The organism is Candidatus Campbellbacteria bacterium, assembly GCA_034521025.1.
GTDB lineage: Bacteria > Patescibacteriota > Minisyncoccia > Phycocordibacterales > JAXHMZ01 > JAXHMZ01.
Genome location: JAXHMZ010000005.1, coordinates 113,924 through 170,206, shown reverse-complemented (window position 1 = coordinate 170,206; position 56,283 = coordinate 113,924). Strand labels below are relative to the sequence as shown.

Genomic DNA, 56,283 nt, shown 5'->3' with positions numbered 1-56,283 from the left:
CATTTATTTACACACAAAATACAGTTTTGCAACAAAAAAGAGCCGCTATTCTGAGTCACAGCGGCTCTGGTCTTTTAAGTGAGAGCTTCAGAGTAGGTATCTAGTGATCCTGCCTTGGAGTCTTTTGGTTTCTACTCTCGCAGCTTCTGCGTAATTGTCGCCCTCTGAGGCAAAGATGATACCGCGTGATGAGTTAATTATCATTCCCATACCGCGGCTATCTTTGCCAGCATTTACGACCTCCTTCAAGTCGCCCCCTTGCACTCCAATACCCGGAATGAGTATCGGCAGATTCCCGACGGTTTTTCTAATTTCGCCCAACTCCTTGGGGAAAGTAGCGCCGACAACCAGAGCGCAGTTTCCGTACTTGTTCCAAATGTCAGCTACGTTTCTAGCAACTCGGAGATATAGTGGCTCATTGTTCCCTACGGAGAGGTCCTGAAACTCACCAGCTCCCGAGTTAGAGGTGCGACACAAAACAAAGATCCCTTTGTTTCTTTGTGCCAGAAATGGCTCAAGTGCCGCATGACCAAGGTATGGATGAACAGTGATCGCGTCTGCCCGTAGAGAAGCAAAAGCTGCTTCTGCATAGGCCTCGTTACTATTGCCAATGTCAGCCCGCTTGGCGTCTAGGATCACGGGAACGTCTGCGGCGGTTTCGAGGATGTAGTCGATCGTCTGACGAAGCGCGTCCAAGCCATTAGCACCGTGTTTCTCGTAGAAAGCAGTGTTTAGCTTGTAAGCGCAGACCAAGTCTCGCGTTGCCTCAATTATTCTTTTGTTGTAACTGACGACAACACTGGAGATGTCTTCCGGAGAATAATGGCTCTTGTTGCCCTTGGCGACCTTTGGAATTTTGTCAAAGTCAGTATCAAGCCCGACACAAACAAAATTCCCTCTAGACCAATGCCGACCGATCATCTCCCTAAAATTTCGACTCATTTTCTTCTCCTTTTCTATGGCTGAGAAAGTACAGCTTAGATCTGACAACCAGACCTAACTCAAAAGCCACATTATCCTAGGCACGCTGTAAAATCAAGCGATATGGGCTTTAAATCAAACTCCTAAGTCTCTCGCAGTGCAACAAGTCTACTCGCTAGAGTAAGTAAAATCACCGCAGAAAGGGATTTTTCTAGTGTGCGAGTAGGGAGAATCGAATCTTACAGATTCGGTAGAGATCTCGTATCGTACTCGCTGTCGCTCCGTACGATATACTCGATCTTTTCGATTCCCCGCCGGCGCGAGCACAGAAATGTGCTCGCTCTCGCCATTCCCCAGCGTAGTGTGACTCGCAAGATGCAAAGAGGTTTTTGGATTACGGTGCGAGTAGGGAGAATCGAACTCCCGTCTCATCCTTGGCAAGGATGCGTTCTACCACTAAACTATACTCGCAAATGGCTTAGGAGATTATACCAGTTGCTCGAATTGAAGCAAATTTTGATATTATGTTTCACGTGAAACATAATTATGATTTCCTTCTGGAAGAAAAATGTTTCTCACGGAACTCTACAAGTTAATCAAACCCAAAATTTAGTTTCAACCACAAATTAGTTTTGTTTGATCTTTGTGCTCCCGCCAGGATTCGATCATTACATGATCAGTACAGGTCTCGTATCGTGCTCACTACGTTCCGCGCGATATACTCCTCCTTACAGGAGCAGTACAGGTTGTCGATGGTTTGCCTCGCAAGCTCTCCAAACCATCTGGCAACCTTCTCAAACAGTCCTCCCGGACGAAAGCTCAGAAATGAGCTTTCTCGGAGGCCCACTCACTTCATTCGTGTGCTCCCGCCAGGATTCGAACCCAGAATAACTGATCCGAAGTCAGTTGTGATATCCATTTCACCACGGGAGCGTTTTTCCAGAAACTCAGTATATATCTCTGAATTATAAATGCAAATGGGCGTATTTGAAACATTAGCTCCATTTGACAACATAATCATTTAAATTAGAGTTATCTAATCGAAACTTCTTAAATTGGTTAGATAAATACCACAACCTGTAATACAATTAAGCATAAATGGCACAACAAATACCTCAGGAAGCGCTGGATACGGTAAAAACTCTCAAACAAGCCGGTTTTGAGGCATATTTTGTGGGTGGTTGCGTGCGCGACATACTCCTTGAAAGCGAGCCAGACGATTGGGACGTCGCCACTGACGCTACTCCCGAAGAAATATTGTCTTTGTTTGAACACAGTTTTTACGAAAACGAATTTGGAACAGTTGGTGTTGTTTTTGAAGACGCAGAAGACCCTCGTCACCAAACAATTGAAGTTACTACATACCGCGAAGAAAGCGGTTATAGCGACAAAAGAAGGCCAGATCAGGTTAGTTTCACGAAAAACATTAATGATGACCTGAAAAGACGCGACTTTACAGTTAATGCTATAGCATTATCCCCGGATCTAAGTGCAAATAACCCTTCCGACGTTTCTCGTGGAACATTTGTTGACCCCTACAACGGACAAAATGACCTTAAGGCACAAACCATTAAAGCGGTTGGAAACCCGAGTCAAAGATTCGCTGAAGACGCGCTTAGAATAATGCGTGCCGTACGCCTAGCTACAACTCTAGACTTCTCTATTGAGAATTCTACGCAAGAGGCCATTCAAAACCACACAGAAGAGCTCAAAAACATCGCTCAAGAGAGAATTAGAGATGAGTTTTCCAAGATCATCGATTCAAAAAACCCTATGACTGGTATGTTTCTCATGGAACGTTTGGGAATATTGCACGTTATATTGCCCGAATTTGAGAAAAGTGTGGGAATAGAGCAAAATCAGGCGCACGCCTTCACCGTCTGGGAGCATTTGCTACGCACAGCTCAGTATGCAGCTGACAAAGATCTTCCGTTTCACGTAAAACTTGCTTCAATTTTTCACGATATCGGTAAGCCATATACGCGAGAATGGTCTAACAAGAAAAAAGATTGGGCATTTCACGGCCACGACGTGGTTGGTTCACGTGTAACAAAGACTGTCTTAGAACGCTTAAAATATCCAAAAGAGACCGTTTCACGTGTAACAAAGTTAGTACGATGGCATATGTTTTTTACGGATACTGATCAAATATCATATTCCGCGGTCAGAAGAATGGTAAGAAACGTGGGGAAAGAGAACGTCGAAGACCTTTTGAGCTTGCGTCGTGCCGACAGGATCGGAACCGGAAGACCTAAAGAAAGTCCTTATAGATTAAGAAAATACGAGGCGATGATCGCTGAAGTACTGCGAGACCCAATATCCGTAGATATGCTAAAAATTGACGGCAGTGAAATTATGAAACTGACAGATTCAAAACCGGGTCCTCATATTGGCTATATCCTTCACGCTCTCCTCGAAGAAGTCCTTGATGACCCCGACAAAAACATCGCAGAGTATCTCAAAAACCGGGCAGAAGAGTTGTTCAAATTACCAAATAAAGAACTAGAGGAATTAGGAAAAAAGGGGAAATCTACCCAAGAGGAGTACGACGAAGCTACTATTAAAGAAATTCGCAAAAAATACTGGGTAAAATAGTATTATATTTGTTTCCCGAGAAACCTTAAATCTGTTTCACATGAAACAATAAAATAGAAAAAGCCGCACTATGATGCAACTCAAATAAGTGGGATGAAAAATGGTCGCAAGTACGGCTTTGAAATGGGCTAAATAGTGCGGGCTTGCCAATAAGTGGGATAAGTTAGGAGCAAATTCGCAATTTAGCGAGAAATAACGCAGGCTTTTGTTTAGTTGTGGTCCACGTGGCCGCGCGGACAGGAAAGAACATATGTTTTACAAGAAACAGCTACCTAATTGATGAATTCCTTTTGTAGAATTCCGAATATGTTTCTCTAAAATTGTATCGCGATACGTCTGATTATTAGTATAATTTGTCCTTTAGATTTGTAAAGGACATTTCTGTGGATAAGTGTCCTTTACAAAAAATGTCCTTTAGAATGTCTTTTACAAAGTGTCCTTTAGAACTAATTCTATCGGACAATGGTCAGAACCTTTTACGTCAGTATGCAGAACCACGTCTTTTATTTTTGCTTTAATTCCCTGAGTAACTAGAAAGTAGTCTATGCGCCAACCGACATTACGCTCTCGCGCGTATGTTTTTTGATCCCAATATGTATAGGCCTCAGCTCTATTTGGATAAACACTACGAAAAGCGTCGGCAAATCCATTGCGGATCACCTCGTCGATCCACGCTCTTTCTTCCGGCAAAAAGCCGGTGTTTTTTTCATTCTCTTTTGCTCGAGCAAGGTCAATTTCTTCGTGTGCCGTATTAACATCACCGGCTATTATCAATTCATATCCTTGCTCTTGTTTTTTGAGGCAATATTCCAAAAAGGCATCATAAAATCTCAGCTTATAATCCAACCGTTCCGGGCCTCCTCCGCCATTGGGAAAATACACATTAGCTACGATAGTTTTGCCAAAGGTTGCTATTACCATTCGACCTTCGTTATCAAACTCCTTTATTCCGATTCCATGGTCAACCCTATCCGGCTCTTTTTTGCTGTATAAAGCTGTACCGCTATACCCCTTCTTTTCTTCGTGTGATGAAAAAAAGGAAAAGTAACCGGCAGGAGAAAGAAGTGACTCATCCAGTTGTTCTGCTCTGGCTTTGGTTTCTTGCAGACAAAAAACATCCGGACCTTTGCTTAAAAGCCAGTTGAATTGTCCTTTCTTTTCCAAAGCCCTTATGCCGTTTACATTCCAAGAAATGATTTTCATATCTCTATCATACCAAAAAGCATTGACTGCGCGGAACTTTTTGTTTTAAATCAAATAAACCGCTCTTTGACACGACAGCTTGGCAGGCCACGAAAGGAGGTGTGGTCAGAAAATGCATCGACTTAGTGAAGTCCTGGCAGTGGTCGCGTTCATCTTCACCGCACTTATACTTGGCATATCCGCGAGAGCGCAACTGGAGGAGATGAATATGAAAGAGAAAGAGACCGAAACCTTTCAAGCAGTCGCCGAGATCATAACCGACAACGACGATGTATGCGGTCTAGAGCTGGAAGACCTCGTCTCCTTGATACAAACCACTGAACTCGCTGAGCGCAATTTCCTCTACGACATTCCGGGAAATTCAACTTCGGAGCACATGTGGTGGAACGCCCTGGTTGGCCTTAACTTATCGCTCAAACATTCATTCGGAGATCACGAGCTGAAAAGGACCGTAAGATTTTTGCGCGAAGAAGTAAGGCCTGTGAACCAAAAACTCGAGAGCTTGATCGCTTACGAAAAAGTAAACGAGAGTAGAAATGCTAAAGACTTTTTCTACTTTTTTTCCTACCTTTGCCGGGAAGATCTGCTAAACACGGCAGACAGACCGCTCAGAGAAGCAATATCACAGGCTCTTTGGTCACTTCACGACAGGTACACCTTCTACAGAACACCCGTTGAAGTTGCACGCTCTTCAGATAGAGCAATGGCTTCAGCAGAAGAATGGTCCGGTCCGGGTATAACCATATTCCGGGAAGAGAACGTCGGTCCATTTACCATAATCGACGTGAGAGAAAACAGCCCGGCCGAAGAAGCCGGACTGAGATACGGCGACAAGCTCTACGCCATTAACGGAAATCCGGTAGGTCCTAAAACTTTGGAAGAAGCCATCGAGTCCTTGCGAGGTGCGCACGGAACGACAGTACAAATGAGGGTACTGAGGAAGGACGGTGATGGCGCTGATGAGATAATAGAGCTTCAGCGCCTAAGCGATCTTCCGCGGTTGGTGTCATCAAGGCGTCTTACCAACGCGACGTTCTACATCAGCTTGAGATCTCTTTCCAAGGAAAGAGCCCACAGTGAACTGAGGGACGCTCTGGAGGAAATAAGAGATCAATGTCCTCTCCCCAACATAGTTTTGGACTTAACGGGGAATGGAGGAGGATTGATTGACACGGCAATTGACGTAGCAAGCGAGTTCATGCCACACGATTCGACGGTGCTTTACACCAAGGATCGCTATGGCGTCCTAGAAGAACATAGGACAAACATCGAAGAAAAAGAGCGTGTCAATGTCGGATTACTCACAGTACTGATCAACAACCAAACAGCTTCCGCCGCAGAAATACTCGCGGCCGCCCTACAGTCAGAAGGGGCTACCCTGGTAGGCCAAAGAACGTTCGGCAAAGGCGTAGGACAGCGATTGCTTCACTTGAAAAACAGGGGGACTTCCCACGTAACAAGTTTCGAGCTACTGACACCCTCTGGAGAAAACTTTCACGAAGTAGGCATTGCTCCGGATATTGAAACAGAAAGATTCCAGAGAGAGGAGATCACAAGGATCGCCGAGGGTGAGGGGGTGCCTTTCTCGAACCCCAAAATAGACGTTGATACCATCGGAGCCCTGCAGAGAGCCTGCCAAGCTGAAGGAACTTAAGACACAAAAGGCGCCTGTCTCTAAAGGGCGCCTTTTTCTTGTTTTTACTCTAATCAATATTGATAATTCGCACAATATAGTGTATCTTCAGGGTAGAATATCTTATGGGTGGCTCCTTTTCCTCCCGGACTGCTTTCGCTTTGCTCGCTATCTCCTCCTCTCCCATCCGCGCGACCTCCCAGTAAAGAGAAAGCATCAGCCGCCCCTTGTATACAGGCGCAAGAGTTTTGCACCCCCAACTCTTGCGCCCTTTTTGTTTGCTTATATTCACGACTAATTCTTTTTGTTGTGATACTTTTTATAGACCTCTTTTAAATGTGAGTTCGACACATGTGTATAAACTTGTGTTGTGGAGATATCAGCGTGGCCAAGCAGGGTCTGCACAGAACGTATATCAGCTCCATTTTGTAAAAGATCGGTCGCGAAAGAATGCCGTATAACATGAGGAGTAACTTTCTTTGAGATACCGGCCTTAATAGCATATTTTTCTACTATTCTTTCTACTGAACGCGGCGTCAGGTGTCTTTCAACGTCGCTCCCGTCTTTGTTGATGTCACGCTTGGAGTGTGAAATAAAAAGGGCTTCGTCTATATCTACTCGCTCTTTCAGATAGGCACGAACAGCGTCTTTCGCGTCTTCCGAGATAAAAACAATTCTCACCTTATCTCCTTTTCCTCTAATGGTCATCTCCTCTCGGCTTAAGTCTATCTCTCTAGAAAGGGAACAGAGCTCGGAGACACGCAATCCGGTAGAAAAGAGCATTTCTAAAATAGCTCGATCACGAAGCGCCGCCAATTTTTCGTTTTTATTTTCACTGTCAGTGTCCGGACCAGCTAAGATCCTATTCAGCTCCTCGCGAGTAATTAAGTCAAGGTTTCTGTCGGACACTTTGGCTAGTTCGATTTTTTCGGGGGAAAGAGTAGAGATATCTCTTTTTAATAAATACTTCAGAAAACTTCTGAGCGCGATCAAATAGTAATTTTGCGTTTTCTTCTTTAGAGTATCTCCGTCCGCGTTAGCTCGCTTGCGGTTCAAATGCAGACGAAAACGACGAATTAATTCTTCGTTAATTTCTGATCCGGTTGAGATATTTTGGCAAATTCAAAAAAACTATTTAGATAGCGGTCGTAATTCTCAACCGTTTTGAGAGAACGCCCCTTTTCAATTTCAATATGTTCGAGAAATTCTCGTTTATAAGTCTCTAAAGCATTCATAAGCCGTTTATACCTATAGTATAGCAAAGAAAAAGACCGCGCTTTCGTTTCAAATAACGCGGTCTACTAGCTAAAGGGTATTTTAGCGTGGGTTTCGTCGGAAACGGCTGACTCCACAAGAACTCCTTCGGTGTTTTGAATTAGCCACGACCTGAAAACTTCTTTATCTACGAGGATTTCTTCGAGGACCACTCTTTCATCTACCGGTGGCAATTTGTTCTTATATTCGTAAGCCTCATCAACTCTTCTTTTTTCACGATTCATTAATCCAGGGTAACGAGCCCTCCAGTAAAGCTCGATCAGTAGCGAAAAACTCAATTCCTTTCCCGAGAAGTCCAAGTTGGCTTCGCACAAAACAACTGCGGCTATGTCGCTTAACAGTCCTCGATAAGAAGACTCAAGCTGACCTCCTTCGGTGATGTTTGCCTTTACTCTTTTGAAGTCTTCCTCGCCCAAGAAATACCTTATGCATCCGTTCAACCTGATCACCTCCTTTCTATATTTAACGGTATATCAGTCCAAAGCTTTGTCAACTTGTAACTATTGTTGAATAACTTCCGAAGTTGTTCAAAGGCGCTATTTAACGGTGTACTCATCTAGTACAAATACTTGCAAAGATCGCTAGTATGTGCTACAGTGCCGAAGCTCATAAGAAAAATTATGCTTAGCACGAAAAAGAAACAGACAATAATTTCAAAAACACAAACGAAAGAAGGGGACACGGGATCTCCGGAGGTTCAGGTTGCGTTACTCACAGAGCGCATCAACTCTCTTTCGGCTCATCTTAAGAAACATTACAAAGATCAGCACTCACGAAGAGGGCTTCTGCAGATGGTCGCCGACCGCAGAAAGCACCTAAAATATCTGGATAAGAGATCTCCAAAGAGAGCCACAGAGATTCGCAAGAAGCTCAAACTAAAATAATTTTGACCTCTCTCCACAGAGGTTTTTTACATCTTTAGAGTATACTAAGAGCTAGGCAGAAGTTTTTAATTGAGCGAACGAATATTCTGATCTATATAATTTATATATTTATTCAGGATCCTTTTTATAAATTTAGTTCTATTTTTCATGACAATAATAAAACATAAGGAGCAGCGCGTTGCTGTTTTTATTGACGCGCAAAATCTATACCATAGTGCAAAACACCTTTATAAATCGAAGGTAAATTTCGGCGAAGTGCTTGACTCCGCCGTAGCGGGAAGGTCACTTATCAGGGCCATTGCTTACGTGATCACAACCGAAACCGGAGAAGAGAAGATCTTCTTTGAAGCCTTAGAAAAGCTTGGCATAGAGACAAAAACAAAGGACTTACAAATATTTTACGGGGGAGCGAAAAAGGCCGACTGGGACGTCGGAATTGCGGTTGACGCCATTAAGCTAGCTACAAAAGTAGACGCGGTCGTTATTTGCTCGGGAGACGGAGATTTTGTACCTCTGGTCACTTACATACAAAACAAAGAAGGTTCGCAGGTTGAAGTTATGACCTTCGGAAAATCAGCCTCCGCTCGACTTAAAGAAGCGGCGGACGATTTTGTAGACCTAGACGAAGAAAGTTCAAAGTACTTGATCAACGACCGACGCTCCAGACGTGGTAAGAAAAATTCTAAAAATTCCCGGTCTCCAAAAAAATAATTAAGCACTGTTGAAAGCCGAGAGCGAAAACGTGATAGAATCTAGACTATAAGAGCCCCCGTTATAGCATTCTTTACAATGGCCAAATACAAAGACAGCTTCCAAACAAGTTCAGAATCCCTAGAAAAAGGTGGTCGTGGGATCGTCAAAGCTGTTAGAAATGAAGATCCAAACAAAAAAGAGAGTCAGGCTCCACCGCCAAAATTTGATAGTCCAAAAAGTGTATCCAAAGTTTCGCCTATCAGAACACTGGCCGAAGACATGCAAACGGTCACTTCTGAACAAAACATTACTTTGGCCGGAGAAGCCCTAAAAAGACAAAGTAAAAAACCTCAAGAAACCCCCAAGGTCGCCAAGAATACAAAGCCACAGTGACGATCATAGCTCTTACTCTGGATCAACCTCAAGGCGTTTTCCACTACGCGCTTTTGTGATCGTGCTGGTCTTGGTTGTATTTCTCGGATCTTCTTATCTCTTCCTTTCTCGACAGGGTATATCTCTTGGATCTTTTTCTCTGCCTAATATTTCTATGCCTAACATATCACTCCCTTCGTTTTCGTTTTTCAAAGGAGATCCGGATACCTCTGAGGACGGAAGCAACGTCACATACGAAACACTGATCGATACAAGTTCAGAAAAAATATTTGTTACAAATAATTCCACCAGTCGCAGAGAATTTGGAGAAGCGATCTTGGGAAGCATAGATAAAGCAGGCTCGGGAGGTATACACGCCATTATTCCGGTAAAAGAAGTGCTGGCTTCCGAGGAGGAGACCAAGCAGGTTATGTTAACCCCAAGAGAAGTTTTTAGCTTACTTGATCTCTCCGTTGACAGCGCGCTCGCTCGTAACATCGAGGGCTATACAATTGGAGCTATTGATACACAAAGCTCGGGCGGAGAGGTATTTTTATTGGCTGATATAAGATCATACGATGAAAGTTTCGGCGCCTTGCTCGACTGGGAAGAGGATATGGCAAGCGATCTCTATAATATTTTTCACCAACACCGCGCCGCTATTTCGAGCAATAATTCTTTCGAAGATTCAACTGTCAGGGGGTACGACGCAAGAGAGTTAGTAATAGCCGAAGATAGCACTGAGGCAGATTCAGAAACGAACAACGAAGAAGTCGAGAGAGAAAGTATTTTGATATACTCTCTTCCGGAAGAAAACAAGCTCATACTAACCCGAACCTCTGAGGCTCTGCGCGACATTATCTTGCGCCTAGAAGAGTAAAAAGGGTAGCGAAGAAAATGTTTTGGGTTACAATATAGAAATGAGAAAAGACATAGACACAAACTATTTCAAAAAGAGACTAGAAGAAGAAAAGAAGCTTCTTTTAGAAGGCCTGGGCAGAGCCGGAGATCAACACGACAAACTAGATAAAGAAAACTGGGAGGGCGAGCTCAGAGACCTAAATATACAAGAAGCAGACCGAAACGAAGCAGCTGATGAACAAGAAGAATTTTACGAGACAAGCGTCATAACCGAAGAGTTGGAGTCTCAGCTCAGAGCAGTGAATGACGCTATTGAAAAGATCGAAAACGGCACCTACGGAATTTGTGAGGTTTCCGGAGAGCCCATCGAAAAAGATCGATTAGAGGCAAACCCGGCGGCCAGAACAAGTAAGGCTCATATGAACGACTAATTGATGGCGCCCAAGCGTCATTTTTTATTATTTAATAACAGATCAAATTTACAGTAATGGGCTTTGCTAAACTGACTAGTGCTCAAATAGACGGGCTAGAGCCAAAGCTCGTTTCTATAGAAATAGACATCGCGCGCGGGTTGAACTCGTTCACCTTGGTGGGACTTCCCGACAAAGCAGTAGAAGAATCACACGATAGGGTTTCCGCGGCTATTAAAAACTCGGGGTTTAAATCTCCCAAACAGAAAAACGAGAACGTGGTGATCTCGCTCGCTCCGGCAGAACTTAAAAAGACCGGACCGGTGTTCGATCTGGGTATTGCTATGGCATACCTTCTGGCTTCCGAAGAAATTAATTTTGCGCCCGAAAAAAAGATGTTTCTCGGCGAACTTTCACTCAACGGCGAGATCAAACCTATAAACGGCGTTCTTTCCATAGTCCAAAAGGCAAAAGAAGAGGGCTATTTGGAAATTTTCGTACCCAAAGAGAATGCCGAAGAAGCTGCTTTGGTTGAAAATGTAGATATATACTCACCCTCAACTTTAAACGAACTTATAACTCACTTAGACCCCGAAAGCGCGTTAGAAAGGGATACCAAGGGCAAATTATTTGCGCGCTCCTTATCGGCGCAACCCAAAACCAAACCCAAACAACTAAAAGACAGTGATAGAAATCGCGTCAGTCTCGATGACATTAAAGGCCAAGAGACGGCAAAGCGAGGGCTCGAGATAGCGGCAGCCGGCGGACATAACGTACTTTTGTTTGGCCCTCCCGGCACAGGTAAAACACTTTTGGCAAAAGCATTTTCCTCATTACTTAGCGACCTTTCTTTTGAAGAAGCCCTCGAGGTTACCGCTATACATTCAGCGGTAGGGAAGCTCGATCAGCCGCTTCTGACCAGACCGCCATTTAGGTCTCCGCACCATACCTCTTCTTATGTATCGATAGTTGGAGGAGGAGCGAACCCTCGCCCGGGAGAAATAACGCTGGCTCATCGCGGTGTCATCTTTTTGGACGAATTTCCTCAATTCGACAGGCGTGTTATTGAGTCTCTGAGAGAGCCCTTGGAAGAAAAAAGACTGACCGTTTCCAGATCACAAAGATCCTCAAGCTTTCCGGCAGATTTTATCCTTATAGCCGCTATGAACCCCTGTCCTTGCGGCAATCGGGGGAGCGAAAAAGATTGCCGTTGCACCCCAAGCGATCTCGCGCGCTACGAGCGCAAACTATCGGGCCCCATACTGGACAGAATAGACTTATGGATTGAGGTGGGCAAGATAGAAATATCTAAACTACGTGAAAGCACAACAAAGAAGGAGGGTGATCCTTTTGCCGAAGAGGAGATGACCAAGAAAAGGATCGCTCTAGCCAGCTCTTTACAGTCAGAAAGGTTTAAAAAGGAAGAGGTAAAGAGAAACGCACAATTGGGACCAAGATCTATAACCCAAAAGATAAACGCCGAAGATGAAGTGTATACTCTTATAGAAAATGTAGCTAATGAACTGGAACTTTCAGCGCGCGGATATCACAAGGTACTCAAAGTTGCCCGCACCATAGCCGACTTGAATGAAAGTGAGAGAGTAAAGGAAAAGCATTTGCTTGAAGCGCTGCAATATCGTCAAAAGCCAATATTTTTATAACCAGTTCTCAAAATAAATGCTTCAATCTATAGATTGAAGCATTTATTTTCGTTATTTTATTTAAAATAATACTCTAGAACGGGTTAGTCGCTCCCCGTACCTCAAAGTGAACATGGGGTCCGGTGGTCTTTCCTGTCATTCCAATATGACCTAAGACTTGACCCTGTACTACATATTGACCTCTGCTTACGAGAACACTTCCCAGGTGCGAATACAGGGTCTGAACTCCGTTGGCGTGCTCCACGATCACATAATTTCCATATCCACCGTTCCACCCTCTATCACTCTTTGTCGTGATCACGGTTCCTGGAGCGGAAGCCATAACGTTCGTACCTTTTGGAGCAGCTAAGTCTACCGCGTTGTAACCGTGTAACCCTTGGGTCTTTATGCCGCCTGAAATAGGTCTTATCAGCCATCCACCGCCGGATGAAGGTGCAGGAGACGGAGACGAGTTAGCCTCAGGAGAAGGAGTAGAGACGGTCTCTTGAACTTCTCCGTCGGGAATATCTACATAATCTCCGACAGACAAGGCGACGTCTTCTTCGATCTCGTTAAATTCTCGTATTTCGTCAATGTCTCCGTTGTACTTATCGGCTATTGATCTTAGAGTGTCTCCCTCTTTCACTTCGTGCCGAACACCGGACATTGGCAATATGACAAGAGATTGTCCGGGTTGAATGGTGCTACCTTCAAGATCGTTTGCCCAGATTATGGTGTTGGTGGAAACGTCGAACATTTGGGCGATCTCTCCCAGAGAGTCGCCTTTACTAACTTCGTAGACGCTGACATTGCCTGTATTAGTCGCGGAGGATTCACTCTCCTCAGAGCTTGTTCTTTGGCTCGACTTCAGAGCACTAACATCGATTATTTCAACACCACCACCACCTTGAGAGGTATTGTTATTCGCTCCGCGGTCCGCCCTTAGAAGAGAGATCGTTTGCGCATTACGAGAAAAACCGCCTTTTTGTTCCTCATTATTAGAAGAACTAACATTGGCGGCGCCTGCTTGCGCTCCGATAGATAGCGGAAGAGCAATTAGCAGTGCTGTAACTGCTATTATCGCTTTTGTGCCAACTTCGGCTTTCGCGTATTTCACCAAGCTACGTTGTTTTGAATAACTCGGATCCTGTGGACTGGGTAAAATAGTCGGTTTTGTTAAGAAAGTCGTTCTTTCAATTCGATCTCGGCGGGTGAATTAAATGATCCCCTAAACGCATTCACCGCACCCAGTTAACCTGTCGTTTCAGCGATACAAGAGAGTATAGAAAATGGAGAAAAGTTGTCAACGGGTCAGGTGTGCGCAACAATTTTTTATCTTTCTTGTCAACTTTCTCCCAAAAACAAATAAACGAATGAATTATCTCGGCTGTGCTATTATGGTTGCGATGGAATATCTAGAGAATCTAAACCCCGCCCAACGAGAGGCGGTCGAATACACAGACGGGCCGTTACTTATTCTGGCCGGTGCCGGTGCCGGAAAGACCAAAGTCATAACTACCAGAATTTTACATTTGACGAGACAGGGTATAGCCCCGGAAAAAATACTGGCCATAACCTTTACCAACAAAGCGGCGAGCGAAATGCGCGAACGCGTCGTAGATCTTATAGACAAAGACCCTTCTCTTACTATAGACAGTCGCTCCGCGCGACCTTTCGTTTCTACCTTTCATTCTCTGGGAGTTCATATATTAAAACAGCACGCGGGATATTTTGGACTCACTAGGCATTTCTCTATCTTCGATAGAAGTGATTCCAAGCGCATAATAAAGAGAGCTCTTGAAAAACTCGGAATAGATCCCAAGCAACACGATCCGGGCAAAATACTTTCTGTTATTTCCCGCAAAAAAGGGGAGGGGCTTACACCCGGCACATACGAAGAACAAGCCAAAGGAAATATTTTCAACGAACTTGTTCTTCAGGTGTGGAGAGAATATGAAAAGGCGCTGCAAGAAGAAAAGGCGTTAGACTTTGACGATCTGCTCCTAAAAACTCTGCTTCTTTTAAAGAAAGAACCCAAAATATTGGAACACTACCAAAACAAGTGGTCGTATATCCACATCGATGAATTCCAGGATACAAACGGAGTTCAATATGAGATATCACGGCTTTTGGCAGAGAAACACAAAAATATCTGCGTCGTGGGCGATATGGATCAAAATATTTATTCTTGGCGGGGAGCAAATATGAAACACATTTTTGACTTTGAAGAAGATTTTCCAAACGCGCACAGCGTTCTTCTCGAAGAAAATTACCGTTCTACAAAAACCATCATAACTGTGGCCAACGCCACTATTGCGAAAAATACGATCCGCAAAGAAAAGAATCTTTTTACGAACAATATGGAGGGAGAGAACATAACCCTCTATACTTCCTTTGATGAACAAGACGAGGCACGCTTCATAGCCGAGAAGGCAAGCGAATTGATCCGGGGCGGTACGCCTCCTGAAGAAATAGCCATTCTCTACAGGGCAAACTTTCAATCGCGAGCAGTAGAGCAAGCAATGATAGATATGGAAGTGCCACACCAAGTGCTGGGAACTAAATTCTTCGATCGCAAAGAAATCAAAGATACATTGACCTTTCTCAGGCTGGCTCTAAATCCCGACAACACCACCGATCTGTCTCGGATCATCAATGTGCCACCTCGAGGAATTGGCAAGACTACATTAATGAGGATTCTTGCTAATAAGGAAAGCGAGCTGACCCCGGCCATGCAGAAACGAGTCGCTGATTTTCGAACCCTGCTTAAAGAGATTAGAACCCACGCACTATCCGACACTCCATCAGAAACCCTTAAATTCATTATTCGCGAGACCGGCATGGAAAAAGCTTTTAAAGACGGGGGTGACGAAGGACGCGAAGATCTAGAGAACGTAAGAGAGCTCGTCACCCTTGCGCAGAGATATGACGAGCTACCGCCCGAGGAGGGAATAGAGAGCCTTTTAGAGAGTGCCTCATTAACAACGGATCAAGACTCTCTTGCTGAAGAGAAACAAGGGGTTAAGCTTCTAACCGTACATGCTTCCAAGGGACTTGAATTTGATGTGGTATTTATCACGGGACTGGAAGAAGGACTGTTTCCGCACCAAAGACTAGACGAAGAATCTTTAAGCAAAGAAGCTGAAGAGGAAGAGCGCCGGCTATTTTATGTTGCCTTAACCAGAGCTAGGAGAAAATTGTTTTTGACGCACGCTCTTGTACGCACTGTATTTGGTTCACGCAACGGCACGGTTCCCTCAGAGTTCATTACCGGAATAGACGAGGACTTTCTGGACGCCGAAGGATCCGGAGAGGGCGGAGAACCGATCAAAACAGTTTATCTGGACTTCTAACTTTTCAAAACTTCCGTAGACTATAAAGAGAGAGGTTGGTGCGACTCTCGGAGAGATAAGCACGCCACCCTTAAGACTCGAGACTCAACAATGAAGTTTTCGTGTGGAACTAATGAACGTATCAAGTGCATTGTTCGTGTTATTTTATTCCTATGAATAAAAACATTATTGAGCAATGGAAAAAAGATGAACAGGCTCACTTTGAAGGATGGGATTTCTCATACCTACAAGATCGAATGATCGAGGAAAAGCCAGATTGGGACTATCTTTCACAAGCAAGGCAATTGGTTTATAAGGCCGAATCCATATTAGATGTTGCAACTGGCGGCGGCGAGAAACTATCCAAACTAGCTCCATTTAATGAAAGAAAAATGGTAGCGACGGAAGGATACGGGCCGAACGTAAAAATAGCGAAAGACAACTTGGCCTCGTTTGGCGTTGATGTCGTTTTTATCGATGAGACAGAAGCCCTTCCTTTTGGAGACGAGAGTTTCGATCTCATATTAAACCGGCACGGCGGATTGAACGTCAGAGAAATAAACCGCGTACTTCAAAATGGAGGTATATTTTTCACCCAACAGGTAGCTGGCGATAATCTCAGCGACCTCCTTTTCTTTTTTGAAGAGAAGCCAACACACTCAGAGAACACACTTTCGCACGTTAAAAGGAAGTTATCCGAGGCGGGGATGAGTATAGAAGAAGCAAGAGAGTGGGAAGGAAAGACATCTTTTAAAGATGTGGGTGCGCTTGTTTACTATCTAAAGTTCGTTCCGTGGGTGGTAAAGGATTTTAGTGTGGCAACTCATTTGCCATATCTAAAAAAGATACAAGATAAACTCGAAGCTGAAGGCAGCCTTACGTTTACATCAAAACGTTTTTTAGTGAAAGCGAAGAAGAGTTAGTTTGCTTTTTAAAGTAATCACACTACAAAAAGTTAATATGATTAATTCACCTGATCAAAACAAAGACAGTAGCAAGCCCAAAAAACATCTTGGGCAAAATTTTCTCTCCGATAAAAAAATTCTTGAAAAGATCGTTAACGCCGGAGATATTAAAGGTGATGAAACGGTTGTAGAGATCGGCCCCGGTAGGGGATCGTTAACCAGAACTCTTCTTTCAACGGGAGTCAAAGTGATCGCGGTAGAAAAAGACGAGGGACTTGTCTCGTTTTTAAAAGAAACATTCGCTGAAGAAATAGAATCAAAACAACTAACTATTATAGAGGGAGATGTTCTTGAAGAAAGAGACGCTCTCGAGAAAAAACTAAAAGATAAAGAATATAAAGTTATCGCGAATATCCCTTATTACATCACCGGTAAAATTTTACGATTTATTTTTTCTTTGGATAACCTGCCAAGCTCGGTAGTGCTGTTGATACAAGATGAAGTAGCGAAGCGCATTGTCTCAGATACCGAAAGTATATTGTCGCTTTCAATTAAGGCATTTGGAACTCCCGTATATAGAGGTAAGGTTAAAGCCGGTTCTTTTTTCCCGGCGCCGAAAGTTGATTCGGCAATTCTCGCGATCGAGAATATTTCACGCGATTTTTTTACTACCATAAACGAAGCGGATTTTTTCAAAACCATTCGCCGGGCATTTTCACAGAAACGAAAAACGCTTTTAAACACCCTGTTCGCTCAAGACAAAGAACGCGGGAAAAATATCTTAAACCAAGTCGGACTCGAGGAAACCACTCGTCCGCAAGAAGTCCCTCTTGAAACTTGGCAGAAACTGCTACACTTGTTGTATGAAAAGAACGCATAAGCTATTACTCTCACTCCTCTCGGGTTCCCTGCTCTTCCTTTCCTTTAACATACCCTTGCTTTGGTTATTGGGGTTCATAGCGCTTGTTCCACTCCTTTTGGTACTGAAAAACTCGCAAAACAGTCGCGAAGCGTTTGCGTGGAGTTTCTTGGTTGGTTTCACACACTTTGGTGCTATATTCTCATTTTTCTTTGAAACGCTACCTCTGAATTGGATGGGGGTAGAAAACTACCCTCTATCGTTATTCCTGGTTTCACTAATCTGGTTCATAACTACCGCCATCTTTTCATCAGCCGTTGGGTTGTGGGGAATAGTAGCGAAGGTATTTATTCAAAACCTAAACTCTTTAACAACTCTCGGCTTGGCCGCTAGCTGGAGTTTTGCAGAGTGGCTGGGAGCTTTCATTTTTTCCGTACTGAGCTACGGCAATGGATCATATATCGGAGGACAATGGACCTTTGGTCATATTGGATATATTCTTGCCGAGTTTCCTCCTTTGCTTTCTCTTGCGTCAGTCGGGGGCATACATCTGTTGTCGTTTACGCTTGTCGTATTCAATCTTTTGATCTTCCTCTATATATTTCGATTTAGAACATTAACTGCTTTTTTCTTTGCACTTTTTTTGGTAATAAGCGGCTTGGTTTTGTTTGCCCAGGAGAAAGAATCCGAGGTTAGTCTTTCTATAGCGGCCGTTCAAAGTAACATAAAGACCGATACGGAAGTGGGTATAAGTGATCAAGTTGAAGCGTATATGTCACAGCGCCAAGTGATAGACATGTTTGAAAGAGACAGCAGGTCTCCGGAACTGATAATACTTCCAGAGGGGGCAGCGTACTTTAACAGATTTGTCCCGCCGGAGAAGAAACGTTTTTTTGCTAATTTTAAAGAAAGCGGAGCGCTACCAAAGGTTTTGGATTCATACGGCTTCAGACCTTCCAATCAAACTATTGTGCGCTTTAGAATAATCAGTGAAAACAAAGAAGAAGAGATCTACAAGAAAATACTGCTGACTCCTTTCGGCGAGTATACTCCCACAATTATGCTTCCCTTGATGAATATTTTTCTTGATGAAGAATCGGGAGAATCATACCGAGGTCACAACATAGCTGAGAGGGGAAGTGATGTATCAACTTTTTCAGTCAATGGCGCTGAGGTGGGTGCGCTTTTCTGCTCAGAAGTGTATTCGCCGGAGCTATATCGACAACTAGCCACCTCAGGATCGGGAGTTCTTGTGAACAGTTCTTCTCATAGCCTATTTGGATACTATCCACTTCTGGTAAATCAAACCACAAAACAATCAAAGGTGCGTGCCGTGGAAAACGGAAGATACTTTATCCAAGCCGGAAACGTGGCACCGACCTTTATAGTAAACAATAAAGGTGAAGTGCTCAGTAAGACAAATGAACAAGAAAGAGAATCAATTATGTATGCTGACGTTCCTGTATTTTCCTACCTAACGATATTCAGTCGACTCGGTACGTCGCCGTTCTTAATAGCTTTTCTTTCCATATCCTTATTGGCCTTTTTGAATACTTCTAGAAAAACAAAAGCTATCCACAATCGTTAATTGGCATACCAAATATTGGGTTATATACTAAAAGCACTAATTATGAATGAAGACAAAAACCTTAGTTTGCGTATCCTTGTCGTGCTTATAGCGATCCTTGCCGTGGGCGCGACGCTTTACTTTACAAGATTTAATGAAAACGAAATCCGAAGAAGAGCCCGTCGCCGTAACCGACGGAGGGGTGTCTGTAAGTACGACCGCGGAGCAATTTGAGACAGACAGAGACAGTGACGGCTTGCGCGACTGGGAAGAAGTGATGTGGCGCACTGACCCCGAAAACCCCGACACAGACGGAGATGGAACACCGGACGGTGAAGAAGTAGAGACAGGTCGCGATCCGCGAGTGCCCGGACCAAATGACGAGTTAAGCACGAACGACACTCCTACGTTTTTCCGCGAAAGCAATGAGGGTCTGACCACCACGGAAGCTTTTTATAGAGATTATTTCCAAGGACTTAATGAGTTGAGCGCGAGCGGTAACTTTAACGATTCTTCCATAGACGCACTTTTATCTGAGTTGACACAAAAATACGTACAAAACTCCATAGGAGACATAGAATCAATTCCAGAAAGATACGACGCCTCCGATATTTCTACCATGAAAACATCTAGCAAAGCCGATATAAGAACTTATGGAAACGTCCTAGGAGTGATCGCTGGGTCATATACCAATATTAGTATTGAGGAGGAACATAGTTCAGTACAAGAAGCAGTAGAGAACGAAAATACCTCTGCTTTAAATGAAATTATTTCCACATACGAAACCGCCACCGCTGAATTGCTCTCGATCGAGAACGTACCACAAGGAGCTGCTGAGTACCACTTGCAAATAATCAACGGTACTCACCACTTAGCAACCACCCTTAAATCAATTCGTGACGATTTCGACGCCGACCCACTTAAGAGTCTGATAGGCTTAGTGCGATATCAGAAAGGATATGTGTCCATAGCTGAAGGTAACTCCGGCTTAGTGAGTTATTTTAACAACAACAACGTCACTTTTTCAGCAAACGAACCGGGATACGTAATTACCAACACGGATTCGAGATAAAGTAGTAAAATATGAAATTCCCGAAACTAAACAGTCATACACGAAAAGGTTTTTTTGGAAAAGTTGCCGTACTATTCTTGGTAGTTTTGTGTGTATTTACAGTAACTTTTTCTTTTAAGCCAAACGAGGCGGCTGCCCAGTTTGTTGTGCTAGATGTAGTGCAGCAAGTAAAAGAGTATGTGCTTGACAACGCTGAACGTTTAGATGCGGTATGGGCAAATATTGCCAAACAAAGAAGAACTTATGATTTCATAAACAGTGCAGTAAAAGTAACCACGTGGAAGTGTAGAGAGATGAGAACAGGAAAGGTTAATAACGTTACTTTTAAAGACATGCAGAAGTACAAAGCGCTTTTGAGTATATTGAAAATCCCGAAGAAGCGTTTAGAAACTTGATCTCCAGAGAAGCGGCAATTTTCACTGAAACTTTTAAAACACAAGTAGGGAATGATCAGTTGCCGGAAGGGTTCAAGGAAACGTTAGCACGAGAGCTCGCGAGAGAAGCCCAATCCGCGCAGAAAGATTTTTGGGCTAATTTTGAAGAAGAATTTCAAACCAATATCACAGACGAGCAACGCCAAGCGTTTAACAATGACTTTACCGAAGGTGGCTGGGGAGCGTTCCTCGAGGTAACGCAAAACTGCGCGAGTAACTATGAATGCACCCGCATAACCTTGATCGAAGAATCTCTCGCGCAACGACAACGAGCATTTGAAAACAAAGAGAGAGAGATAGCCACAGGCGAGGGTGCACAGAATATAGGCAAATGCGCTAGATATGATCCGCAATACAGGAGAATGTTTGCAGCGCGAACGTGTAAGCCCTTCTGCTATTGCCAGCGATCTGACCTCTGGAGTTGTACATATATGTAGTGATATATTCAAAGACCAAGGAGACGAATTTCTTGAAACAATGATTGCTCCATGAGTAGAGAATGCTTTGTCAAGACATAATACGAGAACGGAATAAGTATGCCTACGCGTAGCGAAAACTCAAAGGATGTGAGGAGATTAGGAAAGGAAAAGGAGATAGAGGAAAAACAAAAAGAAGCCGAAGAGGATGCGAGGGAAGGCATACAAGAAAGTGAGAACAAGCAAGAAGAGCAGGAAGTTCGAAGATGCAAGAATCTGATAAGACTAGAAGTCAAGTGTCAGACGACCACATTGCAGAGGAGACGGAGCGATGTTCGCAAGTGACAGCACTCGTTTCGAGAAGCAATTGCAGACAGAACTGGACTTACCGGAGAGAAGATGTAGACACTGTATTTGAGAACTGTAGGTTGAACGAAGCCGTGAGCTGAAATTCGATTCGGTGACTAGAAGAAGGAGAAGCGAGAAGTTAACTATTTGAAGAAGAAGGTACGAAGGAGAAGTTAAGCGGAAGTCATAGGAGGCATCGATTAAGTAATAATACGGACACTCACAGCTCGTCAAAAGAATAAATATAACAATATACTTTTCAACAGGGGCTCGATAAAATCGGGCTTTTGTTTTGCTATAATGAAACGAAGGTTTCGCTTTAACGCGCGCGGGATTTGCCCCTATGATGAAACGACCAGCTTTTAAAAAGATATTCACTTACGGACTATTTCCATTTCTTGTGCTTTTTCTCGCATTCGGCCCAGTTGGCGCTGAGGTAGCGCATGGATGCAATCTCGTCAGAGACTTCAAAGACTGCTCCGGTACGATGGTTTCCACACTTTTGTCGGCCATTAATGGGATTCTATCTTTGCTTTTATACTTGATCGGAGCAGTGCTTGACAAAGCAATTGACTTTTCTATTACCACCAATCTCTATCAAAGTGATTCCGTTAACATAGCTTGGACTCTTCTCCGAGATATTATAAATATTTCGTTCATTTTTATACTTCTTTATGTCGCGATCGGTACGATACTCCGCATTGAGTCAATAAATTGGAAAAAACACCTCACTGCCATTATCATCGCGGCACTTTTGGTCAACTTTAGTCTCTTCCTGACAAAGGTTGTCGTAGACGCGGGGAATATACTGGCTTCAAGCTTTTACACTACTATTACAGAGTGCGGCGATGGTAATGAATGTAAAGACGTCGAGGGAAATTCACGCGATGAAGTGGGGATTAGTGAACGCTTTATGAATGCTTTGGGAATCCAAAAAATCAACGATTTTAGACTGGAGCAGGTAGAGAACGGCTGGCAAGGAGTGCGTATTAATTTGCTCAAAACAGTAATCATTTTGATGTCGATGTGGATCTTCCTTTCTGCTGCTATTCTTTTTGTGGCACGTACGTTTGCTCTTATCTTTATTTTTGTGCTTTCACCTATAGGTGTCGCCGGAGCCAATCTTCCCATCCTCAGCAAGTACGCCCAGCAATGGCGCGAAGAGCTTTTCAAATGGACAATACTTGGCGCGGTCTTTCTTTTCCTGGTGTTCGTTGTGCTAACTTTTGCCTACCAAGCCAGAGAGGAGAACGCGATAGATACCTCAGATGTCGAAGTTTCTGGAGAGGTACGAGAGTTTGTGCCCGTAGTTGGTGACACAAGCAATGGCGAAACCCCTGAGTCACTCTCTTCATAATCTATGTGTTTGTGATAGCTGGCCTGTTCATGACCTTGCACATCACCAAAAACCTCAGTGGTAAGTTTGGTAAAATGGCAGACAACGCCGGTAAAGCCGCCTTAGGTATGAGCCTCGGAGTCGCGACCGGAGGAATGGCTCTCGCCGGCAGAAGAACAATTGGAACTCAAGCCAGCAGACTAAAAGAGAACGCAAATCTTCAAGCCAGAGCCGAAGAGGGAGGAGCTCGGGGTATATCAGCTAGAATGGCTCTTGGAGCCGCTGATCGTTTTTCAAAGTCTAGCTTTGACCCAAGAACAACTTCCCTAGGCAAGATAGCTACAAAAAATCTCGAAAAGCAAGGATTGAAAAATGCAGGGGTCAGCCAAAACGCGGGCAAGGGAGGAGTACAAAAAGGAATAGAGGAGGCCGAGAAAGCGGCAGTAGAGACTTCGAAACAATATCAGGCGACCCCTAAAGAAATAGAAAGGGAGAAGCAGAGGATGTTAAGAGAGGCAAAACAGGCGGAAGAAGAGTCTAAAAATACGATATATGCAAGCCGAAGAGAAGAGAAGCTTAAGCGTGCTCAGCAGCTAAGAAAAGAAGCAAGCGAGTATGGCGGAAAAGACATAACCGCCAGAAGACAGGAGGCGTTTGCCCGTAGACTGGAAAAACAAAATTGGCTAAAGAGAAATATTAGGAATCGAATCACCTTGGTGGGTGCAGGCGTCACCGGAGAAGAAAGGATAGACAAGAAACGAGCGGCGGCAGTCAGAAAGAATCTTAAGAAATCAAAGCCGGAACAACTTCTAGAAGAGCTTTCTGGGCACCTGAAAGAAGATAAAGGAAGCGACAAAGAAGATGAAGAGGAATAAGGTTAAACATATATAATTCACTAAATTATGGACGATCCAAAACAAATATTAACGGAAAAATTTAAAAAGATGCCTGAGGATATCCAGGAGATAGCGATATCTGATGAATTTCAATCCTTTATCCAATCTATAGTTGAAAAGGAAGGCTTTTCTGATGAACAAAGCGGTGCACTACAGGCCGAAACAATTATGGTTTTGTTTGGAATGACCGACATTAAAGAATTCGCCTATAATCTTGAGAGCGAACTTGGAATTAATCTTGAGAAGGCAAACGACATCACAGCCAAAATAGACCAAAACGTTTTCTCGAAGGTAAGATCTTCGTTTAACGAAGTTCAGGGGCTGTCGTCTCCAAAATCACAGTCGAGCGGAGATAAAAAACTGGATCAAGAAGACGATTCCTCAGAAGAAAAAGTTGGAGGAAGTTCGCAAGAGAAAACCGAAGAAAGACCGACTGGAGATCCGGTAGCTGGGAGTATATTGGGAGAAAAACGAGGGCCGGGGTCAAAGCACGATCCTTACAGAGAGCCGATCGAAGAATAGTGCACATTAAGTGAGAGCTATATTTGTTATCATTAAACTATATGCGATTTCAGGTCCCACAATTTATTGAGATCGAAGACAAGATATTCGGCCCGCTTTCCTTCAAGCAGTTTATTTATGTTATTGGGGGCGCAGGCATTTCCTACTTTATATATCAACTGCTTCCTTTATATCTCGCAATGTTCATTATAGCTCCTGTGATCGGACTTTCTCTGGCTCTCGCTTTCTACAAGTTCAACAAAAAACCCTTTGTCTATACCCTGGAAGCGGCCTTCCGGTATATAACAAAAAACAAGCTATATCTATGGAAAAAGCGCAAGGAAGACAGGAAAACTATGAAAAAAACACTTAAGGAACACGAAGAGGTGAATGACGCCTACCAACCTATCGCTGTTCCTCACCTCTCCGAGAGTAAGCTAAAAGATATTTCGTGGAACTTGGAGGTAGAAGAAAAAGTAAAAGCTAAAGACAACGAATAATATGGCAAACGCACAAGCAACACAAGAATTTGTACCCATAAAAGAAATTCGCAACGGAATGATCGTTTTAAACGACGGATCGCTTCGTGCTGTGGTTATGGCTTCTTCTATAAACTTCGCTCTTAAGGGATCTGACGAGCAAAGAGCGATCATTCTTCAGTTCCAGAATCTTTTGAACTCACTTGATTTCCCGATCCAGATCTATGTGCAATCCAGGCGTCTGGATATACGTCCATATCTTTCCTTGCTCAAAGAAAGAGAGGCGGTTCAAACCAACGAACTTCTAAAGGTGCAAACTCGTGAATATATGCAGTTCATTAAACAGTTCACGGATTCTACTAATATTATGTCAAAGAGCTTCTTTGTGGTTATTCCTTATCAAGGAGCTATCATTTCCACCAAAAAATCTAGCGGGGGCTTTCTTGGGTTCGGAGGAAAAAAGAAGAACGAAAAAGAAAAGGAGGAGCAAAAGGAAGAAAACTTAAATGAACTAATAGGCCAACTCGAACAACGCCTACTATTAGTAGAGCAGGGACTTATGCGGACCGGAGTGCGGACCGCGCGCCTGGGCTCGGAGGAATTGATAGAGCTTTATTACAAGCTATTTAACCCAACAGAATCAACCAACACCGCCGAAGGCGAGTAGGTGATATAATAAAGAAATATAATATGGCTCTTTTCGGAAAAGAAAACAATCAAGAAGAAAACAAGATGTCTGCGATCGAATCGCTCTTGCCGGGCGAGATGGCGTCGGGCAGCGCTCTCGAAGTAAAGGATGTGATCGCTCCTTCGGCCCTAAAGGTTACGCCTAAGGATATCCACTTGGGAGACAAGCTGGTGCGAACTTTCTTTGTCATCTCTTATCCGCGATACCTGTCTGAAGGCTGGTTCGCTCCGATCATAAATATGGACAAAATTGTCGATATTTCAATTGTTGTTCATCCAATTTCAACCGAGCGGGTATTAAGACAATTTCAAAAAAAGGTGGCTGAAGTTCAGTCTCAGATAAATTCCCGTATGCAAAAAGGGCTTGTGCGTAGTCCAATGCTCGATACAGCGCTCGCCGACCTTGAAAGTCTTCGTGACGATCTCCAGCAGGCGCAAGAAAAGCTATTCGATGTGGGGCTTTATGTATCCATTTTCGGAAAAGACCAAAACGAGCTGGATAAGCTCGAAAGTGAGATCCGGTCCATACTGGAAGCAAAGTTGGTTTATATCAAGCCGGCTATATTCCAGCAGGAACAGGGCCTGATGAGCGTATTCCCTTTCGGAACTGACAAGCTTAACGTTTATTCTAAGCTGAACACGTCTCCGCTCTCTAGTATTTTCCCTTTCATTTCTTTCGACTTAACATCAGACAAAGGCATCCTCCACGGCATAAATCGGCACAATTCCTCGCTGGTCTTGTTTGACCGTTTTTCACTCGAGAACTACAACTCGGTTTCTTTCGCGAAATCAGGCGCCGGCAAGTCTTTTGCTACCAAGCTAGAGATACTTCGTACTCTGATGTTCGATACCGAAGTTATAGTTATAGACCCGGAACGTGAATATGAGCAACTAGCTACGGCTATCGGCGGGCGATATTTTAATATTTCACTAAATTCCGAGCACCACATAAATCCTTTTGATTTACCCGATGTACGAGAAGACGAGGACCCCGCAGACGTGCTCAGGTCGAACACGATCCAATTGGTCGGCTTATTTCGAATTATGTTCGGCGGATTAACGCCGGAAGAAGATGCTATTATCGACCGTGCCATTACCGAAACATACGCTCTAAAAGACATAACGCCCGATTCCGACTTTTCTAACATTGATCCACCGCTTATGTCTGATTTTGAGATGGTTCTTGAGCGGAATGGAGGGCACTGAATCTCTCGTACAAAGACTCTCTAAGTACACCAAAGGTTCGTGGTCAGAATTTATCAACCAGCCTACAAACGTAGATATAGACCAAAGGTTGATCGTGTTCTCAATACGCGACATGGAAGACGAATTAAAGCCAATGGCGATGTACCTTATAACGCACTTCATCTGGAACGCTGTGCGTTTCGAGCTCAAGAAACGTCTTTTGGTAGTTGATGAGGCATGGTGGATGATGCGCTCCGAAGACACTGCTTCATTCCTATACAGTATGGTTAAGCGAGGTCGCAAGTACTATTTGGGCGTGGCTACTATAACCCAGGACGTGGACGACTTCTTGAACTCCGAATACGGTCTGCCAATTTTGACCAACTCTTCTATTCAATTACTCTTGAAGCAATCTCCCACCTCGATCGATCACGTGCAAGAAGTCTTTAACCTGACCGACGAAGAAAAGTATCTTTTGCTGGAGAGTGATGTGGGAGAGGGAATATTCTTTGCCGGACTCAAGCATGTTGCCATCAAAATAATCGCCTCGTATACAGAAGAGCAAATAATTACCTCAGACCCCGCGCAGATTCTCGCCATCAAAGAAGCAAAAAACAAACTTGATCAATAAACGGGAGGTTTATGAAATACATCGCAAACAATAAAATACAAACGATCATAGCAACCTTTGTTTGCGTTCTCTTTGTATCTGTGCCGACCGATTCGTTTGCCCAAAGCGGCCTGGAGGGGTTATCACCGGAATTTCCAAGCACGGAGGAAATACAAGATACTATTGAACAGCCTCTACGAATACAAGCAATAACTAGTAGCCCGCAACCGGGCGAGACCGTACAGATATCGTTGAATCATTACGGCCGAAGTTATTTGGACAGCTCTAACATCACCTGGATAGTCAATGGTGAGGAATATGAAAGCGGGGTCGGTATGAAACAGATATCCATTGAAGCAGGAGGTCTGGGAAGCGTCTATACTGTAAAAGTCGTAGTTAACAGAGGCTCTGAGATAGAAGAAACCCAAACCATAACTTTCTCTGTCGCTAACATAGATCTTTTGTGGGAAGTAGTTGATTCATATACTCATCCGTTTTATAAAGGCAAGGCACTGCCAACCATGGATTCCGCAGTTAGGATGGTGGCAATACCACAAGTAAGCAACCAAAGTGGAATGTTGCCGGCAGAAAACCTAATTTACAACTGGAGCAAAGACGGGGGTCGAAGAGCTTCAGATTCCGGCTACGGTAAAAACTCTATTTTGGTACTGGCACGATTTACGAGAAAAACTCATTCCGCGGAGGTAGAAGTGGAGGACCCACAGTCGGGCTCAAGATGGTCTACGTCCGATTCGTTCAGACTAACTGAGCCGGAGGTTCTTTTCTATCGAAAAACTCCCCTTGGCGGTATTCAGTACGAAAGGGAAATCTCAGAGAGTATTGATCTAGCACAAGGAAGCAGTTCTACGGTTGTTGCCGAGCCACACTATTTTAGCAATCAAGACTCCCTTGAATACACCTGGCGGCTTAACGGCAGGAGCGTCAGAGAGACAACCACTTCAGGCAATACTGAACTACCGCTTGTTTCCGAACAAAGCGGAACTTCAGAGATAGATCTACACGTAACCAACAATGACAATATTTTTCAAACCGGCGACGGCTCTGTTGAAATAATTACTCCTTAATGTATGAAAAAATTACTCGCGACCTTGTTCTTGGCGTTCGTTGTACTTTTTTCTCCAATGCCAGCATTGGCACAAGGAGATGATGGATATGTGCTCCTCGCCCCTCTCCCCGGTCTTGATGTGGATGACATAGAGAGTAGTGACAATCCTTTGGGTGAATATCTGAAGATCGTGTACAGACTTGGGGTTTCTTTGGCTATTCTGTTTGCCGTGGTGGCGTTGATATTTGGTGGTGTACAGTATATGACGAGTGACTCTGTTACTACCAAGGGATCTGCCAAGGATACTATCACCGCGGCTTTGGTTGGTTTGCTTTTGGCTGTGGCTAGTTATGTGCTTTTGTTTCTCATTGGGGGAGCGGGGACTGTTACTATTAGTTCTGACTTTGGGAGTTTGCCGTGGATTGAGCCGCCGCCTCAATCTGAAGACAGCGACGACTCCGTAAGAGTTGACGACGAAGATCCGCCGGAAGGTGGCGGCGGAAGATAGATGTTATATGTCTGAAGTACAGTACACCTCGAAAGCTAAAGAATAAGGCGTATAACTTCTCCGAATATTTCAGAAGTAGAGACACTGGATTCAGCTTCATTTTTGGTTGCTGTAACAGGGGCACAGATTGGCTAACGTATCCACTTGTACTTAACATTTTTATATTCTATATCTGATATAATCATCATATGGACCAAGGAGAAAATCGACAAAATATCCTTATTATTAGCGGAGTGATCGCTTTGATCATAGCTACGATTGCCGCTATATACTTCGTTTTCTTTTATGACGGAGGCGGCGAAGAAAACGGCGAGCCACCGACCTTCGGAGAGACAAGCGAAACGAGAGAAGGAACAAATCCCGAAAGGGAAAGTGACCGCGAAAGCGGCTCCGGGGTGTTTGACCCCGAATCTCGCTTGCGACTAGTGCACGAGGAGCCGACAGCTGGGGCAACTACTGTATTGAAAGGATCTGAGCCACCCACAAGCGATGAGACAGAGACAGACACAACAAAAGACGAATTTGTACGCCTACTGGAGCGCGAATCGTCTCACGTGTTTGACGTTGATCTTGAGTCTCTCGAGAAGGAAAGACTATCTAGTACGACAATACCGAGAATACACGAAGCAATTTGGACCTCCGGAGGCGATCGTGTAATTTTGCGCTATCTCGATGAAGACAATCAGACCATCAAAACCTATACGGCTGCGCTCGTGGAAAAAGAGAGTGAGCTAGAAGCCGGAGAAACACCTTTTGAGCTCAGTGGAGAATTTTTGCAGGACGACATACCACAATTGGTTTCCTCACCGAAAGGTAGTGAAATATTTTGGCTTGACAGCGCCCCTACGAAAACGACGGGAATTGTCTCCGCTCCTGATGGTACAAACCAGAGCGCCGTATTCTCATCATCATTCTCAGAGTGGTTACCGCAGTGGTTCTCTTCGGGTACAGTCAATATGACAACAAAAGCCAGTGGACGTACCGATGGTTATTCATACGACCTTCCTATCTCCACCGGCCAGCTGGAAAGAAATATTGGCGACGAGGAAGGACTGACCACCCTCACTAATCCCGACGGGAGCTACATTCTCTATTCGGTCAGCGGAAGGAGCAACCTAAGTGTTCATATATACAACACTGCAACCGGAAATTCCCGCGATCTTTTCATAGAAACACTGCCAGAAAAGTGCGTGTGGGCTGATACCGAGACGGCTTACTGCGGAGTGCCGGAAGATATTGGATCGGGAATGTATCCGGACGTTTGGTACAAGGGGCAGACTTCTTTTTCGGACTCTATATTTGAGATAGACGCGAGTGAGGGCAACGCGCAAGAGATCTATTCTCCAAGTGAGACGGACAGTGAAAACATTGATATTTATAAACCATTCATATCTGAGAGCGAAGAATATTTGATATTTAACAATAAAGCAGATATGAGTTTGTGGGCGTTTTCTTTGGACCAGACAGAGGAATTAATAATCCCCGGAGTAGATGAAGTTGATGGACTATAAGAGGCAAAGCATAAACATGAGATACGTACGTTCTACCGTTGCTTATATTTTTATTTTCGCTTTCCTTGTTATTCCGGCGTTCGCTCTAGTTTCTTCTCCTACACCGGCGCTGGCGCAGGAAGACGAGGGATACAGCCTCCTCGCCCCTCTTCCCGGTCTTGAGCCAGGTGATGTAGAAAATAGTGAGAATCCTTTGGGTGAATATCTGAAGATCGTGTACAGACTTGGTGTTTCTTTGGCTATTTTGTTTGCCGTGGTGGCGTTGATATTTGGTGGTGTACAGTATATGACGAGTGACTCTGTTACTACCAAGGGATCTGCCAAGGATACTATCACCGCGGCTTTGGTTGGTTTGCTTTTGGCTGTGGCTAGTTATGTGCTTCTTTTCCTTATTGGGGGAGCGGGGACTGTTACCGTTAGTTCTGACTTTGGTAATTTGCCGTGGATTGATCCGCCGCCAGGAGAAGGACAGCCCCCTCCGGACTTTGATACATTTTGTACTGGCGATATCACCAATACCGAAACAAATATTCCCGTTGATAACGTAAGCGATCTTCCGTTGTGTCCGGGGAGTCACCCCGATTCAGTGCGTAATTGGGATGGCGTTAATTTTACACAGGATGAATATATTGACTTTTATCGTGGTCCGGGGGACGCTTCCGTATGTCAAATTGTCGGCGGCGAAGTACAGGTCGGTACAACGGACGAAATACCATTTCGACTTACTGTTGATATGAGCGAATGTGAAGCCGCTGCTGACGAGCTGTTTGAGCCTGGTACGCCCGAGCAATGTTTCCAGGATGAGCTTCGAAGGCCATCAACCACCGAACAAAGACAAATGTTCTGTGGTAACGCGGACATAACCGAAGATATATCTGGAGATAGTTTTGACAATGACGCACATTACAGCGTTGAATTTGCCGCTGATAGTTTGAATGACCAAAGCCAATCTCCAGGGGGCTGCTATCTTCTTTCTGAAGATGAAGATGTGGACGAAGTGGAAGCGGTTATCTCAGAAGAGTGCTCTGATGTGGGCGGAAGACTTGTTTTCGATTATAGTAACGTCTCATCCGAATTTGGAAGTTACTATTGTGTAACAGAAACAGACGAAGCAACCTGTGAAGAAGAGGCTACGAGTCCATTTCCTGTGATCGAAGAATTGGACTTAAGTGATGCGGAGTGGGATGAGGCTTTTTGTGACGCAAACCCGGAAACACTTGATTCAATTCCTGCATTTGAAGGCGCAGGGGAAGAAGCGCGCAAAGAACTCGAGGAGCTTTTTGAGCAATTCGCAAACGAGATGGGCACCAGGGCTTACCAAACAAGCGGATACTATAACGACGAAGAATATATAGAGAGTCAAGGTAAGTACCACGCCGGAATAGATATCAGAACAAATAGGGATGATGTTAGTACAATTTCAAGTCCAGTTAGCGGCGAAGTACAAATTATGAGAAATATGGATACTGGGTGTTACGCGGAGGGGAGCGGGAGAACGGCAAATGATAAAGTAGCAATTGTGGATGAAAATGGCAGAGCGTGGATCCTGACTCACATAGAACTTGGTGACGTCTCCACGGGTGATCCAATTGAAGCCGGAGATGCGATAGGCTTTAAGTCAGATAATCCGGGATACAATTCGGGTGGTGGAACATGCGATACATTTAAACCACATCTACACCTCGAGACATTTGAGAACGATAAGTGCATCTTCGGGGAAAATGATAGCGACAACTGGTCCACTAAAAACGGCTGCCCAAACTCCGGCTTTCTTGATGTTTCACCGGAAAACCTCGACCTTATTAAAGATAAAACTATGTGTCCTTTGCAAGCTTACTGGGAGACAATTACCGGGGAGAGTTAATTAGTCCGCCGGCTCTATAACCACATAGCGTTTTCTGCCTTGGCCTTCGGATCGAGTTTTTATACCTTCTATGGTTTTGGCTACCGCGTGAACGATCATTCTTTCGTAAGCGCTCATACTGGAGAGGGGCAGTTCTTTTTTGAAAAGCTTTACGCGCTCGGCAATGATCTTTGTCTGATTGCGCAGACCTTCTAAAAGCTCTTTTTGATAATCATTTACATCTATAATAAAAGAGAGGTCTTCGGAACCCTCGTGGTTTTCTTTAATATGTTTTAAAAGCGTATTGAGCGCCTGTAAATTATCCCCGCGAGGACCTATCAAAAGCGGCGAGTCATCTTTAGAGATAATATTAAAGCGATTTATACCAATACTATCATCCACCTCGTCTATTCTCTCAAATGAAACAAGCATCCTCGTCAGGATCTCTTCGAGAAGTGTTGAAACTGGAATATCTTTTTTCATAAAGTTTAGGACTCTTCACGAAGTCGCCTTTTTACGAAGAGTTCTTGAGCGATAGAGACAACACCGCTTACTATGAAGTAAATGGCGATAACTCCGGAAAGAGAGTAGGCGATAAAACCTATAATAATAGGAAAAACAAATCGCATTTGTAGATTCATACTTTTAGCAAGTTCGTCCTTGAAAGAGGGTTCTTTTGGCTTTTCTTCTTTTTCCTCTGACTGGCCCTCTTTTGTATCGTCAGTATTTTTCTCTGCTTCGTTCTTTTTGGTTGAAAGCAAGAAGTGCGATTGTAGGAATTGAGTGCCCGCGGCTATCAGAGCAAGGACTACGCTTTTCTCGGAGAGGTCAAATGTTCCCAAAAAGTGCATGTTTACGGTATCAGGTGTGGGCACGAACGAATAAAGAACTTCCGGGTCTATTTCGGGCAATCCGCCACGAGTAAAGACAAAATAAAGAGCAATTATTATCGGCATCTGTACCAAAAGAAGAAATATGCCGGAGAAAGGGTTTACCTTGGCTTCGCTGTATACTCCCATCATTGCCTTGGCTTGTTCTTCACGATTGTCTTTATACTTCTCCTGAATTTCCTTTATTTTCGGCTCAAGGGTTTTTAGTTTGATCTGAGCTCGAGTGGCTTTTATGGAAAGGGGAAGTATTATGAATTTTACGGCCAGAGTGAGAATGATCACCGCTATCCCTACGTCAGCCGCGGGGACAACTTCAATTAAAAGAACTAAGGCGTTATAAAACGGCTGGTACAGCACCGCGTGAAAAAAATCTCCTAACATATTGACCCATTCTACCAGAAGAAAGGGCTATATCAAGAATTTAGGGCTATATTTTGCGACAAAGGTCTATAACTTCGTTTTGTATTTCTGTTTTGTCTTTTTTTACTGCTTGCTTTTTAACTGAAACCAGAATATGAACCAGGGAGTTGTTCAAGTTTTCACAGTGTTGAAATCCGTCATATACTATTCGGCGAAGTTTGTTGCGATCAACGGCTTTTTTCGCAACCTTTCTTGAAACAGCCACAGCCGCTTTGAATTCGCGGGAGGTGACAAACCGCGCGAACAGGGAAGGTGTGTGTATAACCTGCGAACTTCCTTCTATAAGAGCATCGCACTCTTTTCGTGTTAATCGTTTTGCTTTGGGTATCATAAAAACAATTATAGTTGAGTATATTCAAAAAACCCACCTTTTAGAAATTGGCGGGTCTCTCGAATTACAAATTTAAAGCGCTACTACACCGACAATTTCTTGCGGCCTTTTTGCCTGCGACGAAGAATAGAGCGCCTTCCTCCTGAAGTTCGCATACGCTCTAAAAAGCCGTGTGATCGCTTTCTTTTTCGTTTCTTAGGTTGATAAGTTATTGACATAGATTTTGCTTTACGAAAGGAATGTTAGCTCACTTTGCTAAAACAGTCAATCGTTTTGGCTCGTGCTGGTGCTATTTTCCCATTTTTCAACGAGATATCCACAGGTTTTCCACAAAATTATCACCGAATAGAAAAATAAGGGCTTCCAGTGGGCTTATCAGGGCCACATTTTCTTATCTTATCCACAAGTTGTATACTATGAGTATTAGCCGTTAACGCCTTTTGCCTGCTATGAACATTAAAGAGCTCTGGGATAGCGTGCTCGTGGAGATAGAACTATCTGTTTCGAGCGCAACGTTTAACACTTGGTTTAAAGATACCCACATACAAAAACACGAAGATGGAATAATCTACATTTCTGTACCGAATCAATTTGTCCGCGACTGGCTCTTTAACAAATATCACAAAACAATACTTAAAGCGGTACGAGACAGAGCTGGAGAAGTTCGCAACGTAGAGTATGTAATAGGCAAGCCGGCAAGAACACAGAAGCAGAAAACATTTCGCGAACAGCCAAGGGGAGGGGAGTTGCCGTTTGAGGATGTTTATATAAACAAAGAGGACAATCTGAATCCTCGGTACGACTTTGATTCCTTTGTGGTTGGTCCTTTCAATGAACTGGCGTACGCCGCGGCTCAGGCGGTTATTAAAAAACCCGGCACCACATACAACCCACTCTTTATATACGGAAACACGGGGCACGGCAAAACTCACTTGATACAAGCGATCGGTAACAAGATGAAGGAGCTCTATTCGGGAAAGAAATGTTACTACCTGACCAGTGAAAAGTTTGCTGTTGATTTTCTAAACTCTATCCAGGTCAATCGTGTAAACGCATTCAAGGAAAAGTACAGAGACTACGATGTCTTGATAATGGACGACATACAATTCCTATCAAACAAAGACAAAACTCAAGAAGAATTGTTCCACCTTTTCAACGCCCTTTATGACGCAAATAAGCAAATAGTATTCTCCAGCGATAAACATCCGAACTACATACAAAACCTTGAAGAGCGTCTAAAGTCGCGCTTTGGCGCGGGAATGATCGTAGACATTCCTCCTCCAGATCATGATTCTCGAGTAGCGATAATCACAGCCAAAGCAAAGCATTCTAATTTTTCGCTTTCTCGAGAATCTGTAGAACACCTTGCCTCTGCCGTAGAGGGAAATGTTAGAGATCTCGAAGGTATACTCAATACCGTCATTATGCAGGCGGAAATGAAGGGTAGAGACTTGGATATTTCCGAATTGCAATCCATAACCAAGACCTCGGTTAAACCGAGAAAACAGATCGCTATCAAAGATGTTATAAAAACGATTTCGGAATTCTATAACATTGATGAAAAGGTTATCTTTGAGAAAACACGGAAAAAGGAGGTTGTGCGACCGAGGCAAATGATAATGTTCATATTAAGAGAGGATTTTAAAATTTCTTTTCCGTTGATTGGACAAAAGTTGGGAGGTCGAGACCATACAACCGTTATTCATTCCTGTGACAGAGTGCGAGAGGAGTTAAAGAATAACTCCGAGATATACAATGAACTGTCACAGATACGCGCTATGCTTTAGGTTTGTGCATATCTATGTTTATAACTTTGTATAACTATGTGGAAATATGACCAAAATATGTTGAAAGAAAGTTGTTAGTAATTGGGGATAGGACAAAGTTCCACTATAGATATACACAATACACATTTATATTCACAGTTAGATCAACAGTTACAGAAACAAAAATAAACCTAAACAAAGCAACAATAGAGTTCGTATCCACATTTTCACAGACCTAATACCAACAATAAGATAAAGATAAAAATATGAAGATAGAATGTGTACAAACCAAACTAGCCGACGCATTAAGAAAAACAGAAAGGATAGCAGGAAAGCATGCATCTCTTCCAATTCTGTCTTCTGTTTTACTTGAAGCTAAGGATGGGATTCTATTAGTAAAAAGTACTAATCTAGAATTAGGAATTGAAATTTCCCTTCCGGTTAAAGTAGAAAAGGAAGGAGTCGTGGCTATTTCAGCTCAATCTCTCGCCTCTTATGTTTCTTCTCTTCGTGGAAAAAGTATTACCCTGGAAAGCGAAGACAAGACCCTTCTGGTTGCCTCAGAGAAACAACACGCGACTTTTAATACCTTTGATCACTCAGAGTTTCCAACTATACCTAGAATAAAAGGAACTTCTGTTCATTTCAGTGCTGAAAAACTACGCGCGGGAATAAAGTCAGTTGTGTACAGCGCCTCCGTTTCTTCTGTTAAACCTGAATTGTCCAGTGTGTATATATCAGGTACCGATGACAATAACTTAGTTTTCGTTGCGACAGATTCTTTTCGTTTAGCGGAGAAGAAATTATCCGAAAAAGAAGCTCACTCTGTAGAGCCGGTGCTTGTCCCGCAAAAAAATGTTTTAGAAATAGAGAGGATCCTTGAGGGAGTTGACGGTGAAGTTGAAATGATCTTCGGAGATAATCAGATAGCTATTGTAGATAATTCCTTTTATATAACATCACGAATAGTTGATGGAGTATTTCCCGACTACGCAAAAATTATTCCGGAAGGGTATTCGACTAAAGTTACAGTTCTAAAACAAGACTTAATTGACGCCTTTAAGGTTTCAACTATTTTTTCCGGAAAAACCAATCAAGTGACGTTTGACATAGATCCCGAGAAAAACTTGATGATCCTCGAAACCAGATCAAGCGAAGTTGGGGAGAATAAAGCAGAGTTGGATGTTACCGCTGAAGGAGAGCCGCTGTCAGTTAATTTTAACTATAGATACATCACAGATAGTTTTCAGGCGATTCCGGAAGAATCGGTTGAATTGCTTTTTAATGGAGTATCACGGCCGCTTGTGGTTCGTGGAGTTGGTTCGAAAGACTTTACCTATATTGTAATGCCTATGAATAAATAACTCTCTTTAGATGAAGGATATATCATCGTTTCTGGCACGCTATAAACGTCTCACACCGCCGAATATGGCAATACGTGACTCTGTGGTCAGTCTTTTGGAAAGTAGACTGTCCTACGAGATCTCAAGAGAGCAAGTCAAGGTAAGAGGAAGAATTGTATATATTAATTGTCCTTCTATTGTTAAGAGCGAGATTTTATTCAATAAAAAAGAGCTCATTGAAGAGCTTCTTAAAAATATCTCACCTCACGTAATAGACGATATTCGCTAGTCTTCTATTTCTACTTCAAAACTTCTCATTATTTGTTGATCGTCGTGGTCGTACACGGTGATTTCTAGGGAGTAAACGCCCTCGTCAAGATAATAAGTTTCAAAGGTGAATCTGAAAGCCTCTGTAGAATCCACATTACTCTCCTCTCCAAAAACAGCTTCTGCTTTTTCTATATCAACAGATCTTGAATCTACGACAAATTCCATTTCGTCTCCTATATCATAAGTGCTGTTAAGTCCCTCAACCTCGAAGTTGGCTTCTACGTCTTCATTACTATTATTTTCATCTTCCTCCTCTTCGTTTTCATCTTCCTCAATTTCTATTTCCTCATCTTCGGTATCGATAATCTGTCCTCTACTCCACACGCTCACCGGATATTCCCAGTAGCTGTATTGAGAGATCGAGTTAGGGTTAGAAGGTACCGGACCGCGAGGATTAGAAGGGTTTGTCCAATGGAGAATGGAATGTACTCCGCGATCGATGATCCTTCCGCCGCTTATAATTCCTCCGGTATAAGATCCGGTCAATATAGGTTTATTGATATCTGAATAATCCTTATTTGGTTCTCTGAAAGTCTCACCCGGGTACTTTTCAGTTACAATATCAAGAATTTCTCGCCACAAAGGAGAAATGACATAAGTGGAAACTCTTCTCACGATAGGATCGTTGTTGTTGTTACCACCCCAAATACCGAGTGACATATCTGTGTTGTATCCTATAGTCCAGACATCTCGATAATTATTGGTCGTACCGGTTTTTACCGCTATATTAGGATTCGGGATATCGAGAGCCGTACCAGGTCCGAAGGTTCCTACACGCAAGCCTCTGTCAGAAAGTATATCTGTTATTTGTAAAGCGTTCTGTTCGGGCAATACTCGTTTGCTGTCTTTTTCAAACTCTTCTATTTTTTCTCCACTTCTATCTTCTATCTCTAAAATTCCGGTTGGTTCATAGTAGATGCCTCCGTTGGCGAAAACTCCGTAAGCGTTTGTCATTTCAAGAAGTTTAACCTCGCCGGATCCTAAAACGAGCGAGAGATCCGCGTCGTCGTTATTTAGAGTAGAGATCCCCATATCGTTGGCGGTTTTGATGGTATTACGTGCTCCGGCTAAATATAGTGTTTTTACTGCCGGAATGTTTTGTGAGGCGGCTAGAGCTTGGCGCATAGTTACCGGTCCGGGGTAGCTAAAGTTATAGTTTTCGGGGGAAAAACAAGGAGATTCTTTTCTTGTTGTTTCGTGCGGCTCACAGTTCGTTGAAAACTGTGTGCGCAGGTTGAAATATTACTGATTCAGGCGTATATCCGTTTTTAAAGGCAGTAGCATAGGCAAACGGCTTAAAAGTAGAGCCGGGCTGGCGAGAGCGGGTGGCGACATTTACGGCGCCGTCTATGTTTTCGTCGTCATATTTACGCGAGCCAACCATTACTATTATTTCTCCGCTATTTGGATCTGTAACCACAACAGAAGCGTTTTCCATATCAAACTGTTCTTGGTGGTCTATTATGTATTCATATACTCTTTCCTGAATTTTCTCCTGTAGTTCATAATCTAGTGTTGTGATTATGTCTAGTCCGCCTTCGCGTATTAATTCTTTACCATATTCGGTTTCTAGTTTTTCTAGGATATAAAAAACAAAATGCGGAGCTTTTATACCAGTTCCGGCAATTCCGTTAAAGTCCACGTCTTCCTCTTTTGCTTCCTCGTATTCTTCTCTAGAAATGTAGTTACCTTTCAACATCTTTGACAACACAGCGTTTTTCCGAGCTTCTAGTTTCTCGGGGTTATTTAGAAAATAAGTGGGTGCTTGCGGAAGCGAGGCCAAATAAGCTGATTCAGCTATACCAAGATCCTTAGCTGGTTTATCAAAGAACGCTTGGGCCGCTTCTTCTGCGCCATAGATCGTTCCGCCGTAGGGTATCTCATTCAAATAGAGTGTTAGTATTTCGTCCTTAGAGTATTCATTCTCTAGCTTTATAGCCAGTATCCACTCCTTGACTTTACGGGACAAGGTCTTCTCGTTTGTTAAAAGAGAGTTCTTGATAACTTGCTGGGTTATTGTAGATCCACCCTGAGCGTACTCGCCTGCTTTTATATTAGCGAAAGTAGCGCGAAAAATAGCGGAAAAATCAATCCCAATGTGATTATAGAAATCTTGATCTTCAATGGCTAAGGTTGCCCCGCGGATGTTGTCTGACATCTCATCAGAGTCTATTACCGTGCGGCGGATATTCGCGTGTGCGTCATAAAGAAGCACTTCGCCTGTGCGATCGTATATCTTTGTAGACTCTTCCACCTTTCTGGTTTCAAAGGCGGAAATGTCAGGGATGGAAAGAGTAGACGCCCAGAGAAGACCTCCGGATATAACCAACATTACAAAGGCAAAAATGCCAATAAGAATATTCCTTTTTTTGAACCTTTTTTTACTCATGAGAAATTAAAGACGATACTTTCTATACAGATTACTAAATAATACCACGAACACAACGCTACTCGATAGAAATACATCTATTTATACCGCTCAAATTTGTTTTGAATTGCGATTTTTGTGCTATAGTGTCGGATATATGGCGACTGAAGAAAATACAGAAATAGAACGAAAACTTGCCGCTATCGAGACCGTTCTCTCAAGGGGCGTGGAAACGTTCATAGATCCGGACGGATCGTTCAAGCAAAAACTTACAGATAAAGTTAAAGGAGAATACGATAAAGACATAGTTGTAAAGCTAGGAGTTGATCCGACTCGACCGGATATTCACCTGGGGCACGCCGTCGGTCTCCGTAAGTTGCGCAAATTTCAAGAGCTCGGCTGCAAGGTAGTTTTCATAGTTGGAGACTTTACCGCTCAAATAGGCGACCCAACAGGAAAAAACAAGGTTCGTCCGGAAGTACAACAAAAGGAAGTGGAGAGCAATATGAAAACCTTTCTGGAGCAGATCGGTAAAATTCTGATTTTGGACAAAACAACTTTTTCCTGGATTCGGAACTCAGATTGGTTTCTTTCTCCGGAAGACCTAGCTGCTGCACCAAAATCTCGGGTAAAATTGAACACGACAATAGAAGGCAAAAAGGCAACGGCAAACATACCGGCAAACTCCTTTGTCGGGAAAGCGCTCTATTTTGAATCGAGTCGTATGCAGAAGACGCATCTAAAGAAAGAGCAAATCTACGCAATTACACTCAGAAGCTTTCTTTGGACGCTAAAACACACCACCCACGCTCAGCTCATAGAGCGGGATATGTTCAAAAATCGTTTAGAAGACGGAGAAGAACTCTATATGCACGAGATGATGTATCCTATTTTACAGGGAATTGATTCGTATATGCTCGCCAAGATATACGGCTCCTGTGACTTGGAAATAGGGGGCACAGATCAGACCTTTAATATGTTGCAAGGGCGCAATGTAATGCGAGCGAACAAGACAGACCCACAAGCGGTGCTTTCTTTTGACCTTATAGAAGGCACTGACGGCTCAGAGAAAATGAGCAAAAGCAGTGACAACTACATCAGTATCACCGATGCTCCTAACGATATGTACGGCAAGGTTATGTCCATCAAAGACCATTCAATTGGTAACTATTTCCGACTGGCCGCTCTTACTCCGCTTAGAGATGTAGAAAAGATCGAAAAAGACATAGAGGAAGGACTCACTGCATCCGCGTGATGCCAAGATGCGTCTAGCGAGAGAGATAGTCTCAATTTATCACGGAGAAGAAGCGGCAGAAAAAGCCGAACAAGCGTTTGTAAATACTTTCCAGCAGCACGAAATGCCCGAGGAGATGGACAAAGTGTTCGGTTCAAAAGGAGAGCCTCTCTCCGATATTTTGGTTCGCGGAAATGTAGTAGCTTCAAAATCTGAATTCAGGAGACTAATAGAAAGTGGCTCTATAAGAGAACTGCCGTCAGAAGAAAAAATAACCGATCCTTTTTATTCCGTGGAAGAAGACCTTAAGCTTAGGGTCGGGAAAAGAAAATTTGTTGAAGCGGTTGTTTCTAGGTAAGGAGATAAATAAATACATCGTACGCAAAACAAAAATTCGCCCCAAAGGGCGAATTTTTAAAAATCGTCTCTGTCGTCATATTCCCACGGATCACCGGCTTCCTCTTCGAACGCATCTTCCTCGTCTTCCTCGGACTCCATCTCAAGATCATCTTCGTTGAAATTCATTCTATCAAAGGCGTTTTCTTCTGCTTTCTCGTTATTCATAATTTCGTCGTCTTCGTTTTCAAATGAGAAAAAGGGAAGGTTTGTAGAAAATGAATTCATATAGCGCGTAATTTTTATGTCTAATTTTCAGTAATTGTGGCAAGTTTTGCATTAGTTGTAACAGAAGAAAAATTTTTTGCAAGAGATTTTTTCAGCCCTATTTAAAGGTCTCGAGTTTTCTTTATAGCGAGGTGGGTTAGCCCCACCGCTATAGCGTCATACTCGTCATCAAGCATTTTTTTATCTGATCCATTCTTTGGGTTTTCTATGATAAGCGGGATCATTTTCATCATTTCTGTTTTTGTAGATCGACCGTTGCCGGTTATGGCTGTTTTGATCTGCAGAGGAGTATATTCAAAAACCGGCATTTTGTTTTCCATAGCTACAAACTCTAAAGCCCCGATCACTTTGGATACATCCATTGCTGTCTTTTGATTATTTTGAAAGAAAAGCTTTTCTATAGCTAATTCATCCGGAGAAAATTTGTTTATCGTTTCTTTGAAAGTAGAGACAATAGAAAAAAGTCGCTCCTCAAAAGACGACTCTCGGTCACTGTGAACACACTCAGAGAAAAGTATAGCTTCTTTGCTTGATCCGGTTTTTTCTAGCACCGCGACCCCCAGACGATCGTACCCGGGATCAATTGAGATAACTTTCATGCTGAGAGTATAGCACGGGCAAAGTTCTATTCTCGGGACTTATGATCTGTTTGTAAACACCTCTTCTATCTCCTCGCTTTCGTTTAGCGAATCAATTATTTCTTCCAGTTTCTCTTCGTCTTCCTCGGATAGATCTATTGTCGTATTGGGCATATATTCACCCTCTTCTTTGGCGAAGGCCCAACTGGCAGCGCCCGGCTCTGCTAGGCTGAGGCCGTTTTTGGAGAGCAAGTGCTTTATTTCAGCCGCGGTACGGTTTCTGTTGTCTGTAAGCGCGGTAATTATGATCGCTACGCCGCCCGGGCCATAAGCTTCATATACCACCTCTTCCATAGCAGCCGTATTTGGATCGGTTGCTTTTTTTATGGCTCTGTCTATATTTTCGTTCGGCATATTGTCTTTTTTAGCGCTGTCGATAACAGCCTTTAGTCCCGGGGAGTTTACGTCTCCGCCGGCTTTTTTTGCTTCCACGTCTATCATCTTTGCGTACTTTGAAAATATTTTTGATTTCTGCGCGTCACTGCTCGCTTTTTTGTGTTTTATTTTTGACCATTTGTTATGTCCTGACATAGCGGGGGTACTATATCATGTCTATAAAAAATTAAGAATGTTTTTCGTTCTAGTTGTTTTGATGCCTGGAAGAGATCGAAATACCAGACGACGGCCGGGGGCCATTTTCGTTTGCTCCTTTTGTTCCCGGAAGAAGTGCAAGAACCAACAACACTAGAGGCGCAATAGGGGGAAAGATCAAAAGTATACTCCAGCCGGGGCTTTGGTTTGCGTCATATAAACGTAATACACAAAGGCGTATAGTAAAGTAAATCAACAAAAGAAGCGGAAGAAGTACAATCATGTCACCACTTCCGTAATTATAAGTACCTGAAGCACTTTGCGTATATAAGAACCCGAGCAGGCCGACAGCAAGTATGCCGACGAAAAACGTAATCCTATTGATGCGACCCTTCCCTAAAAAAAGCGTTTTCATAAAATCATTCTTAATGAGTAACGCCTCCATGGTATCACGGGGCATAGCGAGGTGCCACTCGAGTACCCACATGTCTTAGGTAATGACTTTTGGTGCTTTACCAGAGAATACACGGCTTAAAATATTTACTTTAAGCGAGAACAGTGCCCAGTGTTATTGTAGTAGTTGCCCCAAGAGCGTATTTTTTTCTTTAAATCGACTGTGGATCAAAACAAATGCTTTTTTAAGTTTCTTTTTACTTTCTCGATAAGAACACTCCAAATGTACCAAAACCATTACGAAGTATTGACAGAAAAAGTTTTTCAGTGTAAAAACAGGATAGATTGATCTCATCGTGAGATCAATAGTGTCTAGGGGCCGAATGCGGCTCAGATCCAAGGAGGATCGAATGTTCGATGTACGCTTCAAAACCGTTCCGTTCTTCTTTCTCGTCCTTTTTGCACTGGCTGTGTTGTCGGCTTGTTCTTCTGAGGTGGATAACCATAGCGTGCCCGAGGCCGTTGACAACTGCCAAGAGGCATCTAATCTGTCGCAGGAAGAAGACGGCGTTGTCAGCGATGCTTGTGTAAACGGTGCTGACAACGGCAGTGTGATCGATGCCGACAACGACGGTGTACCCAATGCCATCGACAACTGTCCAGAAGTTAAAAATCCCAAGCAACTCGACGAGGACGGTGATGGTGTTGGCAACGTGTGCGCCATCGATACCGACAACGATGGTATATCCAACGGTACTGACAACCATCCAGAAGTGTCTAATCCGGCACAAGAAGAGACTTTTTGAGGCGAGTCCTTCTTAAATTCTAACTCCCCCTACTTTGCGATAGCGCAAAGTAGGGGATTTGTATTTTCGAGATACGGGTGGGGCTGTGGAAAACTTTTTCCCACGATACTATATTTATGTCATACAATTAAAAGTGACGAATAGAAAGGACTCTCTACATCGTTTATGGGGTTTATTGCGCAAACCCTAATACACCAGATAAATATACAGTCAAAAATAATTGTAATTTATATATAGCACTAGTTTTATGACTTATAAATGGAACAGACAAGCAAAGTATTTAAAATATGCATTGCTTGTCTCGGGAATTATTTCCCTGATTTTCTTACTGCAGACAGCTGTATCTTCTGTGACAGTCTTGGCTCAGAGTACCGATACGGATAACGACGGTGTGGCTGATGATATCGATAACTGTCCCACGGTTAAGAACCCGAGTCAGATTGATTCTGACGGTGACGGCGTAGGCGATAAGTGTGAGCCTGATTCTGACAACGACGGCATTCTCGACGATATGGACAACTGTCCTACGGTTAAGAATGTGAGTCAGGAGGACGCCGATGGCGACGGCGTAGGCGATGCGTGTGACAGTGACCCTGATCCAGAACCGGAACCGGAACCAGAACCTGAGCCAGAACCTGATCCACCTTCCATTCTGTATATACGTAGTATCATAGATAGCTTCGGCGCTCCGGGGGCAGAAATAACGCGGTGGTCTCGGTCTGTTACCTATGAACCCATTTATTGTACCTACAATGGGTGGTTTACCTATCAATGTGGCTACGATTCGACAGTAAACTGGTCCAAGTCTGGAACATACATAACGACTCGTCGAATAAGGAATTCAAGTTCTTCTGTTCGAAGATATCTAGAAGCAAGTGATACACATAACAATGGAGCCAGTTTCTATGGTTGGAGTGGATGCAGGAACGAATTTACCATCGATAATGGCGCCCAGATATGTGAGGCATATGCGCGCCAAACCACCCAATACGTTACTGCCCAATATGAATCAGTGCCCGACCCCACTCTCAACGCTAACCTGTCCGCTGATCGCTCTTCAGGAACCACGGACGATACATTTACATTCACGGCTAGCGCTACGGGAACCGATACTGGAACCAACGTTTACAGTAGTCCTAGCTGTGGTTCGGATGGAATCAGAGGCAGATGGTCCGGTGAGAACGATAATACTTTCAGTTGTTCATACAGTTCGGCTGACGACAAAACAGCCAGTATAGAAGTAAGCCGCGATACACTTACAAGAACTCCTACGGCCACAGTAAACGTTAGTGTGGCTAAAAGAACTCTTAGTGTTGATAAATACACACCGCGCGGAACAGTTACAAGTACACCCCCCAGAATTAACTGCGGAGTATTCTGTGGAAGTGAGTCTGCCTTGTTTGATAAAGACTCTAGTGTGGACCTCTTTGTAACTCCAGACACCTCCAGAAGCCATCTATTTGATCATTGGTCCGGATCTTGTTCTGGTGGTTCGTGTAACGTGTTGATGTCCTCAGATAAAAGCATCCAAGCCAACTTTCTAGGCCCATACTCCCTAAATGTATCCGGGCCAGCATACGTAGGAGAGGAAACGACATACTACTTCTTACCCGACATGGGTACTCGAGAAAATCCTGACTGCGACCAAACCGGCGTATCTGCGATTACTTCTGGGGTGAGTAGTAACGCCTTCAAGTGTGTATATACCTCCGGTGGCCCTGTCACTGCCTCTGTCGACGTTACACGATACGGAGACAGAATCTCACTCTCTCGCAGTCGAACGGTTGAATACCGACCACCGGAGATCAACTCTTTTACCGCTGATCCGGAATGGGTACGACGCTACTCACCGGAACGCGGAGACAACACCGACGGAGTCTCTGATCTTAGCTGGAGCACTGAAGACGCTACCAGTTGTAGAATGGAAGCAAGTAGTGGCCTAGCCGGCTTCCCTCAAAACGTTCCTACCGAACACAGCTCCTTTGAAGTAACCGAGATCACCGAAACCACTGAATTTACTCTTACCTGTACCGGAGGGGACAGTAGTGAAGAGGCCTCCGCCACTGCTCACTGGCCAACGTGTCGCCGGGGTTCGAGGAATTCAAGTAAAGTACCGCACAAGCACCGATCCACAAAACCCCTACCTCGATCGGGGTTTTGTTACAAAGCAGTCAACCTGGCAGGTTGACTGCTTTGTAACACTCAACCGCGCCGAACTCATTGTTATTGACAAAAGTCGATACTTATGATTTGATGAGATTAATCCAGTACCTTGAAAGGAAGGTTGTGTGATGAAGAAAAAGCTCTTCTTGCTCTTGGCTTCTCTCGCCGTTCTCGTGATCTCGGCTTGCGAAGTTTCTGTTTCGGTTGACGGCGGTTTCTCTGGTTTTGTGCTTAGAGAGGCGTCGTACGTTACCGACTACTCCTATCGCGGCGAGTCTATCGTGTGCGACGATCGTACCACCAGGTTTGAGTACGATATTGCGTACTTTGGCAGTATCGACAGGGTTGAAGTTTACTTACTCGGAGAAGATTCCGGTAGGCGCAAAAGCATTAGTTCTTTCTCGCCAAGCACAAGAGAGAACGAGGAAGGACGGATCTCCGGCTCATTTTCTCTGCGCTCAGAGATCGCTCCTTTGAGAGGTGCTCTGTCTCAAGAAGTAAGCGGAGAAGCGTCTGAGAGCAGATCAAACTTGCAGTCCATTGTTGTTCTTCCCAAAGATCCGGAGATCATAGGATACACAAGACTGTACCTTGAGCTTGATACGGAGTCCGGACGAGAGATCCTCAATAGCAGAGCCATCGAAGTGTTCAATTTCTGTGGCTAACACAACAAACGTCAGCCAAGGACGACCCGACCAGGTCGTCCTTTTTATTATAATAATTTACTTTGAATATCGTCCGGGACGTCAAATCCCATATGCTCATAGGCGCGAGCGGTTACCGTGCGTCCGCGTGGAGTACGCTCGATAAGCCCGATCTGCAGAAGATAGGGCTCATGAACTTCCTCGATCGTAGATTGCTCTTCTGAATTAGACGCCGCGATGGTATTTAATCCGACCGGCCCTCCTCCGAATTTTTCAATGATAGTAGCAAGTACCGCGCGATCGGCGCTTGTAAGTCCCAGCTCGTCTATTTCAAGTAAAGCAAGTGATTTCTCTACAGTGTCTTTGGACAAAGCGGTCTTTGATATCTGCGCTAAGTCCCTCGCTCGCTTGAGAAGATAGTTGGCTGTGCGAGGCGTAAAGCGGGCGCGCTTGGCTATTTCAACCAAACCTTCTTCTTCGGCTTTGATCTCCAAAATTCGCGCGGAGCGCTCAAGTATTTCTTTTATTTCCTCTTCAGTATAAAATTCCAAGCGAAAGACACCGCCGGAGAATCGTGAACGCAAGGGAGCTGATATGCTAGCTATCTTTGTTGTTGCGGCGATAAGGGTGAAGGGAGGTAAATCTAGCTGTATGGTGCGCGCGCTCGGTCCCTTTCCTATTATTATATCAAGGGATCCTGATTCCATAGCGGGGTAGAGGACCTCCTCGACTGATTTGGACAAGCGATGAACCTCATCAATGAACAAAATATCCCCCGAACTGAGGTTGGTCAAAATCGAAGCAAGGTCACCCACCTTTTCAATCGCCGGCCCGGAAGTTATTTTCATCTGGGCGTTCATCTCACGAGCTATCAAATGCGCTAAAGTGGTCTTTCCGAGACCGGGAGGACCATAGAAAAGTACGTGCTCAGAAGGGTGCTCGCGCTCGCGAGCCGCTCGAAGCAGTATCGAAAGATTGTCTTTGATGGACGATTGACCAACATACTCATCCCAAGTATCGGGACGAAGTTTGTAATCAAGGTGTTTATTGGGGCTATTTTGTTCTTCAGTACTTGACATAGTTTTAATTCTATGCTACATTTGCCGCATATTGAGCAGATACGAGGTTCAATAGAAATGTAGTCATTTCTTTATGCTTTTTTGTCTCTGCTTGGTTTTTGACAAACTCAGAACAGAGGTCTCTAGGCAATTGCATCTTTGCGGTTGTAATGGCGTAGCATTGGAGGGCCAACTGGTTTCGCAACTTGTTTTGCGCTTTACTGGTTCGTTACTTACAAGCTGCGCTTAGCGTTTGGTCTATGGCCAAACGTGTTGCCTAGAGACCTTTGCTCTGATTTTTTCCACCGCTTGGCGGTGGTTTTTTGTTAAAGATCGATCACGCGCTTAACTTCCGCGAAGGAAGTAGTGCCGCTGACAATTTTCAAAATCGCGTCCTGCTTCATATTAAGTATTCCTTGCTTCTCGGAAACTGTCAAAACATCGCGTTCACTAGGGCTCTCTACTTTGTGAAAGAGTTCTTCTAATTCTTTTGTAAGCAAAATTACATCAAAGATACCGGTCCTTCCCACATATCCTCGATCGTTACATTGCTCACATCCGACGGGGCTATATACTTTGTACTCTTTGGGACGTTCCACGTTTTCCGGCAGATCGGCAAGTATCTTCTCCACGTATTCTTTTTCTTCAGCGCTCATTTCGCTCTCTTCTCGACAATGAGGACAGAGGGTGCGAACTAGGCGCTGTGCCATAGATACATTTACCGCCGAGCCTATAGTTCTCTGGTTGGCCTCTAAGTCGATCAGACGCGGAAAGGTTCCGGCGGCGGTGTTCGTGTGCAGAGTGCTGAAAACCAAGTGTCCGGTCTGCGCGGCCTGAATTGCGATCTTTGCGGTTTCGCTATCTCGTATTTCGCCGACAAGTATTATGTCGGGGTCTTGACGCATAAGTGAGCGCAAACCGGAGGCAAAAGACAGGCCTTTCTTTGAGGTCTGAGTTTGAACAATGCCGTCAAGGTGGTACTCTATCGGATTTTCTATGGTTATGATCTTGACTTCCGGTTGGTTTACAATTTTTAGGAATGTGTAGAGAGTTGTTGTTTTACCGGAGCCGGTCGGTCCCGTATTCAGAACCATGCCGTTCGGTCTGGAAATTTCGCGCTTCATTACGTCAACGATGGTCGGATGCATCCCCAACTTTTCGAGCGAAGATTGAATAGTCCCGGGGTCCAAGACTCGCAAAACTACGGATTCGTCATTTTCTCCCGGAACCATCGAAACACGAACTTCTATTTCTTTGTCTTTGAGGGAAATAGTAAACCGTCCGTCTTGGGCTGATTTTTTTATATTGAGTTTTACTCCCGAGAGAAGTTTTAAGCGAGAGAGGAGTTGCTTGTGCGTTTTGTTGTCTATATCCAAAACGTCAGAGAGGATTCCATCTAGGCGAAACCGTAATCTGGAAACATCTTCTTCTGGTTCTAAGTGTATGTCCGAGGCATCGGTTGCTAGAGCGGAGGCAATGATCGCTTCGATAACCATAGTCACGTAATACTGCGAATCAGAGTCCAGGGCTTCTTTGACTGCCGCCCTCGCGTCCTCGAGAGTTTCAACCTTTTCCAGATAATTCTCGATGTTTTTTTCAGATATTTCCAACACTCCCGCGCGCGTCTTCGTTGAAGAAGAAATTTCTTTATAAATTTCAAAGGCGTGTTCCAAGCTGGGTTTTGAGACAATAAAGACTTCAACTTCGTAACCCTTCTTTTTGAGTTTCTCTATGACCGTTTCTGTTTCTGGTTTATTTGGATCAGTAACCGCAACACCTAGATGTTTGCCGGACTTGGCAAACGCTACCGCCTTGGCTTCAAGCGCTTTTTCTTCTTCTATGAGACGTACGGCTTCGGCGTCCACCGGTTGTTTAAGCAAGTTGGCGTATTTGAGCCCGTATTTTTCAGAAAGAATTTTGGCTAGATCTTCTTCCTCTTTGGATCGGAGTATTTTAAGATTTTCCTCTTGTTTTTCTTCATCAAAACGGACCATAAGTAATTTGATAGTATCACGAAATTCGCTGTGTTCAACTAGACGTGTTTTTATTTAAGTCTTATTATTATCTTATATTTTACTCCGAGCTTGCTACTATTCCATTATGATCATCCGTTCAACAGAAGAAATGGGAAAAGCAGCAAAACACGTGCTTGACTGTCTTTCCTATGAACGACCCAAAGAAGAAGCGACAATACTTTTGCTTTCAGGTGGGCTGGGAGCGGGGAAAACGACTTTTGCGCAAGCTTTAGCGCGAACTTTGGGAGTAAAGGATCGTGTAGTTAGTCCTACGTTTGTTATACAAAAGGAATACTCGACAGAGCACGAGTACTTTCACAACCTTGTTCACATAGATGCCTATCGGCTAGGTTCTCTATCTGACCTAGAGCTGCTCGGTTGGCACGAAATATTGAAAAACCCTAATACCATTGTGGTTCTTGAGTGGCCGGAGAGAGTGGCGCCCATTGTCGCAAAAGAATCGATCTTTCTGCAATTCCTACAGATCGGCGGAGAGAACGAAAGAGAGATCCTTTTTGAACACAAAGAAAAGCTCTGTTGATAAACAGCAAAGCATTTCTTATTTTTCGTTGGTATAATTTGTGTGTGATCTGATCTGTCCGCTTATAACTTTTAAACAGCACTTTTATTATGGGCAATATACAAAACTATATTAGATCTTCCTCAAGAGACGGGAAGAGCGACGAAGAGATAGCCAACAATCTTCGAGCAGCTGGCTGGCGTGACGACGTGATCGATCAGGCGTTCATACAAGTAGCTAACGACCCTGATGGAGATCTTGAAAGATCAGAGGGAACGCGAGTCAATTTTCTTTATCTCTTGTCGTTCATTTCAGTCTATATTACCGTTTGGGCTTTTATTACAACCGCCTTTGGAGTAATTGATAGTGTTTTTAGTGTTGAGATCGGTCAAGCTGTTATGGAGAGATTGCGCTGGGGAATTGCTTCTTTGGTGGTGGTCTTTCCTGTTTTTCTTGTTACCAATCATCTTATTCGCAAAACCGTAGGAGAGGATCCCAAGGACGTCCATCTAACGGATACGCGCAAAGGACTAACGTATGTGACTCTCTTTGTGGCTACTCTTATCTTTATGATAAGCGCGATTCGTCTCGTCTATGAATTAACTGGTGGAGAATTTATCACGGCGTCCATATTTAAGATCTTAGTAGTTATATTTGTAGCTGTATCGCTTTTTGGTTATTATTTCAACGATATAAAGCTCGGTGAGCAAAACAAATCATGAACTTTAATTTAACCAGATTCGAATTCTTTTCTTTGTTCGCGGTACTCGCTGTAGTGTTGCTGGGCATACTAGCTATGGGCTCACTCTCCAACACCTCCTCTCATAGTCCTCACCGTGGGACTTCATATAACAACGCTGGAGAACTTGATCAAGAGAGAATAGAAGATATTAAAGCCATCACCAGAGCGGTCGAAAGTTTCTCTCAAGAGCATCAACGGCTACCTAACTCACTAAATGAATTAAAAAATAACTCAATATCTTTCGAAGGGTCGATCGTTGATCCTGAAACAAAGGAGCCATATCAATATAGCCAGTATAAAGACGGGTACTTTAATATCTGTGCTAATTTTGCCACTGAGTATCAAAACAACAACAGAAACCAAGCTCATGCTTTGGAGTCGGCGGATACCGCGAATGATTCAAAGGGGAATACTCATATGAACGATAAGTGGTACTACGAACCCGGAGTTTGGTGTTTTGGAAAAGAGGTAAAGACGATTCTCGGCATTAATTAATTCAAAAGACAGGTCGATAGTAACGATAATAAAAAGGTCTTTTTTTGTTACAATAGAGCAATGAAAGACACAAAAAAACGGTTGGTGCTTTTAGATACGCACGCTGTGTTGCATCGCGCGTATCACGCACTGCCGGACTTTTCTTCAAACGCGGGTGAGCCAACCGGCGCTCTTTTTGGTTTGGTTACTATGCTGTTGAAAATAATAAACGAATTAAATCCGGATTACATAGTTGCCACATACGATGTGCCCAAGCCGACTTTTCGCAAAATTGCTTACGAAGAATACAAAGGAACCCGTACAAAAACCGACGATGCCCTGGTTGATCAGATAATACGAAGCAAAGATATTTTTGAGGCTTTTTCTATTCCTATCTATGAAAAAGAAGGGTTTGAGGCGGATGATATTCTCGGAACCATTATTGCCGAATGTCCCGACTCAGAGTTAGAGATCATTATCGCTACCGGCGATATGGACACTCTGCAGTTGGTAGACGACGATAGGGTAAAGGTATACACACTGCGCAAAGGTATAAAGGACACTGTTCTCTATGACGAGAAAGCCGTGATCGAACGTTTTGGTTTTGGTCCAGAGCTTCTGGCTGACTACAAAGGGCTGCGGGGGGACGCTTCTGATAATATTCCCGGCATTCGTGGTATTGGCGAAAAAACCGCCACTAGCTTAATAGTCACCTACGGTTCTTTAGAAGAGATCTATGATGCTTTGGAAAAAAACGAGGAGGATTTTATAAAAAAGACCGGAATAACCGCTCGCATAGTTGGTCTGTTGAGGGACCAAAAGGAAGAAGCTTACTTTTCTAAAATGTTGGCCGAAATACGCCGCGACGCCGAAGTTGACTTCAAAGTTCCCGAGGCTAGCTGGAAAGAAAAAATTGATATAAACAAGGCCGAACAAATTTTTTCTGATCTTGGATTTTCGCACCCTAGGGAACCGCCTAAAGGCCTCTGTGTATGGCGACGACTATGAGGAAAACAAAACAGATGAAAAGGAGGATGCCGACGAGGAAGAAAATGATCTTACGGAAAAGGAAATAGAGGAAACAGCTATAGCTCTTTGGTTGCTCGATTCAACTAAAACCAACCCAACGGTGGATGATATACGTAACTATACAGGCAATCCTTCTTTAGTTGAGGCGCGAGAAAAGATCTTTAATGAGCTAAAGGAGCACGATCTCTATAAGGTTTTTTCAAAGATCGAGAAGCCCCTGATGTCGGTTATTAAAAAAATGGAAGAGCATGGCATCAAGCTTGATGTTGATGAACTAAAAAAGCTGTCAGAGGACTATCACACAAAAAAAGACGCTCTGGAAAAAGAGATATTCGAGATAGCAGGCACTGAATTCAACGTAAATTCACCAAAACAGCTCGGAGAGATTCTTTTCGAAAAGCTTGAAGTTTCAACCAGTGGTATTTCGAAGACCCCCTCCGGCTCGTATTCAACCCGAGAAAGCGAACTTGAAAAACTGCGCGACAAGCACCCCATAATTGAAAAAATTTTCGCATACAGAGAATTGCAGAAACTTTTGAGTACGTATATTGATGTCTTGCCGACTTTAGTGGATGAAAAGAATCGCCTCCACACAACTTTTTTGCAGGCCGGAACAACAACTGGGCGACTCGCTTCGCAAAATCCTAATCTACAAAACATACCCATTAAGACCGAGCAGGGTCGCCACATCAGGAGGGCCTTTATAGCCGAAAAGGGCCATAAGCTCCTTTCTTTAGACTATTCCCAAATAGAGCTTCGTGTTGCCGCCTTTCTTTCTGGTGATGAAAAATTGATAGAAGTTTTTAAAAACGACGGAGACGTTCATAGGGCAGTGGCGGCGCAGGTGTTTGGCGTTCCCGAAGAAGAGGTGAATAAGGAAATGCGAGGAAAAGCAAAGACCATAAACTTCGGAACTCTTTACGGCATGGGAGTAAATGCTATACGTAGAAACTTGGGCACTACCCGCGCGGAGGCGCAACAATTTTTAAATGACTATTTTTCTACCTTTTCCGGACTTCGTGACTTCTTTGAAATGACAAAAGTTTCCGCCAGGCAAAAGGGTTATACCGAGACTCTCTTTGGCAGGAAGCGTTACTTTGAAGACATAAATTCCAGCATCCCATATATACGAGCGAGTGCCGAAAGAATGGCGACGAACGCTCCGATCCAAGGTACGCAATCGGACATTATCAAGCTCGCGATGGTGGAGATAGATAACTGGATCAACAAGCAGGGACTTTCAAAGAAGTGTTATTTTGTTTTGCAAATACATGATGAATTGGTTTTTGAAGTAGAAGAAAGTGAAGTAGAAAAGTGTGCCAAAAAAATAGCTGATATTATGGAAAACATTGTTCCCCTAGAAGATACCGCGGGAATACCGCTAAGAGTTGAGGCGGCGGTCGGAGAGAATTGGATGGAAATGGAGAATATTTAGGTATGCTTTATTTTTTTTATGGCAGAAGAAGTTTTGTTAAGCCTGAATTGAAAAAGATCCGGGATGTTCTTTTGACCAAGAGACCAGATGCACTTCTTTTGTCTTTTGACGACAGTTCCGCAGAACTTGATCTCGAAGAGTTGGCTCTGGGTCGAGGACTATTCGAAACTCGCTATATTGTCGAACTGGACGGTCTTTTTTCTTCTGGAGCGTTTTCGGGGCACGAAAAAGAAGCCGTTAATAGAATGCAAGAGTCAGAAAACGTGTTCTTTGTTTTGGAAGAAGAACTTCCCAAAAAACCATATGAGACTTTGCGCAAAAACGCGGAAAAAACTCTTGAAGAAAAAAAACAAAAGAAATCACAAAAAGAATTCTCGAGCTTCTCTTTAGCGGACGCTTTGGCTAGCCGTGACAAAAAGCGGTTGTGGGTTCTTTTTAACGAGGCAGTAGAAAGGGGGTATGTACTAGAAGAAATACACGGGATACTGTTTTGGCAAATGAAAATGATCGTTCTAGCTCAGAAGACCAACTCAGCTGAAGAAGCTGGTGTAAAACAATTTCCTTACTCAAAGGCAAAAACAGCAAGCAAAAACTATTCTGTAGAAGAGGCGGAAAATGTACTGCACCAGTTAACTAGCGCTCTTGTTGATGCCAGAGAAAAAAATTTACCTCTTGAGCATACATTAGAGCGGGTCATTCTTTCTCTTTGATTGGGTCTTTTTTTTGGCCTAAGTCTCGGGTTATGAAAAAGACCGCTAGCAGAAATACCAAAACAAAAACTATCGCAATCGCCTGATATATAAGAGGAAGAGAGACGCCAAAAGCTAACGCGAAAGCCATCGGAGAAACCCCGATAAGCGTGGCAACTGAATATGGTACAAACCGTATTGGAACAAATAGTCCTATAACATAACTCATGGCGTCGGCCGGGAAAATGACGCGTGAAATGAGAACAGGCAGGAAGGTTCGCTTGCCAACGATCTTTTTTGCGGTTGCCTCGGCCGCGCTGATCGAAATGAATTTTGCTACAAACGGTCTTCCGTATTTACGCGCGAGGTAGTAGGCGATCATTGCTCCGGCTGTCCAGCCGGAAACAGACAAAAGAGCTACCGGTAAACTGCCCCAGATCTTTACCGCAAGAGGTATGAACGGAATTACCGCCATAGGCGCTAGCACAACGCTCGCTATAGAAAGCAAGAAATACAAAAGCATTCCTAAGGGTCCGTCGAGAAAAACCAGGTTTTCTATTTGTTCTCCGTATTTGTAAGAAAGTAAAAGCGCTAAAGCAAAAAGGGTAACGACAAACAGAGCACTTGTCAGCTCCTTTTTGGTAAGTCGACTTTGGCGTAATAACCGAAACACTCTCATATGCACAGTGTACACCGCCAGCTGAGTTTGGCATATAAATAAAAAAGAGCCGAAAGCAAAATCGTTTGCTTTCTCCGTGTCACCTCGCTTTTCTCGGTGCCCCGTCTAGGACTCGAATCTTACAGATTCGGTACAGGTCTCAAATCGTGCTCGCAGAGCTCCGCGCGATCTACTCGACCTTTTCTCGTCCTAGTCGAAGCAAAATCGTTGCCTCCGGTCACCTCGCTTTTCTCGGTGCCCCGTCTAGGACTCGAATCTTACAGATTCGGTACAGGTCTCAAATCGTGCTCGCAGAGCTCCGCGCGATCTACTCGACCTTTTCTCGTCCTAGTCGAAAGCAAAATCGTTTGCTTTCTCCGTGTCACCTCGCTTTTCTCGGTGCCCCGTCTAGGACTCGAACCTAGGGCCGTTTGCTTAAGAGGCAACTGCTCTACCAGCTGAGCTAACGGGGCATTTATGTTTTTATTACTATACTAATTGCTCTATTCTGCGCAAACCCATAAGCCCCTATTGCGCTCAGCTGCTAGAGTAAACTCTTCCTCCTACTTCCTGTTTCGCTACGCTCAACAACAGAAGTTTCTGCTTCGCAGAACCGGATAAAACACAAAGCAGTTTGTGTTTTATCCAGCAGAGCAACGGGGCGTTTATGTCTCTATTACTATACTAATTGTTGCGCTGCACGCAAGTTCATCGTCTGCAAGGTCGCTTGTAATTTGTTTTTTACTCTTTACAATCATAAACAATGAAAACAACAATGCCTCCTCTCTCTAACGTATCTCTTGTTCTTCACGATATTAGAAGCGTACTTAACACAGGTGCTATTTTTCGTACGGCTGAAGCGTTTGGTGTGGGGGAGATAGTCGTCTCCGGATATACACCAGGACCTCTGGATCGCTTTGAAAGAAAGAGGAACGACTTCGGCAAAGTGTCGCTAGGAGCAGAAGACTCAATTCCTTGGCGGCGAATTGGCAAGACACAGGAGGTGATAGAAACACTTAGAAGAGAGGAGAAAGAGCTATTGGTTCTGGAGCAAGACAAAAGAGCAATTGATATACGAGATCTTCGCTATTCTAAGCAAAAGAAAGAGAACATAGCTTTAGTAGTAGGAAACGAAGTCGA

Annotated in this window: 61 protein-coding genes and 3 tRNA genes (1 of these 64 running past the window's edge); 42 read left to right on the top strand and 22 right to left on the bottom strand. The window is 43.7% G+C overall.

Annotation, left to right across the window (positions count from 1 at the left end):
- Nucleotides 1–87: 87 nt before the first annotated feature.
- The 3 genes from pyrF to U5L75_03285 all read right to left on the bottom strand — a co-directional run bounded on the left by pyrF (nucleotide 88) and on the right by U5L75_03285 (nucleotide 1,854).
- Nucleotides 88–942 (bottom strand): orotidine-5'-phosphate decarboxylase, encoded by an 855-nt coding sequence (gene pyrF / locus U5L75_03295; protein ID MDZ7726578.1) that lies wholly within the window; start codon nucleotides 940–942, stop codon nucleotides 88–90.
- A gap of 379 nt (nucleotides 943–1,321) precedes the next feature.
- Nucleotides 1,322–1,392: transfer RNA gene (locus U5L75_03290), tRNA-Gly, on the bottom strand.
- Nucleotides 1,393–1,782: 390 nt separating this feature from the next.
- A tRNA-Arg gene (locus U5L75_03285) sits at nucleotides 1,783–1,854 on the bottom strand.
- Between the two features lie 165 nt (nucleotides 1,855–2,019).
- On the opposite strand from U5L75_03285, the gene U5L75_03280 reads away from it, so the two are divergent.
- On the top strand, nucleotides 2,020–3,516 hold the full coding sequence (locus U5L75_03280) for a CCA tRNA nucleotidyltransferase (protein ID MDZ7726577.1): 1,497 nt from the start codon (nucleotides 2,020–2,022) through the stop codon (nucleotides 3,514–3,516).
- Between the two features lie 426 nt (nucleotides 3,517–3,942).
- On the opposite strand, the gene U5L75_03275 is transcribed toward U5L75_03280, so the two are convergent.
- On the bottom strand, nucleotides 3,943–4,719 hold the full coding sequence (locus U5L75_03275) for an exodeoxyribonuclease III (protein MDZ7726576.1): 777 nt from the start codon (nucleotides 4,717–4,719) through the stop codon (nucleotides 3,943–3,945).
- Between the two features lie 112 nt (nucleotides 4,720–4,831).
- On the opposite strand from U5L75_03275, the gene U5L75_03270 reads away from it, so the two are divergent.
- On the top strand, nucleotides 4,832–6,373 hold the full coding sequence (locus tag U5L75_03270; GenBank protein ID MDZ7726575.1) for a S41 family peptidase: 1,542 nt from the start codon (nucleotides 4,832–4,834) through the stop codon (nucleotides 6,371–6,373).
- A gap of 273 nt (nucleotides 6,374–6,646) precedes the next feature.
- Here the strand turns inward: U5L75_03270 and U5L75_03265 are convergent, their stop codons facing one another.
- From U5L75_03265 to U5L75_03255, 3 genes are all read right to left on the bottom strand, one after another.
- Complete coding sequence (locus U5L75_03265; protein MDZ7726574.1) at nucleotides 6,647–7,408, bottom strand: tyrosine-type recombinase/integrase; 762 nt, start codon at nucleotides 7,406–7,408, stop codon at nucleotides 6,647–6,649.
- Between the two features lie 20 nt (nucleotides 7,409–7,428).
- A complete protein-coding gene (locus U5L75_03260) occupies nucleotides 7,429–7,587 on the bottom strand; it encodes a site-specific integrase (protein ID MDZ7726573.1) in 159 nt (52 codons plus the stop codon).
- A gap of 66 nt (nucleotides 7,588–7,653) precedes the next feature.
- A complete protein-coding gene (locus U5L75_03255) occupies nucleotides 7,654–8,067 on the bottom strand; it encodes a hypothetical protein (GenBank protein MDZ7726572.1) in 414 nt (137 codons plus the stop codon).
- A 180-nt stretch (nucleotides 8,068–8,247) separates the two neighbouring features.
- Here U5L75_03255 and rpsO point away from each other — a divergent pair, with 180 nt between their 5' ends.
- The 6 genes from rpsO (at nucleotide 8,248) to U5L75_03225 (ending at nucleotide 12,508) form a co-directional block, all read left to right on the top strand.
- The gene (gene rpsO / locus U5L75_03250; protein ID MDZ7726571.1) at nucleotides 8,248–8,511 is read left to right on the top strand and encodes a 30S ribosomal protein S15; all 264 of its coding nucleotides are present in this window, start codon (nucleotides 8,248–8,250) and stop codon (nucleotides 8,509–8,511) included.
- A 147-nt stretch (nucleotides 8,512–8,658) separates the two neighbouring features.
- The gene (locus U5L75_03245) at nucleotides 8,659–9,222 is read left to right on the top strand and encodes an NYN domain-containing protein (protein MDZ7726570.1); all 564 of its coding nucleotides are present in this window, start codon (nucleotides 8,659–8,661) and stop codon (nucleotides 9,220–9,222) included.
- Between the two features lie 78 nt (nucleotides 9,223–9,300).
- The gene (locus U5L75_03240; GenBank protein MDZ7726569.1) at nucleotides 9,301–9,597 is read left to right on the top strand and encodes a hypothetical protein; all 297 of its coding nucleotides are present in this window, start codon (nucleotides 9,301–9,303) and stop codon (nucleotides 9,595–9,597) included.
- Between the two features lie 154 nt (nucleotides 9,598–9,751).
- Complete coding sequence (locus U5L75_03235; GenBank protein MDZ7726568.1) at nucleotides 9,752–10,456, top strand: hypothetical protein; 705 nt, start codon at nucleotides 9,752–9,754, stop codon at nucleotides 10,454–10,456.
- A 40-nt stretch (nucleotides 10,457–10,496) separates the two neighbouring features.
- Entirely contained in the window at nucleotides 10,497–10,868 is a 372-nt protein-coding gene (locus U5L75_03230; GenBank protein MDZ7726567.1) for a TraR/DksA C4-type zinc finger protein, read from the top strand.
- Nucleotides 10,869–10,924: 56 nt separating this feature from the next.
- Nucleotides 10,925–12,508, top strand: a complete 1,584-nt coding sequence (locus U5L75_03225; GenBank protein MDZ7726566.1) for a YifB family Mg chelatase-like AAA ATPase — start codon at nucleotides 10,925–10,927, stop codon at nucleotides 12,506–12,508.
- Nucleotides 12,509–12,581: 73 nt separating this feature from the next.
- Here U5L75_03225 and U5L75_03220 read toward each other — a convergent pair whose 3' ends face one another.
- Nucleotides 12,582–13,604, bottom strand: coding sequence for a peptidoglycan DD-metalloendopeptidase family protein (locus U5L75_03220; GenBank protein ID MDZ7726565.1), 1,023 nt, complete (start codon nucleotides 13,602–13,604; stop codon nucleotides 12,582–12,584).
- 289 nt (nucleotides 13,605–13,893) lie between these two features.
- Between U5L75_03220 and U5L75_03215 the strand changes: the two genes are divergently transcribed.
- From U5L75_03215 to U5L75_03125, 19 genes are all read left to right on the top strand, one after another.
- Nucleotides 13,894–15,840 (top strand): UvrD-helicase domain-containing protein, encoded by a 1,947-nt coding sequence (locus U5L75_03215; protein ID MDZ7726564.1) that lies wholly within the window; start codon nucleotides 13,894–13,896, stop codon nucleotides 15,838–15,840.
- Nucleotides 15,841–15,992: 152 nt separating this feature from the next.
- Nucleotides 15,993–16,742, top strand: a complete 750-nt coding sequence (locus U5L75_03210; GenBank protein MDZ7726563.1) for a methyltransferase domain-containing protein — start codon at nucleotides 15,993–15,995, stop codon at nucleotides 16,740–16,742.
- A 37-nt stretch (nucleotides 16,743–16,779) separates the two neighbouring features.
- Nucleotides 16,780–17,604 carry a 16S rRNA (adenine(1518)-N(6)/adenine(1519)-N(6))-dimethyltransferase RsmA gene (gene rsmA, locus U5L75_03205; GenBank protein MDZ7726562.1) on the top strand — a complete coding sequence of 275 codons (825 nt, stop codon included), beginning with the start codon at nucleotides 16,780–16,782 and terminating at the stop codon, nucleotides 17,602–17,604.
- On the top strand, nucleotides 17,588–19,171 hold the full coding sequence (gene lnt / locus U5L75_03200; protein ID MDZ7726561.1) for an apolipoprotein N-acyltransferase: 1,584 nt from the start codon (nucleotides 17,588–17,590) through the stop codon (nucleotides 19,169–19,171). The genes rsmA and lnt overlap by 17 nt, the downstream gene beginning before the upstream one ends.
- A gap of 133 nt (nucleotides 19,172–19,304) precedes the next feature.
- A complete protein-coding gene (locus U5L75_03195) occupies nucleotides 19,305–20,222 on the top strand; it encodes a hypothetical protein (protein ID MDZ7726560.1) in 918 nt (305 codons plus the stop codon).
- Between the two features lie 11 nt (nucleotides 20,223–20,233).
- Entirely contained in the window at nucleotides 20,234–20,617 is a 384-nt protein-coding gene (locus tag U5L75_03190; protein MDZ7726559.1) for a hypothetical protein, read from the top strand.
- On the top strand, nucleotides 20,614–21,093 hold the full coding sequence (locus U5L75_03185; protein MDZ7726558.1) for a hypothetical protein: 480 nt from the start codon (nucleotides 20,614–20,616) through the stop codon (nucleotides 21,091–21,093). The genes U5L75_03190 and U5L75_03185 overlap by 4 nt, the downstream gene beginning before the upstream one ends.
- Nucleotides 21,094–21,192: 99 nt before the next feature.
- The gene (locus U5L75_03180) at nucleotides 21,193–21,417 is read left to right on the top strand and encodes a hypothetical protein (protein ID MDZ7726557.1); all 225 of its coding nucleotides are present in this window, start codon (nucleotides 21,193–21,195) and stop codon (nucleotides 21,415–21,417) included.
- A 346-nt stretch (nucleotides 21,418–21,763) separates the two neighbouring features.
- Entirely contained in the window at nucleotides 21,764–22,777 is a 1,014-nt protein-coding gene (locus U5L75_03175) for a hypothetical protein (protein MDZ7726556.1), read from the top strand.
- Nucleotides 22,778–22,782: 5 nt separating this feature from the next.
- Nucleotides 22,783–23,631, top strand: coding sequence for a hypothetical protein (locus tag U5L75_03170; protein MDZ7726555.1), 849 nt, complete (start codon nucleotides 22,783–22,785; stop codon nucleotides 23,629–23,631).
- 27 nt (nucleotides 23,632–23,658) lie between these two features.
- The gene (locus tag U5L75_03165; protein ID MDZ7726554.1) at nucleotides 23,659–24,174 is read left to right on the top strand and encodes a hypothetical protein; all 516 of its coding nucleotides are present in this window, start codon (nucleotides 23,659–23,661) and stop codon (nucleotides 24,172–24,174) included.
- A gap of 41 nt (nucleotides 24,175–24,215) precedes the next feature.
- Complete coding sequence (locus tag U5L75_03160; protein ID MDZ7726553.1) at nucleotides 24,216–24,653, top strand: PrgI family protein; 438 nt, start codon at nucleotides 24,216–24,218, stop codon at nucleotides 24,651–24,653.
- A gap of 1 nt (nucleotide 24,654) precedes the next feature.
- The gene (locus tag U5L75_03155; GenBank protein ID MDZ7726552.1) at nucleotides 24,655–25,299 is read left to right on the top strand and encodes a TraC family protein; all 645 of its coding nucleotides are present in this window, start codon (nucleotides 24,655–24,657) and stop codon (nucleotides 25,297–25,299) included.
- 23 nt (nucleotides 25,300–25,322) lie between these two features.
- On the top strand, nucleotides 25,323–26,525 hold the full coding sequence (locus tag U5L75_03150; GenBank protein ID MDZ7726551.1) for a hypothetical protein: 1,203 nt from the start codon (nucleotides 25,323–25,325) through the stop codon (nucleotides 26,523–26,525).
- Nucleotides 26,512–27,135, top strand: a complete 624-nt coding sequence (locus U5L75_03145) for an ATP-binding protein (GenBank protein ID MDZ7726550.1) — start codon at nucleotides 26,512–26,514, stop codon at nucleotides 27,133–27,135. Before U5L75_03150 ends, U5L75_03145 begins: the two co-directional genes overlap by 14 nt.
- Nucleotides 27,136–27,146: 11 nt before the next feature.
- Complete coding sequence (locus U5L75_03140; protein MDZ7726549.1) at nucleotides 27,147–28,199, top strand: hypothetical protein; 1,053 nt, start codon at nucleotides 27,147–27,149, stop codon at nucleotides 28,197–28,199.
- A 3-nt stretch (nucleotides 28,200–28,202) separates the two neighbouring features.
- Entirely contained in the window at nucleotides 28,203–28,688 is a 486-nt protein-coding gene (locus tag U5L75_03135; protein MDZ7726548.1) for a hypothetical protein, read from the top strand.
- A 188-nt stretch (nucleotides 28,689–28,876) separates the two neighbouring features.
- Nucleotides 28,877–30,199, top strand: coding sequence for a hypothetical protein (locus U5L75_03130; GenBank protein MDZ7726547.1), 1,323 nt, complete (start codon nucleotides 28,877–28,879; stop codon nucleotides 30,197–30,199).
- Between the two features lie 16 nt (nucleotides 30,200–30,215).
- The gene (locus tag U5L75_03125; protein ID MDZ7726546.1) at nucleotides 30,216–32,063 is read left to right on the top strand and encodes a peptidoglycan DD-metalloendopeptidase family protein; all 1,848 of its coding nucleotides are present in this window, start codon (nucleotides 30,216–30,218) and stop codon (nucleotides 32,061–32,063) included.
- On the opposite strand, the gene U5L75_03120 is transcribed toward U5L75_03125, so the two are convergent.
- From U5L75_03120 to rpmH, 4 genes are all read right to left on the bottom strand, one after another.
- The gene (locus U5L75_03120) at nucleotides 32,064–32,525 is read right to left on the bottom strand and encodes a R3H domain-containing nucleic acid-binding protein (protein MDZ7726545.1); all 462 of its coding nucleotides are present in this window, start codon (nucleotides 32,523–32,525) and stop codon (nucleotides 32,064–32,066) included.
- A gap of 5 nt (nucleotides 32,526–32,530) precedes the next feature.
- Nucleotides 32,531–33,313: a YidC/Oxa1 family membrane protein insertase gene (locus tag U5L75_03115; GenBank protein ID MDZ7726544.1), complete on the bottom strand. Its 783-nt coding sequence runs from the start codon at nucleotides 33,311–33,313 to the stop codon at nucleotides 32,531–32,533.
- Between the two features lie 46 nt (nucleotides 33,314–33,359).
- Nucleotides 33,360–33,683, bottom strand: a complete 324-nt coding sequence (locus U5L75_03110; GenBank protein ID MDZ7726543.1) for a ribonuclease P protein component — start codon at nucleotides 33,681–33,683, stop codon at nucleotides 33,360–33,362.
- Between the two features lie 83 nt (nucleotides 33,684–33,766).
- Complete coding sequence (gene rpmH, locus U5L75_03105) at nucleotides 33,767–33,901, bottom strand: 50S ribosomal protein L34 (protein ID MDZ7726542.1); 135 nt, start codon at nucleotides 33,899–33,901, stop codon at nucleotides 33,767–33,769.
- Between the two features lie 231 nt (nucleotides 33,902–34,132).
- On the opposite strand from rpmH, the gene dnaA reads away from it, so the two are divergent.
- From dnaA to U5L75_03090, 3 genes are all read left to right on the top strand, one after another.
- A complete protein-coding gene (gene dnaA, locus U5L75_03100; GenBank protein MDZ7726541.1) occupies nucleotides 34,133–35,470 on the top strand; it encodes a chromosomal replication initiator protein DnaA in 1,338 nt (445 codons plus the stop codon).
- Between the two features lie 245 nt (nucleotides 35,471–35,715).
- A complete protein-coding gene (gene dnaN / locus U5L75_03095) occupies nucleotides 35,716–36,813 on the top strand; it encodes a DNA polymerase III subunit beta (GenBank protein MDZ7726540.1) in 1,098 nt (365 codons plus the stop codon).
- 10 nt (nucleotides 36,814–36,823) lie between these two features.
- Nucleotides 36,824–37,081: a hypothetical protein gene (locus tag U5L75_03090; protein ID MDZ7726539.1), complete on the top strand. Its 258-nt coding sequence runs from the start codon at nucleotides 36,824–36,826 to the stop codon at nucleotides 37,079–37,081.
- Here the strand turns inward: U5L75_03090 and U5L75_03085 are convergent.
- Entirely contained in the window at nucleotides 37,078–38,355 is a 1,278-nt protein-coding gene (locus U5L75_03085) for a penicillin-binding transpeptidase domain-containing protein (GenBank protein ID MDZ7726538.1), read from the bottom strand. The genes U5L75_03090 and U5L75_03085 overlap by 4 nt on opposite strands.
- Nucleotides 38,327–39,511 (bottom strand): transglycosylase domain-containing protein, encoded by a 1,185-nt coding sequence (locus tag U5L75_03080; protein MDZ7726537.1) that lies wholly within the window; start codon nucleotides 39,509–39,511, stop codon nucleotides 38,327–38,329. Before U5L75_03080 ends, U5L75_03085 begins: the two co-directional genes overlap by 29 nt.
- Before the next feature lie 136 nt (nucleotides 39,512–39,647).
- Here U5L75_03080 and tyrS point away from each other — a divergent pair, with 136 nt between their 5' ends.
- Both tyrS and U5L75_03070 read left to right on the top strand, forming a co-directional pair.
- Complete coding sequence (gene tyrS, locus U5L75_03075; protein MDZ7726536.1) at nucleotides 39,648–40,745, top strand: tyrosine--tRNA ligase; 1,098 nt, start codon at nucleotides 39,648–39,650, stop codon at nucleotides 40,743–40,745.
- Between the two features lie 7 nt (nucleotides 40,746–40,752).
- Complete coding sequence (locus tag U5L75_03070; protein MDZ7726535.1) at nucleotides 40,753–41,082, top strand: hypothetical protein; 330 nt, start codon at nucleotides 40,753–40,755, stop codon at nucleotides 41,080–41,082.
- 56 nt (nucleotides 41,083–41,138) lie between these two features.
- Here the strand turns inward: U5L75_03070 and U5L75_03065 are convergent, their stop codons facing one another.
- From U5L75_03065 to U5L75_03050, 4 genes are all read right to left on the bottom strand, one after another.
- Nucleotides 41,139–41,348, bottom strand: coding sequence for a hypothetical protein (locus tag U5L75_03065; GenBank protein ID MDZ7726534.1), 210 nt, complete (start codon nucleotides 41,346–41,348; stop codon nucleotides 41,139–41,141).
- 101 nt (nucleotides 41,349–41,449) lie between these two features.
- Nucleotides 41,450–41,947, bottom strand: a complete 498-nt coding sequence (locus U5L75_03060; GenBank protein ID MDZ7726533.1) for a crossover junction endodeoxyribonuclease RuvC — start codon at nucleotides 41,945–41,947, stop codon at nucleotides 41,450–41,452.
- Between the two features lie 39 nt (nucleotides 41,948–41,986).
- Entirely contained in the window at nucleotides 41,987–42,517 is a 531-nt protein-coding gene (locus U5L75_03055) for a YebC/PmpR family DNA-binding transcriptional regulator (GenBank protein ID MDZ7726532.1), read from the bottom strand.
- A 49-nt stretch (nucleotides 42,518–42,566) separates the two neighbouring features.
- Nucleotides 42,567–42,932, bottom strand: a complete 366-nt coding sequence (locus tag U5L75_03050; GenBank protein ID MDZ7726531.1) for a DUF805 domain-containing protein — start codon at nucleotides 42,930–42,932, stop codon at nucleotides 42,567–42,569.
- Nucleotides 42,933–43,266: 334 nt separating this feature from the next.
- Here U5L75_03050 and U5L75_03045 point away from each other — a divergent pair, with 334 nt between their 5' ends.
- From U5L75_03045 to U5L75_03035, 3 genes are all read left to right on the top strand, one after another.
- Nucleotides 43,267–43,716 carry a thrombospondin type 3 repeat-containing protein gene (locus U5L75_03045; protein ID MDZ7726530.1) on the top strand — a complete coding sequence of 150 codons (450 nt, stop codon included), beginning with the start codon at nucleotides 43,267–43,269 and terminating at the stop codon, nucleotides 43,714–43,716.
- A 247-nt stretch (nucleotides 43,717–43,963) separates the two neighbouring features.
- Entirely contained in the window at nucleotides 43,964–45,904 is a 1,941-nt protein-coding gene (locus tag U5L75_03040) for a thrombospondin type 3 repeat-containing protein (GenBank protein ID MDZ7726529.1), read from the top strand.
- A gap of 103 nt (nucleotides 45,905–46,007) precedes the next feature.
- Nucleotides 46,008–46,544, top strand: coding sequence for a hypothetical protein (locus U5L75_03035; GenBank protein MDZ7726528.1), 537 nt, complete (start codon nucleotides 46,008–46,010; stop codon nucleotides 46,542–46,544).
- Nucleotides 46,545–46,591: 47 nt separating this feature from the next.
- Here the strand turns inward: U5L75_03035 and ruvB are convergent, their stop codons facing one another.
- Both ruvB and U5L75_03025 read right to left on the bottom strand, forming a co-directional pair.
- Entirely contained in the window at nucleotides 46,592–47,602 is a 1,011-nt protein-coding gene (gene ruvB / locus U5L75_03030; GenBank protein ID MDZ7726527.1) for a Holliday junction branch migration DNA helicase RuvB, read from the bottom strand.
- A gap of 305 nt (nucleotides 47,603–47,907) precedes the next feature.
- On the bottom strand, nucleotides 47,908–49,575 hold the full coding sequence (locus tag U5L75_03025) for a GspE/PulE family protein (protein MDZ7726526.1): 1,668 nt from the start codon (nucleotides 49,573–49,575) through the stop codon (nucleotides 47,908–47,910).
- Nucleotides 49,576–49,681: 106 nt separating this feature from the next.
- Between U5L75_03025 and tsaE the strand changes: the two genes are divergently transcribed.
- The 6 genes from tsaE to U5L75_02995 all read left to right on the top strand — a co-directional run bounded on the left by tsaE (nucleotide 49,682) and on the right by U5L75_02995 (nucleotide 54,506).
- On the top strand, nucleotides 49,682–50,137 hold the full coding sequence (gene tsaE, locus U5L75_03020; GenBank protein MDZ7726525.1) for a tRNA (adenosine(37)-N6)-threonylcarbamoyltransferase complex ATPase subunit type 1 TsaE: 456 nt from the start codon (nucleotides 49,682–49,684) through the stop codon (nucleotides 50,135–50,137).
- 89 nt (nucleotides 50,138–50,226) lie between these two features.
- Nucleotides 50,227–50,838, top strand: coding sequence for a DUF5671 domain-containing protein (locus U5L75_03015; protein MDZ7726524.1), 612 nt, complete (start codon nucleotides 50,227–50,229; stop codon nucleotides 50,836–50,838).
- Nucleotides 50,835–51,353 (top strand): hypothetical protein, encoded by a 519-nt coding sequence (locus U5L75_03010; GenBank protein MDZ7726523.1) that lies wholly within the window; start codon nucleotides 50,835–50,837, stop codon nucleotides 51,351–51,353. The genes U5L75_03015 and U5L75_03010 overlap by 4 nt, the downstream gene beginning before the upstream one ends.
- Before the next feature lie 60 nt (nucleotides 51,354–51,413).
- Nucleotides 51,414–52,340, top strand: a complete 927-nt coding sequence (locus U5L75_03005; GenBank protein MDZ7726522.1) for a 5'-3' exonuclease H3TH domain-containing protein — start codon at nucleotides 51,414–51,416, stop codon at nucleotides 52,338–52,340.
- Nucleotides 52,321–53,796: a DNA polymerase gene (locus U5L75_03000; GenBank protein MDZ7726521.1), complete on the top strand. Its 1,476-nt coding sequence runs from the start codon at nucleotides 52,321–52,323 to the stop codon at nucleotides 53,794–53,796. Before U5L75_03005 ends, U5L75_03000 begins: the two co-directional genes overlap by 20 nt.
- A 2-nt stretch (nucleotides 53,797–53,798) precedes the next feature.
- On the top strand, nucleotides 53,799–54,506 hold the full coding sequence (locus tag U5L75_02995; protein MDZ7726520.1) for a hypothetical protein: 708 nt from the start codon (nucleotides 53,799–53,801) through the stop codon (nucleotides 54,504–54,506).
- Here the strand turns inward: U5L75_02995 and U5L75_02990 are convergent.
- Nucleotides 54,490–55,164 (bottom strand): VTT domain-containing protein, encoded by a 675-nt coding sequence (locus tag U5L75_02990; protein MDZ7726519.1) that lies wholly within the window; start codon nucleotides 55,162–55,164, stop codon nucleotides 54,490–54,492. The two genes, U5L75_02995 and U5L75_02990, sit on opposite strands and share 17 nt — an antisense overlap.
- 379 nt (nucleotides 55,165–55,543) lie before the next feature.
- Nucleotides 55,544–55,616 (bottom strand) — tRNA-Lys (locus U5L75_02985).
- A gap of 290 nt (nucleotides 55,617–55,906) precedes the next feature.
- Between U5L75_02985 and U5L75_02980 the strand changes: the two genes are divergently transcribed.
- Nucleotides 55,907–56,283, top strand: the 5' portion of a protein-coding gene (locus tag U5L75_02980; GenBank protein ID MDZ7726518.1) for a TrmH family RNA methyltransferase. It continues 127 nt past the right edge of the window; only the first 377 of its 504 coding nucleotides appear in the window; it begins with the start codon at nucleotides 55,907–55,909; the stop codon falls past the right edge of the window.

Excerpts from the sequence above, each read along its gene's own strand:
- pyrF (MDZ7726578.1), bottom strand. The coding sequence starts at position 942 with ATGAGTCGAAATTTTAGGGAGATGATCGGTCGGCATTGGTCTAGAGGG.
- U5L75_03280 (MDZ7726577.1), top strand. The coding sequence starts at position 2,020 with ATGGCACAACAAATACCTCAGGAAGCGCTGGATACGGTAAAAACTCTC.
- U5L75_03275 (MDZ7726576.1), bottom strand. The coding sequence starts at position 4,719 with ATGAAAATCATTTCTTGGAATGTAAACGGCATAAGGGCTTTGGAAAAG.
- U5L75_03270 (MDZ7726575.1), top strand. The coding sequence starts at position 4,832 with ATGCATCGACTTAGTGAAGTCCTGGCAGTGGTCGCGTTCATCTTCACC.
- U5L75_03260 (MDZ7726573.1), bottom strand. The coding sequence starts at position 7,587 with ATGAATGCTTTAGAGACTTATAAACGAGAATTTCTCGAACATATTGAA.
- rpsO (MDZ7726571.1), top strand. The coding sequence starts at position 8,248 with ATGCTTAGCACGAAAAAGAAACAGACAATAATTTCAAAAACACAAACG.
- U5L75_03245 (MDZ7726570.1), top strand. The coding sequence starts at position 8,659 with ATGACAATAATAAAACATAAGGAGCAGCGCGTTGCTGTTTTTATTGAC.
- U5L75_03240 (MDZ7726569.1), top strand. The coding sequence starts at position 9,301 with ATGGCCAAATACAAAGACAGCTTCCAAACAAGTTCAGAATCCCTAGAA.
- U5L75_03235 (MDZ7726568.1), top strand. The coding sequence starts at position 9,752 with ATGCCTAACATATCACTCCCTTCGTTTTCGTTTTTCAAAGGAGATCCG.
- U5L75_03230 (MDZ7726567.1), top strand. The coding sequence starts at position 10,497 with ATGAGAAAAGACATAGACACAAACTATTTCAAAAAGAGACTAGAAGAA.
- U5L75_03225 (MDZ7726566.1), top strand. The coding sequence starts at position 10,925 with ATGGGCTTTGCTAAACTGACTAGTGCTCAAATAGACGGGCTAGAGCCA.
- U5L75_03215 (MDZ7726564.1), top strand. The coding sequence starts at position 13,894 with ATGGAATATCTAGAGAATCTAAACCCCGCCCAACGAGAGGCGGTCGAA.
- U5L75_03210 (MDZ7726563.1), top strand. The coding sequence starts at position 15,993 with ATGAATAAAAACATTATTGAGCAATGGAAAAAAGATGAACAGGCTCAC.
- rsmA (MDZ7726562.1), top strand. The coding sequence starts at position 16,780 with ATGATTAATTCACCTGATCAAAACAAAGACAGTAGCAAGCCCAAAAAA.
- lnt (MDZ7726561.1), top strand. The coding sequence starts at position 17,588 with ATGAAAAGAACGCATAAGCTATTACTCTCACTCCTCTCGGGTTCCCTG.
- U5L75_03195 (MDZ7726560.1), top strand. The coding sequence starts at position 19,305 with ATGAAAACGAAATCCGAAGAAGAGCCCGTCGCCGTAACCGACGGAGGG.
- U5L75_03190 (MDZ7726559.1), top strand. The coding sequence starts at position 20,234 with ATGAAATTCCCGAAACTAAACAGTCATACACGAAAAGGTTTTTTTGGA.
- U5L75_03180 (MDZ7726557.1), top strand. The coding sequence starts at position 21,193 with ATGCCTACGCGTAGCGAAAACTCAAAGGATGTGAGGAGATTAGGAAAG.
- U5L75_03175 (MDZ7726556.1), top strand. The coding sequence starts at position 21,764 with ATGATGAAACGACCAGCTTTTAAAAAGATATTCACTTACGGACTATTT.
- U5L75_03165 (MDZ7726554.1), top strand. The coding sequence starts at position 23,659 with ATGGACGATCCAAAACAAATATTAACGGAAAAATTTAAAAAGATGCCT.
- U5L75_03160 (MDZ7726553.1), top strand. The coding sequence starts at position 24,216 with ATGCGATTTCAGGTCCCACAATTTATTGAGATCGAAGACAAGATATTC.
- U5L75_03155 (MDZ7726552.1), top strand. The coding sequence starts at position 24,655 with ATGGCAAACGCACAAGCAACACAAGAATTTGTACCCATAAAAGAAATT.
- U5L75_03150 (MDZ7726551.1), top strand. The coding sequence starts at position 25,323 with ATGGCTCTTTTCGGAAAAGAAAACAATCAAGAAGAAAACAAGATGTCT.
- U5L75_03145 (MDZ7726550.1), top strand. The coding sequence starts at position 26,512 with ATGGAGGGCACTGAATCTCTCGTACAAAGACTCTCTAAGTACACCAAA.
- U5L75_03140 (MDZ7726549.1), top strand. The coding sequence starts at position 27,147 with ATGAAATACATCGCAAACAATAAAATACAAACGATCATAGCAACCTTT.
- U5L75_03135 (MDZ7726548.1), top strand. The coding sequence starts at position 28,203 with ATGAAAAAATTACTCGCGACCTTGTTCTTGGCGTTCGTTGTACTTTTT.
- U5L75_03130 (MDZ7726547.1), top strand. The coding sequence starts at position 28,877 with ATGGACCAAGGAGAAAATCGACAAAATATCCTTATTATTAGCGGAGTG.
- U5L75_03125 (MDZ7726546.1), top strand. The coding sequence starts at position 30,216 with ATGAGATACGTACGTTCTACCGTTGCTTATATTTTTATTTTCGCTTTC.
- U5L75_03120 (MDZ7726545.1), bottom strand. The coding sequence starts at position 32,525 with ATGAAAAAAGATATTCCAGTTTCAACACTTCTCGAAGAGATCCTGACG.
- U5L75_03115 (MDZ7726544.1), bottom strand. The coding sequence starts at position 33,313 with ATGTTAGGAGATTTTTTTCACGCGGTGCTGTACCAGCCGTTTTATAAC.
- U5L75_03110 (MDZ7726543.1), bottom strand. The coding sequence starts at position 33,683 with ATGATACCCAAAGCAAAACGATTAACACGAAAAGAGTGCGATGCTCTT.
- rpmH (MDZ7726542.1), bottom strand. The coding sequence starts at position 33,901 with ATGTCAATAACTTATCAACCTAAGAAACGAAAAAGAAAGCGATCACAC.
- dnaA (MDZ7726541.1), top strand. The coding sequence starts at position 34,133 with ATGAACATTAAAGAGCTCTGGGATAGCGTGCTCGTGGAGATAGAACTA.
- dnaN (MDZ7726540.1), top strand. The coding sequence starts at position 35,716 with ATGAAGATAGAATGTGTACAAACCAAACTAGCCGACGCATTAAGAAAA.
- U5L75_03090 (MDZ7726539.1), top strand. The coding sequence starts at position 36,824 with ATGAAGGATATATCATCGTTTCTGGCACGCTATAAACGTCTCACACCG.
- U5L75_03080 (MDZ7726537.1), bottom strand. The coding sequence starts at position 39,511 with ATGAGTAAAAAAAGGTTCAAAAAAAGGAATATTCTTATTGGCATTTTT.
- tyrS (MDZ7726536.1), top strand. The coding sequence starts at position 39,648 with ATGGCGACTGAAGAAAATACAGAAATAGAACGAAAACTTGCCGCTATC.
- U5L75_03070 (MDZ7726535.1), top strand. The coding sequence starts at position 40,753 with ATGCGTCTAGCGAGAGAGATAGTCTCAATTTATCACGGAGAAGAAGCG.
- U5L75_03065 (MDZ7726534.1), bottom strand. The coding sequence starts at position 41,348 with ATGAATTCATTTTCTACAAACCTTCCCTTTTTCTCATTTGAAAACGAA.
- U5L75_03060 (MDZ7726533.1), bottom strand. The coding sequence starts at position 41,947 with ATGAAAGTTATCTCAATTGATCCCGGGTACGATCGTCTGGGGGTCGCG.
- U5L75_03055 (MDZ7726532.1), bottom strand. The coding sequence starts at position 42,517 with ATGTCAGGACATAACAAATGGTCAAAAATAAAACACAAAAAAGCGAGC.
- U5L75_03050 (MDZ7726531.1), bottom strand. The coding sequence starts at position 42,932 with ATGAAAACGCTTTTTTTAGGGAAGGGTCGCATCAATAGGATTACGTTT.
- U5L75_03040 (MDZ7726529.1), top strand. The coding sequence starts at position 43,964 with ATGACTTATAAATGGAACAGACAAGCAAAGTATTTAAAATATGCATTG.
- U5L75_03035 (MDZ7726528.1), top strand. The coding sequence starts at position 46,008 with ATGAAGAAAAAGCTCTTCTTGCTCTTGGCTTCTCTCGCCGTTCTCGTG.
- ruvB (MDZ7726527.1), bottom strand. The coding sequence starts at position 47,602 with ATGTCAAGTACTGAAGAACAAAATAGCCCCAATAAACACCTTGATTAC.
- U5L75_03025 (MDZ7726526.1), bottom strand. The coding sequence starts at position 49,575 with ATGGTCCGTTTTGATGAAGAAAAACAAGAGGAAAATCTTAAAATACTC.
- tsaE (MDZ7726525.1), top strand. The coding sequence starts at position 49,682 with ATGATCATCCGTTCAACAGAAGAAATGGGAAAAGCAGCAAAACACGTG.
- U5L75_03015 (MDZ7726524.1), top strand. The coding sequence starts at position 50,227 with ATGGGCAATATACAAAACTATATTAGATCTTCCTCAAGAGACGGGAAG.
- U5L75_03010 (MDZ7726523.1), top strand. The coding sequence starts at position 50,835 with ATGAACTTTAATTTAACCAGATTCGAATTCTTTTCTTTGTTCGCGGTA.
- U5L75_03005 (MDZ7726522.1), top strand. The coding sequence starts at position 51,414 with ATGAAAGACACAAAAAAACGGTTGGTGCTTTTAGATACGCACGCTGTG.
- U5L75_02995 (MDZ7726520.1), top strand. The coding sequence starts at position 53,799 with ATGCTTTATTTTTTTTATGGCAGAAGAAGTTTTGTTAAGCCTGAATTG.
- U5L75_02990 (MDZ7726519.1), bottom strand. The coding sequence starts at position 55,164 with ATGAGAGTGTTTCGGTTATTACGCCAAAGTCGACTTACCAAAAAGGAG.